A 57,671-nucleotide genomic window follows, 5' to 3' on the forward strand; every position below is an offset into this window, starting at 1 on the left:
GATGCGGTAAAGGTCGCCCGTTGAAACAGAAAACTTGTGACATTCGTGAGAAAGTCGCCTAAGAGCGTTTGCTTTTAGAATCCCCCGCTTGAGCTTGGCGAAAGTGGAGGAGTATGTCAAAATTAGTGATGGCGTAATGATGCCGACAAAGCTCGCAAGTACGTGCTGGGTTGCGCCTAAAAAGGCTTTTGCAGGGGCGGGGCGGGGCGATTGTGCAAACCATATAATAAATCGCGGTTCCCTTGAGTGTGCTCACTCATCTTGGCTTCCTCCTGAAGTGACTTTTAGTCCAATCTCTGCGGCATTTACTCAGCAATATCATAACTACCTAGAGTCGATAAAAATAATGTCATCGCTAGAGCAATTCATATTGCTTATCTATTCAACAGCCAATCGCCAACAGAAAATCGCACTTATCCTTGTGCTAATAAATAACCATACCTAACCATTATTTATCAAATTGCCAATCATTGTAATAAAAACCTGACTAATTGGTCAGCTATCTAAAGGGTATAGTGAAAGGTTCTACTATTGCAACGTTTTTTTTCATACTCGTAGATTTATTTACATCGCAATAATGATAGCTTAAAAGCGCACAGTCCAAGCTCTCTGGCTAAAAACCCTGAGATTATCAATTGTTTATAAGGAGTGGATACTTACTATCTTTTGCCAGCTTAAATTCACAACCTAATCATTGAAGTGAATTTCTCACATTATTTATTGCCAAATTGTTAATACTTCGTTATTATGCCTGTCATAATTTAAATGCTAATAATTATCATTAACTTTACCTATGTGATTCGCAATACAATTTGCAGATTAATGAGTATTACAAGTTTATAGGTGATACAGATTTTTTTAGCGCAGGGGTAGAGCGGTCGTTGTAGAGCAAAGTCCTTATAAGCTTTATAAAAAACTTCTTAAATAAATTCTCAAAAGTGGCTCTTAATTCCTTCAATCCTAATAGTAAGTAAAGTGAGTGTGTTATGCGTGAAGTTAAGTCAGCAACATTTTCTAATCAATTAACGGTCTTATCCATGACGGTTTCAGCTATTTTATGGTCACAGATGGCAATGGCGGCGGAGGAATTGCCTAGTACCACCTTACAAACCATCACGGTGACCGCCAATAGCTCAGTCCGCGAAAAAGTCCAAGAAGATGGGGTTTATGTCGAAGACTATACTCCAGCGCAGCAAGCCAGCCATTTGAGCGATTTTTTGAATGTCGTTCCTGGGGTTACCGTAGGAGGCACCTCAGCAGTCAATCAGCGTATTCGTATTCGTGGTCTTGAAGACAGCAACCTGAAAGTCACTATCGATGGTGCCCGTCAAGAAGGTAAACTTTTTTATCATATGGGCGATTTGACCCTTGATCCTGACTTGCTCAAGCAAGCGGATGTCGCGGTCGGTAATAACTCAGTGACGCTAGGAAATGATGCCATTGGTGGTGCGGTGGCTTTTACAACCGTTGATGCGGCTGACTTGCTAAAACCGGGTCAAAGAATAGGTGCCAAATTACACGCAGGATACGCCAGTAATAATGATGAACTGCTGACCTCAGCCACGGTGTTTGCCGCACCAACGGACAATGTTGACTTACTGGCTTATTATGGTAGGCGTGATACCAGCTCTGGTGAAGATGGTAACGATCGTGAGCTGTTTGAAGACAGTAAAACTGAAAGTATCTTATTAAAAGCTGGTGCTTATATTGCGGATGATCATCATATTGGCGCAAATTTCAGTCAAACTGAAAAGAAAGGTATTTTCCCATTCCGCCCAGATTTTCCTAGTCGTAATGATGCCCCAATACCACAACAAGTTAAACGCGATACTTATGGGCTAGATTACACTTATAATCCGGCAAGCAAGTTAATTGATATTGATACCAATGTTTATCAGACCAAAACCCGTATTTTGCGCGATTCTGATTATAATAAAAACCCAGGTTTCGAGTTTGATGCACAGGTTAAAACCACAGGCGCTAAAATACAAAATACTAGTATAGTTGATAGTAGTGTCTTTGAGGGTATTACCGGTACGCATAAATTGATCGCTGGTGTAGAGCATTATAAAAAAGAATCTGACTACCATGGTGTAGAGCGTGGTACTACGATACCGGTGAGCGGTAGAGATGAAGCAAAAAATACTTCAGTATATTTGGAAGATCAATGGCAAATGGGGAAGTTTAGCTTGACGCCTGGTGTACGTTATGATCGTTATGAGTCACCAAAATTTATTGCTGGAGGCAAAACCTATGATAATGTCGTCGGTGCCTTGGCAGCAAGCTATGAGATTGCTCCGAGTACGCAAATTTTTGCTAGCTATACGCAGTTATTTAATGGTCCTGATTTGAGTCAAGCGATTTTTAATCGAAATGGTGTTGGAACTGTTGTTAACAACGACTTAAAAGCAGAAGAAGGGTCTAATACTGAGGTTGGTATCGCTAAAACCTTGCGTGACCTAACGGTAGCCGGTGATGCATTACAGTTAAGCGGTAAATACTTTGAAACCGATATCGAAAATTATATTGAGTTTGTACGTTCAGGCTTGGATTGTGCACCAGAACCTGGAAGTAATTGCCAAGGCGCAATAAACAAAAATGAAGATTATAAAATTAAAGGGGTTGAGCTCGCCGCTGACTATAAAATGAATAACTTTAGTATGGGTTTGAGCTATTCGCGCGCACGTAGTAAAGGTGAAGACACCGGCTACAGTATTCCGTCAGTGACGGGAAGCAGCTCAGAATCAGGCGATAAATATATGGTCAATCTGGCTTATGCCCCAACAGAGACCACAGATATCGGCTGGCGCAGTACCTATGTCGCTTCAGTGATGCCAAATACTGGCGAAAATGACATTGAAAAACCAAGCTATAATGTTCATGATATCTTTATGAACTATTCGCCAAAACAAGTTGATGGATTAAAAGCCACGCTTGGCGTTTATAATCTTTTCGATGAAGCTTATGCGAGCCACTCATCTCGTCTAAATCCGATTGATGATGTTACTACTGACTTTGAAAAAGGTCGTAATATCAAAGCTTCTTTAACCTATCAGTTTTAAGCCTGCATTTATTTCTTAGTAGCAAAAGAGCCAGCTTTTTATAAAAAAGAGCTGGCTTTTTTATCGCCATTTTTCGGAAATTGTACTGTCTTGTTTTAAAAATTACGCTTCGACTGTAGCACCATTAACCCTATATATTCATAAAGAATCAGCACTCATGACTTCACTTTCATTATCTTCTTTTGCATTGAATATGCGCCGTATTTGCCTTTTGATTCATCGTTATACTGGGCTTGTAATGGCAGGCTTTTTAATCATAGCGGGTTTTACTGGCTCGTTATTGGCTTTCCATGACGAGTTGGATAATGTGTTTAACCATCAATTGGCTCAGATTAAGCGGCAAGATGCGCCACAGCTTCCTATTGCAACCCTGCACGATAAGGTCGCCGCCGCCTATCCAGAGTACAATTTTTCTAGTATGCCAACGTCATTAAAAGCGGATAAATCTGCGGTATTTTCAGTCGATAGAGTCCGAGGTCAAAGCGCTAGAAATCAGCCCAAAGCCCCGTTTCAAGAGGTTTATATAAACCCTTATAACGGCGATATAGTAGGGACGCGTGATAAGGATGAATGGGCATGGCGCAATACCATGTGGAAGGTGTTTTGGCTACACCGTGATTTATTGCTTGGCGATATCGGTAAGTTACTATTAGGCGTGATTGCACTGCTATGGACGATTAATTGCTTTATTGGCTTTTATTTAACCTTGCCACGTACCGTGAAGAAGAGTCATGAAACCCATCGAAAAACAGTTAAAAAACGCGCGTCTTTTATCAAGCGCTGGCTATCGGCGTGGAAAATCCGCCGCAAAACCAATACCTTTAAGCTAAATTATGATGTGCATCACGCCTTTGGTTTATGGCTGTGGCTGATGCTATTTGTCATTGCTTGGTCGAGTGTCGGTTTTAATTTGAAATCGGTGTATCAGCCGGTGATGCAAGTGGTGGTCGGACTTCAAAGCAGAGAAAGCAGAGAAGGTAAAGAAGGTAAAGAAGGTAAAGAAAGAGAAAAAGGTAAGTCGCATAAATCGCATAAATTTAGCGCGCAAGTTCTGCCAAATGTTACGCCAGTTATCAACGCAACTGCTGATATTGTCAATAAAGCCAATAGTATTGAGTATGTTAGCAAGCAGGCGAATATTGCCGCGCAAAAAAACGGGGTAACCGTACAGCAATTATTGAGCATACGCTGGGTAGCAGAGGACAATCAATGGCAGATGCGCTTTAAAACGGATAAGGATATAGGTACTCATAGCGGCGCTTCGTCTATCACTGTCGATGCGGCGACTGGCAAAGTCGAAAAGGTTAATTTCGGTTATCAATGCTCATTTGGCACTAAAGCTGATCGATGGTTATCGACGCTGCATATGGGACATATCAGTCACGGCATAGGTCATTTGGCCTATCAAATATTCTTAGCATTGATTGGGTTAGCGGTGGTGGTCTTGTCTGGTACAGGTGTGTATCTATGGGCCAAGGGTAGACAGCAACGTTTGAAGGTTTTGCAAAAATTGAGATAAAACTGATGTTTATACCTTTAAACCGTATCTATAATTACTGGCCGACCTTGATGATTTAATACCGTCACATCGACGTTATATAGGTCCTTCATCGTCTCTTGGGTAATGACATCGGCAGGTTTACCAACTGCCATTACCTGACCTGCTTTCATCGTGACCACAGTATCGGCAAATTGCGCCGCTTGATTGATATCATGTAGGACAATCACCACCGTTTTTTGCTGGCTATGACTCAGCTCGCATAGCTCACGCATCAAGCGCCCAGCATGGTACATATCTAGATTATTTAGCGGCTCATCAAGTAATAAATACGGCGTATCTTGGCAGACAATCATCGCAATCAGTACGCGCTGCCGTTGACCACCGGATAATGTCGATAAAAAACGCTCGGCTAATGGTTCTAGCTCAAAGCGTTCGATAATATCCTGCACTTTTTGCTCATCGTTCGCCGTTGGCTGCCCTTGATGATAGGGATAGCGCCCAAACATCAGCAGCTCATGCACGCGCAATCGCCCTTGTACTTGGTTGTCTTGCCCGAGCATGGCCACCGTTTTAGACAGTGTTCGAGCATGACAGCTGACGATATCACGTTCCTCATTATCTACAGCAAAACTTACCCGTCCTGACTGTAGCGGTTGCAGTCGTGCCATTACCGAAAATAAGGTCGATTTACCTGCGCCATTGGGGCCAATTAAAGCAATCACTTGTGCGGGTGGTAAAGACAAGGTAATGTCATGCAGGATTTGTTGTTTGCCAATATGGTGGGAGATATTATCGAGTTTAATCATACAGTTGGTCCGATTTAAAAACGCTATAACGCTACTGGAATAAGTTTTTTTCGCTTGCTGCGCCGATGTAGACAGAGGCTGCAAAAAACTTATCCCAGTAGCATATGCATGTATTTATATATCTTGTCACTAAAATTTTTTTGATTCGTACAGTCTTACTGAGTCATAATTAACGGCGCTGAGTCATAAAAATTAGTATTAAGAAGACCAAGCCGCCTGCCAATTCAATCACTACCGACAGTACCCCTGCCATACCCAGCACTTGCTCAAATACCGTCTGACCGAGTACTAAGCAAATCATCGCTACTAAACTGACCAATATCAGGCGCTCGCTATGATACATGTGCCGCGCGATGCGATTGGTTAAAGCGCAGACTAGTAAGCCAAAAAAGGTTACCGGACCGACCAAAGCAGTTGCTGTCGCAACCAATACTGCGATGACTGTTAACAGCCCAAAGGCTAAGCGTTGATAATTAATGCCAAGGTTAATGGCTTGCGATTTGCCAAGCATCAATACATCGCATTGATAGCGCCAGCGCCAGATGAATACAGCGCTAATGACACAAATAAAGAGGCTGATACCCAGTAGCTGTGGATTGACTGTATTAAATTGCGCGTAACTGGCAGATTGTACGACGACAAAATCATCAGGATTAATCAATCGTGCAATCAATGCTGATAAGCTGCGAAACAATACGCCAAAGATGACACCTACCAATATCAACCGCGTCAAATCCTGACTGCTTTTCGAGAACAGCACTTGAAACAACAGTAGGGACGCGCCAAACATCAGGACGATTTCAAGCGTAAACTTGGCAATAGGATTGATGCTGGTAAAGCTCATCGCACCCAAAAAGAACACCAATAAGCTTTGTAGCAAAACATATAGCGAATCAAAACCCAACAGTGATGGCGTCAGAATGGGATTTTGCGTTAAGGTTTGAAACAGTAAGGTCGATACGCCAATCGCATAGCCGACTACCATTAGCGCCAGTAATTTTTTACCGCGTAATGGCAGGGCAAAGTCCCAATAGCCATTGACGTTAAGTGTCAAAAACAGCGTCATTGAGATCAATAAAATAATGGCGGCAATTGATTTTGGATGGTTGGCGATAAATGCCCAAAGTTGCGTTAGATGACTTTGTCCAGAATTGTTTGCATGGCTGTTATTTTCTAAAGTATCATTTTCTAAAGTACCATTTTCTACAACACTCTTTTTTGCCGACCCAGTCTTGGCAGAGTTGTCATTTATAAAGTTATGCTTAGACGATGAGAACATACGTAAATCCTACTATGCTACCTTTAATAGTAACGACGCCAAGCTTATCTAAGCAGACAACAGGACGAATAAATTAAGAAAAGAGTTAATAACAATTAGGGAGCTGTCTTATTGATATATTATTGCTCAGCAGGCGCACGTAATAACAGCCATAAAAACAACACCGTACCGACCACACCAAACACAGTAGCCACTGGCACTTCAAACGGGTAGCGAATAGAGCGCCCGATGATATCGCAGAGCAGTACTGCTGAAGCACCTAGTAGGGCGACAGCTGGCAAGCTACGGCGTAATTTATCACCCATCAATCGGCTGACGATATTGGGCACGACCAAGCCAATAAAGGGAATCATACCAACCGTCACGACGACGACAGCGCTCATCATCGCCACCATACCGACGCCAAGCCACGTGACTTGGCGTTTGCTAATTCCTAAGTTCAGCGCAATATTATCGCCTAGCCCAACGATTGTTAGCTTGTCGGCGATAATATAAGCCAGTACGCACAATCCACCTGTCAGCCAAAGCAATTCATAACGGCCCGCTAATACAGCCGAGAAGTCACCAAACTGCCAAACGCTAAGCATCTGTAACGACTCAGTTTGATAAGCAATAAAAGTTGTCACCGCCTCGATAATGCCACCAAAGACAATACCAATCAGCGGAATCATCAAAAAATCCGTCGGCGGAATACGGTGAATTAGCAGCATAAATAGCATCATGCCAAACATTGCAGTAATGGTCGCGACGCCCATTTTGATAAGCAGCGCACTCGCAGGAAACAGTAAGCTGACGACCAATAATCCCAATGCCGCACTTTGAGTGGCCCCAACCATCGATGGCTCAACAAAGCGGTTCTTTAGCACCACTTGAATAATCATCCCAGCAACTGCCATGGCGATACCAGTCAAAATAATGGCAATGGTACGCGGTATGCGGCTGACCAATAACAGCGAGCTGTCAGAGTTGGCGCTTTGACTGATAATACTGTGCAAGATGCCTGACCACGAAAAGTCTGCCACCCCAATCGATAAGCTTAACAACACCAAAAGCCCCATAATAATGAGGCTGGCTGTGTTTATTAACCATGGCGGTATAGCGGCACGTTGATGGTTAGGACTCAGACCATTGCGGGTCTTTTTTTGCCAACTTGATGGTGCAGCTGGCAAAGCAGGATTGTCTTTGACACTGGCATCAGCGCGATTGGAAAATAACGACATAACGTCTACTGGCTTAGAAATGGATGATTAAAAATGCAATCAGTAACAGTTGCTTGAACAGTAATAACGTTTATTTTGCGCTCGCAAAAGCATCTTTAATCGTGGTCAAGTCCTGCATCCATTGATAATAACCACCGAATGCTAGGTAAGAATCTGGGCTAAGGTAAACCACTTGTCCTTTACTCCATGCATTGGTTTGCGCGACCAATGGATTGTCCAATACTGCTTTTGCACCAGCGCCATCTTCCCCAATTGCTGCACTGCGATCGACGACGAATAGCCAGTCTGGATTGGTCTTTTGTAGATACTCAAAAGATACTGGCTGACCGTGACGCGCGTCGGCGATTTGGTCATCGGCCATCGGGATATCTAATACCGTATGAATAAAACCATAGCGTGATTTATCACCATAAGCGGACAGCTTATTGCCATTTACCATAACCACTAAGCCTTTGCCTTTATCTTTGGTTAAGGTTTTAGTGTCAGCGATAAGACCATCAATATTGCCTTGTAGTTTCGCTGCCTGAGCACTTTTACCAAACAATGCACCCAAATCATGCAGGCGTTGCTTGCTCGACTCATAAATATTTGCCGTATCAATGGTCATATCAAGCGTTGGCGCGATGCTTGAAAGCGCGTCGTATTTTTCTGCCATCCGTGAGCCGACCAAAATAGCTTGTGGCTGCATAGCGTTCAAGGCTTCAAGGTCTGGCTCAAATACCGTACCGACTGATTTTGGTTCAGGCTGAGTTTTTGAGTGTAAATTATCTAAATGAAGCCCACTTGGCATGCCATCGACCGCCACATCAAGTGCCGCCAAATCTTGCATCAAGGTCATGTCATAAACGACCAATGGTGACGGATTCATTGCCAAGTCGACCTTACCTTTTGTCGTATCGACGGCAATGGTCGCCACAGAAACATTGTCATTATTGGCAACGTTCGAGGATTTGTCAGCCGTTTGGTTCTCAGTCTTGGCATCTGCTGGCTCAGAGTCATTGGATTCAGGCGAACTACAACCTGCCATGCCAATGCTGGCAATCAGCGCTGTCATCATGGCAGCTAATAAAGGACGCTTAAAAAGGGGGCTAGCGTTGTGGTTTGAGCATAAAGTAGTAGGCATAAATAACTCGGTTTATCAAAGGGTTGGGCAGTCTTATAGGAAAAATACTAAATAAAAACTGCTAAATAATGAATCAACTTATAACTTATCAAGGCTGTTTTCTATCGTTGCTTTATAATTGGTTTTTTATGATAAATTGCTTATATAAGTATCATAAAACAGCCATCATGATAAATTAATTGAGACTTATTATCAATAACAATGATAATGGTTTTTATTAACGTTGAAAGTTTTTACTATATTAATCTTATAAAATGCTTACACTATAAGGTGGTAGCGATTAGTTAGATTGGGTTTTGCTGATCAGGATTTTCTAGAATATGAGAGATTAGACTAAAGATATTGGAAATTTACTATTGATAATAATTATCGTTTGCATTATTATCGACACCATTCTATGACGGTTAAATGTTAGGGTGTTATGAGTTCAACGGATTTAGACGCGCCACCACTGAAAGCAATACTTATCGCTATTATCGTTGTGGTGGGATTACATGTGCTCACGGCCGTTGCTTTGGTAACGATAAAACCGTCTGAGCCTAAAATTGAGCGAGTACAAGTAACGCCGCCTATCGAGATAGAATTCGTCTCATTGCCTGCTCCAAATACCGAGTCTGAGGTAGAAGCGGAGCAACTAACCGCTCAGCAAAAGCCTCAGCCAAAAGTAAAGCCTGAACGGATACAACCGCCACAGCCACAGCCACAGCCGCAACAAAAACCAATAGCAGAACCGAAGGCTAAAGTAGTGACAGCAAAGCCAACAGAGAGAAAGAGCAAAACGGCTGATGTCGAACCTGTTGCTAAAGTAGAAAACAAAAAGCCTGACGTTATTAAAAAAGAACCCCCTAAAATAGATACATCGATGGCGGATGAGCAACGTAAGATAATAGCCGCACAAGCGGAAAAAGCCGCTCAAGATGCCCACGCTAGGGCAGTCGCAGACGCCAAAGCTGCCCGCGAGGCACAAGCGCCGGCAGATGATAAAGCAGCAACAGAGGCCGCTCAAAAAGCAGCACAGGCAAAGGCTGAAAGAGAAGCTGCGGCTCAAGCAAAAGCAGATGCTGACGCCAAAGCTGCGGCGTCAGCGAGTAATGAGCCTGTCAATTTTACCGCCAGCAATGCCAATTGGGCATCAGCGCCAAACTTTAACTTCCCTGAGCGTGCCGCCAAGCGAGCCCGTTCAGGCGATACGCTCAATGTGGTATTAATACTAAGGGTCAATAAACAAGGTGGTATCGATAGCGTGCGAATTGCCCAATCATCAGGAAATTCACTGGTCGATAAAGAGGCGCAGCGTCAGGTTCGCTCTGGTAAATTTAAACCCTTTAGCAAAAACGGTGTGCCAGTGGTCGGTAATGTGACCTTGCCCATCGCTTATGCAGTGCCATAGAGATACAAAAACCAGCTATCGCGGTATCTAAGTGGCACACATTATTGCCGCCAACTGTTATCGATAATTATAAAATAACAAGTAATGACATCCCACTTTAAGGAATCTGACATGGACTTTACGACCTACTGGCAATATAGCGATATGGTGACCAGAACCTTATTTTTCTTGCTCCTTGCCTTATCTATCGTCTCTTGGGTGACCGGTATCATTCGTATACTGCAAAGTCGCAAACTGGCCGCTAGTGTCGCCGATGATTTGAGTGCGCAGATTCATAGCAGGCGCGCACGTTTGATTGATACGGATGGTGCGACGCGGCGTTTGGTGATTGAGCAGACCTTACTTAAGCATATCGGTCGCTACCGTTTTGCCAGTGAGCGCGGTCTACCTATCCTTGGTACAACGGCAGCAATTGCACCATTTATCGGATTGTTTGGCACGGTGTGGGGTATTTTTCATGCGCTACATAATATTGGCGTTAGTGGGCAAGCGGGCTTGGGACAAGTAGCAGGGCCAGTTGGTGAAGCCCTTATTATGACGGGTTTGGGGATTGCTGTTGCCATTCCAGCGGTGGTGTTTTATAACCTAGCGGTGCGTATCAATCGCCGCGTGATGTACCATGCCAATGATAGAGCGCATGATTTGTTGGCGCAATCTGCCGACATCGCGGCTTCTCAGCAACCATCAGCTCAGCAATCAACAGCAAACAGTACGTCTAGTACGACTCAAACACAATCAACCAAAAGTGTGAGCTCTGAGCAACAAGCTGTTCAGTCATCTGAACTTTATCGTAAGTCAGCGCCATCGCAGTTGTCATGATTGTTTAACAAAGAAGCGCTAAGCTAAAGCAGTTTAGAAAAGCAATGCGAAAATCAGCTAAAAGCACGAGTGGCAAAGATTCTAATTAACGATGTTGAGAATAATTATGGCATTTCAATTGGGTGATGATGACGTTCAAAGCATGAATGAGATGAACCTTATTCCGCTTATCGATATAATGCTGGTATTGATGATTATCTTTTTATTGACGGCGACGGTGCTAAACCCAACCGTACCCTTAGATTTACCAAAGACCAGTGCTGAGCTAAACCAAGCGCCGCCAGAAGCCATTCAAATTAGCATTGATAAAGATGCGGGTTTATTTTGGGATGATGAGCCTATCAGTATGGAAGCGTTAGCAGCGCGTCTGCAAGCACAGTCGGCGAGCGGTAAGGATCCGTCTATCCAGCTGCGAGCTGATAAAGAAGGTAAGTATGATACCGTGGCGCAAGTATTGGCGGCTGCCAGTCAAGCGGGGCTAAGTAAGATTGCTTTTGTTAACGAGTAATTTTTTAAAATGTGCAGGACTTAAAAGTAAAGGCGCTATGAAAAAAAAGCCTTTAGAAGAATGGTGGCTAGAAAAACAGTCTCTAGAAAAACAGACTGCCAAGATAAACCAGTAGGCTTATTAATAAAAAAATAACCAAGACAATAACAAGAATAATTAAAATAATAACTCTTTTCTCCGGCCTCGCTTGGGCAACCTTGCGAGGTTATCTTTTTTTTAGCTGCCTTTGAGCTAAGCAAGTGGCTGATACGGAAAATGCTTTATATAACGATTACCAGCCATAGCCAAATGGGCGATAATCATAACCTAAGCGTCCAGAGCCATAACCAAACGGATAAGGCGAGCGCAGATAATCAAGGTCACGCTGGCGGATATAATAGTAACGTCCTTGGGAGTACGCTTCCTCGAGCTTTTCGATGCCTTCGAGCGGACAGACAGGCTGCCAATCATAGCCTTCGCGGCCAAGCTTATAAGCATTGAGCTCAGTGCAGTAGTTTTTCAACCCTTGCTGGCGACCTTGTTCCCACAATACGCGGTTTGGCGTTGCGCCAACGACACTTGCGCATTGATTGGTATAGTGCCCAAAGTAAGCACCTGAGCGCCCACGGATACCATCGGCATAGCCGACTTCTTGCCAATTGCTGCTTTGACATTGTTCGGGCGTTAGGTTTTGGGTCGTCGCACAGCCGGATAATGTAAACAAAGCCGCGCCTATTAGCGAGATAGCAAGACGCGGTTTACGCATGATTTTACCGACGCATTTACCTACTTGTGAGGCGGTCGATGAGTTTCGCTTAAGATGATAATTCATAATAAACCTGCGCGTGTTTAAAATTATGGTTTATCATAGCACTTTTTTAGGCGGTCAACTTTTTGCATCTTGTTATCGAATCAGTGGCTTTCTGTACTAAGTATTTGATATGCCACTATAAATAATAAGGCGTTGCTAAGTGTCAGGTTTGCTCAGCATTTCGCTAGTTATCAACGATAGCATTTCAGGGCGCTTGATTTTTAATGGTTTGCGCTCATTATAAGCACCCAGCTAGCAGCCGTTTGTATTTAAGTTTTTTATATCAATAACCACGCTTATAGGTTATTAGCCCTATTTTAATTTATAGCATTACTTCATTTAAGCTAAAAGGTCAGACTGTTATGGGAATATGGATTGCGATCGCCATTGTACTATTCGTATTAGGGAGTATGATGGCGCTCAAACCTAGCGGAATCGACCAGCGTTTGGATAAGCTGCGTATGACGGCGCGTCGCTTACAACTTAATCCCAAGTTAGTTACTTGCCCAGATTGGGTAAAGGGCAAAGACAATGAGTATGGTCGCGGCATGATTGGGCAATATGGTTTGGTGCTGGAGAATATAAAACTGCCACTGACGCGCTATCAGGTGATAGATGGACAATGGCGTCCGGCTAGCAATGCCAGCAGTCATGACATTAATAATAGCGGCGACAATAAAAGCTTACCCGTACAAGCCAATTTTAGCTTAGATAAAGAGCCTTTAGCGCTGCCCGTTGGTATTGAGCCATTTGTAAAAGCATTATTGGTTAAGTCGAATAGCATTATTATTTATTGGGAAGATATTGCCTATGTGCGCCCCATAACCAACCCTGCTTATCAGCAAAAAGCCATTGAAACCGACTTATTAATACTGAAAGAAAACCTTGAGAGATGGGCATTACAGATGCAAAAGCAGCTATAAAAATCGTTGCAAGCTAGCAAATTACTTTTTCGTCTCCATCAAGAGGCAATATGCAAGTCCTTTTGGCAAACTCTCAGTCATTTTCAGTTGACAGCTTAATGCTTAGCAGTGTAACGTCTTTATAACTGTATGTATGCGTTATGGTTATTGTTTGTTTTATAACCGTTTTTATCAGCAGCCCTTACTACAATAATTCGCTGAGCCATTATAACTAACTATTATAAATTGCCATGCTGCTGAATTTATCCTTATTTTAATTTACTTATTATGGTGTCGTCACTTATGGCAAAACCCGCAACCAAAAAAAGTCCAGCTGCGGCTGCTGACAAAACTAAAGACAGTCCAAAGGGCAAGTCTTTGGTGATCGTAGAATCACCCGCCAAGGCAAAAACCATTAACAAATACTTGGGCGATGACTTTATCGTACGCTCAAGTATCGGTCATGTCCGTGATTTGCCAGTGGGCGCGAGTAAAAGCGCGAAGAAGCCAGCGGCGAGCAAAAAAGATGACAGCCTGAGCAAAGAAGAAAAAACCCAACAAGCATTGGTCCGGCGCATGGGCGTCGACCCAGAACATAACTGGGCGGCAGTCTATGAAGTATTGCCCAACAAGACCAAGGTCATCAAAGAGCTTAAAGCCTTAGCTAAAGACGCTGATAAAATCTATCTCGCAACGGATATGGATAGAGAAGGGGAAGCGATTGCTTGGCATCTAAAAGAAGTCATCGGCGGCGCAGACAGCAAGTATGAGCGCGTGGTCTTTAACGAGATTACCAAATCCGCCATTCAAAATGCCTTTAAGCAACCATCAAAACTTGATATTGACCGTGTTAACGCCCAGCAAGCGCGGCGCTTTTTAGACCGCGTGGTTGGCTTTATGGTATCGCCGCTGCTGTGGCAAAAGGTTGCTCGCGGTCTGTCAGCAGGTCGTGTCCAGTCTGTTGCCATGCGTTTGGTTGTGGAAAGAGAACATGAGATTCGCGCCTTTATTCCAGAAGAATACTGGCAGATTCATGCTGATACCCATATTGCCGATAGTAAAGCCACAGACGCTGAGCAAATTGCGATTCGTTTAGAAGCGACCAAGCAAGGCGGCAAAACCCTAAAGCTTGTTAATAAAGAGCAGACTGATAAAGTATTAGCAGTGCTTAACTCAAGCGACTTTATTGTTAAAGAGCGCGAAGAGAAGCCAACGCAATCGCGTCCCAGTGCGCCGTTTATTACCTCGACATTGCAGCAAGCAGCAAGCACGCGCTTAGGTTTTTCAGTTAAGAAAACCATGATTTTGGCGCAGCGTTTATACGAAGCCGGTCATATTACTTATATGCGTACCGACTCGACATTCTTGTCGGGTGATGCATTGGCTGCTGTTCGTGGTTATATCGAAGACAGCTATGGCGCAAAATATGTGCCAGAAAAGCCAAACTTCTATGGCAATAAACAAGGCGCACAAGAGGCGCATGAAGCCATTCGTCCGTCTAACGTCAATATGAAATCAACCCAGCTAAAAGGGGTTGAGCGCGATGCAATCCGCCTATATGAGCTGGTTTGGCGTCAGTTTGTGGCTTGTCAGATGCTGCCAGCAAAATATCTGTCAGTGAATCTATTCGTCGCTGCCAATGATGTTGAGCTAAAAGCCCGCGGTCGTACCTTAGTGTTTGATGGCTTTACTAAAGTCATGCCACCAGCGAAAACCGACGATACTTTGCTTCCAGATGTCAAAAAAGGTGATAAGTTAACGCTAGATAAGCTTGATCCTAGTCAACACTTTACCAAGCCGCCACCGCGCTATACCGAAGCAAGCTTGGTCAAAGAGCTTGAGAAAAAAGGTATCGGTCGTCCATCGACTTACGCTTCTATCATCTCGACCATTCAAGATCGCGGTTATGTGAAGCTTGAAAATAAGCGTTTATTTGCCGAAAAAATGGGTGATATCGTCACTGATAGATTGACGGCAAGCTTTCCAGATTTGATGGATTATACCTTTACTGCTGCGCTAGAAGACAAGCTTGACCATGTCGCTGAAGGCGATACCGACTGGAAAGATGTCCTCGATAACTTTTATGGCGACTTTAAAAAGACCCTAGATCGTGCCAAAGAAAAAGACGGCATGCGTCCGAATGATCCAACCGATGTGCCAGATGTACATTGCGATATTTGCGATCGTCCGATGCAGCTGCGTACCGGCTCAACGGGTGTATTCTTAGGTTGTACTGGCTATAACTTACCGCCAAAAGAGCGCTGTAAAGGCACTAAGAACTTAATGCCAGTCGAAGCGTTTGCCAATCTTGATGATAGCGACAGCGATGACGAAGCGGCTGAAGTTAAAGATTTGATGGAGAAAAAGCGCTGCCCGAAATGCGGTACGGCCATGAATGGCTATATCGTCGACGGTGGTCTCAAGCTGCATATCTGTGGTAATAATCCTGATTGCGACGGTTATATCTTAGAAGAAGGTAAGTTTGAAGTACCGGGTTCAGACGCCCCAACCATCGACTGTAATAAGTGTGATGGGCAGATGGAGCTAAAAACCGGACGTTTTGGTCCTTACTTTGCTTGTCAGAAATGTGACAATACCCGTAAGGTGCTCAAAACTGGCGAAGCTGCGCCGCCGCGTATGGATCCTATCCATTTGCCAGAGCTAAAATCAACCAAGCACGATGATTACTTTATCTTGCGTGAAGGCGCGGCTGGGATGTTCTTAGCGGCGTCTAAGTTCCCGAAAGTACGCGAAACACGTCCGCCAAAGCTTGCTGAGCTACGCGAAATCAAAGATAAGATGGAAGATAAGTTCCAGTATCTGTTCGCAGGTCCAGACGAAGACCCTGAGGGCAATCCAACCATTTTGCGCTGGTCGCGGAAGAAAAAAGAGCAGTATATCGGCTCTGAGAAAAACGGCAAAGCCACCCGTTGGGGTGTGTACTGGCGTAATGGTGAATGGGTAGAGGAGTAAACCTGTTTCACTTTTACCATAAATCACTTCAAATAAAAAAACCTCTTAGATAATCTAAGAGGTTTTTTTATGCTATCAATTTTAATGATACTAACAGTATTGAGATTTAAAAGTTATGGGCTAAATACGATTAGTTCTTTTCGATGATACCGCAAGCAACGCGATCGCCTGCATTACCAGCTGGCTGGCTCTTATAATCATCAGCACCGCTATGAACGATAAAGGCTAGACGGTTAACACTATATTTACCGGCATCAGCAGCGGAGATTTTCTTATTTACAAAGTTGATAGTAGCCACACCATCGGCATTGGCGGTTAAGTTCGGCAAGTCGCCCGCATGACCATTCATATCATCAGGGTGAGAGTGCGGTTTATTATCTGGATTAAAGTGACCACCTGCCGCTTTACCCATATCAGCACAGCTACCCGTTTCATGGATGTGTAGTGATACCGTTTTACCTGGCTGCAGGTTCATAAGCTTACCGTAGACTTGTACGCCGCCATCAACTGGACGTAGGAATACTTGACCCACTTCATTTTTATTACCAGCGACTGCATTGATAGTAGATTTTAGCGCAGGTTGGCTCAGTGGATTACCGGTTTGCATTTGACCTTCGACGGTTTGGCAACCCGTCATTACCAACGCTGAACCACATAATAGGGCACTTGCAAGCATCGTCTTTTTCATTATTATCTCCATTTATATTTAATCGTTATGATGAGTTTCTATAGTTTTAGTTAAGATATTCAAATATTGTCTAATACCGCAACCAGTATAGCCAAGCGTTAGATATAGTTATTCATCAAATGCGCAACAATCGGTTAATAAATGTAAGTATCGTATGGGTTTGAAAGTTGTTTACGGTATTTTCTTTACTTCGTTTTGCCATACTAAGGTTTCGCCTGTTGCCATCGTTTGCAATAAATTATAACGAGGCATATCGGTTTGATTGTCTGCTGTTGGCGATGTCGGTTGTGAAGATTGCAAGCTTAATGTTAGCTGACTGCTGCTATCACGCATCAAATCAAACAAAGCGGACTCGATTCTATTGCCTGTCTCACCGCAGCCCATTACAGTGCTAATAATAGTGCCGACTTTGAAAGTATTATCATTGAGTAAAAAATAGGGCGCGCGTGAGCCGTTACAGCCTGAGCTAAAGGATGCGTATTGATTGTTAGGCCAACTCTCAAAGCTCGCTGAAATAGGGTGATCGGGGTGATAAAAATTGCCCAAAGGTTTTCTAGTTAATTCCCCTTTTGCATCATAAGTATTACTGACGGCACTCACCAGCGTCCAATGATATTTCTCCAAAAGCTCGTTAGTGATGGGCAATCCAGTGGGAGCTGCTAATGCTTTAGGTGAACCTATAAAAATTAAGCGATTACCGTTTTCGATATTAAGTGCCAAACGTTTAGGGGCAGCTTGTATGGCGACTGGCGCTGATTCTGATGTTAAATGCGAAGTTGGCAATAACTCAAAATTAAGCCTAACAGGTGCGTACTTAACAAATAACGATTGAATACTATTATCCTCTGTAATCACAGTTTTATTATCAAGGGCATTGTCAAAGTCATTGTCATCGTTACAGGTTGTTGGAACTTTGGCAAGATGAGAGTAGTAGGGGTAAGGTGGGGCGGACATCGAATGAAAATCCATCATATACTGTTCACAGCCTTGATAAAAACTGACTGCACTGGGTTCTATTAATAAGATAATCGGTGCAAAATTTTCGATATCGACTATGTTACCGTTTTGATTAATTACTTGCGCCAATTGCCAGTCATAATGAGCTACCCATTGCATTACTTGCGCTTCACTTATGACAGCCTTGTCAGTAGGGTAGATGGTGTTGACGGTTGTATTATCTACTGTATCCGTTTGTTGAGGGCTTTTAATAAGTGTGGACTGACAACCTATTAGCGCTGCCGGAAAAGAGATAGCGAGCAATAAGGATAGAGTTAAGCGGTTTAAAGTCATTTTCATTACCAAATAAACATTTGTCTAAAATATAGCACAGGGTCTTAACCAGATTGTTTTTTATTATTACCAAAAAAAGCCGCCCATCATGACGATGAGCGGCTCTTTAATTTTTAAGACGGGATTAGTAACTAATCAGATTAGTTATGCAGCGCTTTGCTTGAGGTTTTATCAACCGTCACTTTAGCTGGTTTAAGCGGCACTGGCATACTTACCAATGCTACTTTTAATATCTCATCAATCGTCGCTACTGGCTGAATGGTCAGACCCGCTTTGACGTTGTCAGGGATATCAGCCAAGTCACGCTCGTTGGTCGCTGGAATCAACACATGCTTGATACCACCGCGATGCGCAGCAAGCAGCTTCTCTTTTAGACCACCGATGCGTAGGATTTTACCGCGTAAGGTAATCTCGCCTGTCATCGCAATATCTGGACGAATGGCAATGCCAGTTAAGGCAGAAACCAGCGCTGTCGTGAGCGCACCACCAGCAGAAGGACCATCTTTCGGCGTCGCGCCTTCAGGCATATGCACGTGGACGTCAGTGGTTTTAAAGGTTTCGTAATCAATCCCTAAGCTATCACCGCGAGCACGGACCACGCTCATTGCTGCACGAATCGACTCTTTCATCACATCACCGAGTGAACCGGTAAAGCTTAGCTCGCCTTTACCTTTCATCGCCACCGCTTCGATGGTTAATAGCTCGCCACCGACTTGTGTCCAAGCAAGACCTGTAATACGACCAATCTCAGGCTCTTCTTCTGCTAGACCGTAGTCGTACTGATGGACGCCTAGATAGTCATCGATGTTTTTGTCATCGACCACGATTAGCTGACGTTCTGCTTTCTTCGGAGCACGTGCGCCATGGGTTTCAACCGAACCGCGAACAACTTTACGGCAGATTTTATTGACTTCACGCTCAAGGTTACGCACACCGGCTTCACGGGTATAGCTACGCACGATGCTATGCAATGCCGCTTCTACAATCTCAATTTCACCTTCTTTGAGACCGTTGTTTTTAATCGCTTTTGGCACAAGATATTTCTGCGCAATATTGACCTTTTCTTCTTCGGTATAACCCGGTAGACGAATGACTTCCATACGGTCAAGCAGGGCAGGCGGGATATCCATGCTGTTGGCGGTACAGATAAACATCACTTGCGATAAATCTAAGTCCATATCTAAATAATGGTCGTTAAAGGTATCATTCTGTGATGGATCGAGCACTTCAAGCAAGGCTGACGCTGGATCGCCGCGGAAGTCTTGCGCCATTTTATCGATTTCATCTAATAAAAATAGCGGGTTTTTAACTTCGACTTTAGCCAATGACTGCACAATTTTACCTGGCATCGCGCCGATATAAGTACGGCGATGACCACGGATTTCCGCTTCATCACGGACGCCGCCGAGCGCCATACGCACAAACTTACGACCGGTTGCGCGCGCAATCGACTCACCCAACGAGGTTTTACCAACACCCGGAGGACCAACTAAACAAAGAATCGGACCGCGCAGTTTTTTCACCCGCGACTGTACGGCGAGATATTCTAAGATGCGGTCTTTTACATCTTGTAAACCATAATGGTCTTCGTCTAATACCGTTTTAGCTTTTTCTAAATTAATCGAAACTTTGGTCGTCGCATTCCACGGCGTATCCAAAATCCACTCAATATAGTTGCGCACCACTGACGATTCACTCGATGCAGGTGGCATCATTTTGAGTTTCTTCAGCTCTTGCTCTGCTTTTTTGCGCACATCTTCTGGCAAGTCAGCATCTTCTAAGCGTTGTTCAAGCTCAGCTACATCGTCTTCACCATCGAACGCACCGTCATTCATATCTGACAGCTCATTCTTGATGGCTTTCATTTTCTCGTTTAAGAAGTACTCACGCTGGTTGTCTTCCATCTGCTGACGAACCGCATCTTGGATATCTTGCTCGATATTTTGTTCAGCACTTTGCTTAACCAAGTACTCGGTCAAGGTATTGATATGGGTTTTGATATCGTCTTCTTCTAAAAACGACTGCTTAATATCCAAATCCATCGACACGCGGGTTGAGATGAAATAAACCAATTCAAGCAAATCATCGATGCGTTTTGCTACGCGAGTTAGCTCACGAGCATTACGTAGACGAGCGTCGGCATAGCCTTCAAACAACGTCGTTAAGGCTTGGATGGTGTTTTTTTGCTGGCTCTCATCCATACTGACATCGAGGTCAGCACGGTCAAAGCTTGCCATCAATAGCTCGTCATGATTTTCAATGTTATTGACGCGCGCGCGGTATTGACCTTCAATCAATACTTTGATGCAATTCTCGTCGCTATCATGCGGCATGGTGCTGACGATGCGGCACACAGTTCCGTACTGATACAAGTTGTCTTGATCAATATCTTCGGTCAGCGAGTCTTTTTGTGCCACGACCAATACTTTATTACCATATTCGGCTTGTGCCAATTCCACGGCTTTTACCGAGGGCGCACGACCGACAAACAAGGCAATCTGCATATGCGGATAAACAACCACATCGCGCAATGCCAGTAGCGGTAGATAGTTTTCTTCAGCGTCTTTAGCTTTAATGTCTTCAGAATCGCTGTCTTTACTCTCATTGTCTTCGACAGTTTCATTTTTAACCGTTTCAGACGCCGACTCGTTTTCCAACATATCGTCAGATGAAGTATTTAGCGCAGTATCATCAGAAACGTTAGATGAAACGTCGACATCGATGTCGATATTGTCTTGGGCAATTTTATGTTCACTCATATATTCTTCCTCGTTCACCAGACTTGTAAAGTCAAGTTAGTGGTTCATGTTTAGATAAATGGTGCTGCTAAATGAAATTGCAAGGCTATATGACCAACCGCAAGGAGAATATTGCGCCTTTATTTGCATTGTCGCTGATGTCTGCTAGGTTTTGCGCGTGGGCTTTATGGCTAAAATCAGGTAAAATGACGCGCGTCTTAACCGCTCCGTTCAAATAGCAACTATATGGATTAACGTGTGAGTTAAAACGCTAGGGCGAAATAAATAGGTCGGCAATGTGACAATAGCGTGTCAATAGCGGGCCACAAAACATAGGGTAAGGGGCGAGAATATGACCATCAATGCGGTGCTACTAGCGGTAGTCATCATGCTAGGGCTGTCTTTAGCGCGGGTACACGTGGTACTCAGTTTATTAATCGGGGCGCTGGCAGGTGGGTTGATTGCGGGTCTTGGCATGACCGATACCTTAAATGCCTTTCAAGAAGGTATCCGTAATGGCGCGCAAATCGCGCTGTCTTATGCCTTATTGGGTGCTTTTGCAGTAGCGATTGCGCATTCGGGCTTGCCGCAGTCATTGGCAGGGGCGGTCATCAAGCGCATTGATGCCGGTGGCACCAGCGGCATGATTAAATACATGCTGTTTGCCGGTCTGGTTACCATGAGCTGCTTTAGCCAAAACTTAATCCCGATTCATATCGCCTTTATTCCACTGCTTGTACCGCCTTTATTGCTTGCCTTTAACCGCATGCAAATCGATAGACGCCTGATTGCCTGTCTGATTACTTTTGGTCTTGTGACCACTTATATGTTTATCCCTTATGGCTTTGGCGATATTTACCTCAATCAAATCATGCTAAAAAACGTCGGTGAAGCCGGTATTGATGTATCGAATATTTCGGTCACCAAAGCTATGGCGATTCCGGCACTTGGCATGCTCGTTGGTTTGCTAGTGGCGGTATTTATCAGCTATCGTAAGCCGCGCCAGTATCAGCAGCTAGCCATCGATAAACAAGCTCGCGATGCGGTAGTAGAAAAAGATGCTTTAAGCAAAACCGCAGCCGGCGCACAAACGCAAAGCAAGCTTAAAACCATTGTTGCGCTGATTGCTATCGTTACCGCCTTTGTCGTACAGCTCTATACTGATTCATTATTACTGGGCTCAATGTTTGGTTTTGGCGTCTTTATGGCAACCGGCGTGGTCAAATGGCGTGATGCCGATACGGTCTTTAATGACGGTATCAAGCTGATGGCGATGATTGGCTTTATTATGATTACCGCCCAAGGTTTTGCCGAAGTGATGAAAGCGACCGAACAGATTCAGCCGTTGGTTGATGGCGCGGCGTCATTGTTTGCGGGTAATAAAGCGATGGCCGCATTTATTATGCTATTGATTGGCTTGATTGTGACCATGGGTATTGGTTCGTCATTTTCGACTATTCCTATTTTGGCGGCGATTTATGTACCACTATGTATCTCTTTAGGGTTCTCACCTTTAGCAACCGTTGCGATTATTGGTACAGCTGGCGCGCTTGGTGATGCCGGTTCGCCTGCGTCAGACTCGACGCTTGGACCAACCTCTGGTCTAAACGTTGACGGTCAGCATGACCATATCAAAGACAGTGTGGTGCCGACCTTTATCCATTACAATATTCCGTTATTGGTGTTTGGTTGGATTGCCGCGATGGTGCTTTAATTAATAATCTAAACTTTGATAATAGATATAAAAAAGGCGAGTGATTTTATAATCATTCGCCTTTTTTGATTTTTTATAAAAGCTTAATTTATATTTTTCTCAGTTGCGTAGGGCACACCCTACAAATTGCTCGATATTATTCATTCGTCACTATTAATATCGCCCTCGTCAAAATCCTTAATCTCACTCTTTAAACCCCTCAAAAACTCATCACTTTGCGCCAGTAATTCGTTTAAGCGTTTTTCATTAATAAGTCGTGCTAGCTCATCAGCATTAAAAGACTGCTCTTGACTATAATATAGCAGCTCATAATCCTTTTTCTCTAATTCTTGCAGATGCTGTTCGACATTTTCTGCGCTAGAGTTAGCGTCGATAGATTGTTTATTATCTTTCATCGAAACCACCTCAAGCCACTTGGCGTAATTATGCCATCTAATGGTACATCCCATGGTTGGCGTTCTAATTGCTCTACCACTTGAAAGTCGTAGCACCAACCGATTTTTAACGGCTTTTTTAACCCTGTTCGATGGCTTTTACCAAGTGTCGTGTCATAAAAACCGCCACCCATCCCCATACGATTGCCGCTTTTATCAACCGCCACGAGCGGACAGATAATCACATCTAATTCGTGTGCCCAAAGCAATCGGCGGTGATGGTTTTGTTTCATCCCTAAGCTATGAATGCGCGTCGGTATATTCAGCAGTTTCGACTGATAAATAGGCACAAAGCGCAAACGTTTATCATCATTACCATTTCTAGTACGACCGAGCGAACCAACCACAGGCAGATAAGGTAAATAGCCTAAGCATCGACACCAGTCCAACAGTGGCTGAGTGGGCAGCTCACCAAAGCCATCGTAATATAAGCCGATACGCGCACGTGATGGTAAGCGCTGTTGCAACTTGATTAAATGCAAGCTTGCCATGCGCGCGTAATGTCTACGTTCGCCAGCCGTTAATTGCCGACGCTGGCGCGTAAATTGTCGTCTAGGCGGATTACTTAAGCTGTTAGCAATTTTGACATCCTTTTTAGAGCAAGCGTCATCAGCCGATAACTTAGAAAGCGAATCAGATAATGCAGTAGCAGATTGTTGTTGGCTGGTGTTTTTAGACATCAGTTAGCCTCACGGACTTGGAGAAATTTGTGATAAGTCATGCTATCATAACGCCACTTTACATCGTATTTTCCTTTATGTGCAGCGTGTGTTGCACTTTTTTCAAAGCAGCTATACAACAAACCATCAAAGAGGGTAGTTATGTCGACACAGAATCAGGCAACTCGTACCGAAAAAGATACCATGGGCAACGTGGAAGTCCCAGCTGATGCTTATTGGGGCGCGCAAACTCAGCGTAGCCGCGAGAACTTTAAAATCGGTGGCGAGACTTTGCCACGTCCGATGATTGAAGCAATGGCCCTAGTGAAAAAAGCCGCTGCGATTACCAATGCGAGCCTTGAGCGTATCGAAGGCGATAAGCGCGACTTAATCGTTCAAGCTGCTGACGAAGTCATCAACGGTGGTCTAACGGATCAGTTCCCATTGGTTGTATGGCAGACTGGTTCTGGTACGCAGTCAAACATGAACATGAACGAAGTATTGGCCAACCGTGCTAATGAGATTGCTGGTAATGAGCGCGGCAGCTATACGCCAATTCATCCAAATGACCATGTCAACCATGCACAGTCTACCAACGACAGCTTCCCAACCGCGATTCGTGTTGCTGCTGCTCGTGAAATAAATGGTTTATTAATTCCAGCCGTAAAAGCATTGCGCGATACACTAGACGCAAAAGCCAAAGAATTTGATAGCATCGTTAAAATCGGTCGTACCCATCTACAAGACGCCACACCTTTGACCCTAGGTCAAGAATTCAGCGGTTATGTGAGCCAACTTGACCATTCATTGACTCGTATTGATAACGCGCTACAAGGTCTATATGAATTGCCACTAGGCGGCACAGCGGTTGGTACAGGTCTAAACGCTCACCCTGATTATGCGGTAAAAGCAGCTGAGCAGTTATCAACCTTGACTGGCTTGCCATTTGTCACCTCACCAAATAAATTTGAAGCACTAGCGGCTCGTGATGCTGAAGTATTTGCTTCTGGCGCACTAAAAACGCTAGCAGGTAGCTTAAATAAAATCGCTAACGACGTACGTTGGTTGGCATCAGGTCCTCGCTGTGGTCTAGGCGAGTTGACGATTCCTGAAAATGAGCCAGGCTCATCTATCATGCCGGGTAAAGTAAACCCAACCCAATCAGAAGCAATGACCATGGTTGTCGCTCAAGTCATGGGTAACGACGTTACGATCAGCATGGCTGGCGCGTCAGGTAACTTTGAGCTTAACGTTTATAAGCCAGTGATTGCCTTTAACTTATTGCAATCTATCAAGCTATTGGGTGATGCGTGCAACAGCTTTAATGAAAACTGTGCCGTTGGTATCGAGCCAGTCAAAGACAAAATCGATGATTTCTTACATAACTCGTTAATGCTAGTCACCGCATTGAACCGTCATGTTGGTTATGAAAACGCAGCAAAAATCGCCAAGACTGCTTATAAAGAAAACAAAACTTTGAAGCAAGTTGCCGTTGAGTTAGAGCTGTTAACTGAAGCGCAGTTTGATGAGTGGGTAACGCCAGCTGATATGGTACATCCTTCTTAATATCGATCCAAAACCTGATTAGCCTAGTCTTTCTAACTACTCAGATTTTTAAATTTGATATTTTAAGCTATAAAAAGACCTTACCATCCTTTATAGAGGAATGGGCAGGGTCTTTTTTTTGTCTATCAATTGAAGCACATACATTGAGAGAAACAATGTCTTACGCTCAGACAACAAGCAAACCAATAGTTATAACAGCATCAACAAAAACTTTGCTTATAATGAGCGCATAGATAAGAACTCGTGAATAATCGTTCTAAATCACGACAAAGACAATAAGAGCGAACAATCAGACCAACTAAAAATAGTCCGCCGCTAACGTCCATAATTTTTCTTATCTATGACCATTCTAATTATATAATTGAGGTGATTTTATGAAAAAATTAACTGCCGCTTTATCATCAGCTGGTATTTTGATGGCAATGTTGGGTTCTGGTTCTGCCATGGCTTACTCGGACAAAGTAATGGAACCAAGCGAGAGTTATGATAGCGCTGTTAAACACAGACAGGTCAACTATACTTGCCAAAACAACAAGAAAGTTAGCGTGACTTATGGTTTTAACAAGCAAAACCTACCGACCTTTGCAGAAGCCAATCTGAATGGCAAAAAAAGATTTTTACCCATTAACTTAGGTCGTTCTGACATGGTTGATACCGTGTTTGGTGATGAAGAAAACTTTAGTATTATGACTGGCGCACTGCGTTTAAATAATTATCATAAATCATCGGCTAATATCCAAGATGCCAGCAGTGAAATCCTTTATAAAGGCTGTAATGTTGCCTCTATTAGAAAGCTTAAAGGCTAGTTTTTAGCAGGCTGATAGGTTTAGAGAAATTAAAAAGACCTTGTCACGTAATGTGGCAAGGTCTTTTATTTTGAGTGTCTAATAGTTAATCCTGCTTTTTGCCTGTGTACTATATGTACTAAACGTTATTGAGGCGTAAGCGTTAAATCGTCTGGTATAGCTATTTCAATCAAATATTTTCTTACTTCGGGATATTTTATATCATATTCTTGGAATTTTTTTGAAAGATTTTTGTTGCCTTTTAACTCATAAGAAATAGCAATGCCTTTTTTAACTTGTTCGTTAGTGCAGTCTATTTGATGTCCATTTTCGAGGTTTTTATCATTTTTGATTGAATCAAAATTATATAGAATACCTTTGTTTTTATGTGAGTTGGCATCTAATCGTTTACTAATATCTTTCCAAGGGACTTTGTTAAAGGCCTTCTTAGCTAGTATGTTGTTTGCAATTTCAACTAATATTTCAGGGTAAATGAAGTCTTCTATTTCATAGTTTGATTTGATGTTATTTTTCACAACTTCGTCATGATTTGGTCGTTCACCAAAGCAATTTGGAATAAACTCACATATAACTTCTAGATTTTGATAGCTATTCTTCGCATTTTTTTTGAATATTTTTTTGTATTCTTCTCTACCTGCAACATCGTTATCAAATATCAATCGAATTTTTGGCTTTATAGGTTTATCCGTATAAAAAGAATCGTAAAAATCTAAATATTTTTCATACTTAGTCACACCGTGAGTAGGTATTATATTCGCACTTTTGATCGAGAAAAATTTGGAAGTCTCTTCAATAAACTTCTTATCCGAATCACCTTCAACCATTATATTGTAATCACTCAATAAGTCATAGTCATCTAATTCTATACCTAGATACTCACGAATTTTTTGGTTACCAGTTGATTGCTCAATGTCTACTAAGCATGTATTCAATGGATAGAAACTCTTATTGGTTCTTTTATAAAATGTCTTTTCTCCTATTTCTAAATCTAATAAAAATGTGTTTCTTAGCTATCAATGAACATTGGTGAATGGCTAGTTATAATAATCTGAGATTTAGGACACAAGTTCTCTAAATGAGTTTTCAGTTTTTTTTGCAAACCTTGATGTAAGTAAATATCTGGTTCATCAATAAGTAATATTGGCTGTTTACTCTTAATCTTACTCAATATTCTACTATGCATTAAAATAAAACCAAGCCTTTGTAGCCCAGACCCTTTTGCTTCAATATTACGGTTTGACTTATCGTTGAAGAAGAAATCTACATCATTTGAAATTAGATCTCTGAATTTTTTAATATCTGACACATACTCAAAACCAACTTCCCAATTTTCATTAAATTCTTGAAATGTAGGGTTGATCTCTTCTGCTAATGAGTTTAGGATTTCAACTAATCCATTTACGTAGTTATCAAATGATACTTTCAGCTCAGATTTCAAACCACTAAATCTAGAATTTGAGTATTCCAAGTCATAGATTTCTTCAATTAAATTATTAATAAGATCAGGGAATGAGATATTAATTGAAGGTATGTAGAAAAACTATATTTTATTAAGTAGAGAGTTGATTGAGCTATCATCTAGAGGCAGCTTTTCTTTGGTTAATAATATCTTTTCACCAGTAATTTTACTTATACCTTCGATATCGAAAGCCTTGGTAATCCTATATATTATATTGTTATCTTCAAAGTCTACTGAAATCTCAGGATAAACTTTACCTCCCCTAGAACCATTAAATTTGTGATTTGGAGAGTCTTCACTTGCCTTATAGTCTTTTGGATTGAAAAATAGGTTTATAGTTCTTAGAACATTAGTCTTTCCAGCATTATTAGCTTCACATATTGTTGTGATGTGCTCTAATGAGTCTAAATTTAATTTGAGGTTAAGTATCGAGCGGAATCTCTTGATTTGTATGGATCTAATCTTCATGGTTTTTCTCAAATATCTTGTGAGCAATAAATAGAAGTAACTATAGCAAATTTAAACTTATGTTTTAAAAAATACGTAGTGTAGGGTTCCTCCCAATCACTGATTATGATCATTAGGACTCTGATCAGTACGCTAGGCGCACTCTACATTTAAAGCTATTAAATAAAAAGACCTTATCACATAACGCGACAAGGTCTTTTTTTATCTTAGATATTGCGCTTAATTAGAACTTATAAAGCAAACCTAGCGTCGTTGTTGCATCAGTACGCGAGTCAACCATCGGGCTATCGTATTGCTCATTTGGCAGATAGCTTAAGCTTTGATTGGCAAAGCCTGCCCAGCGCTCATTGAAATCATAGTTGGCACTGATATTGATATAAGGATTTAAGCTATTATTTGACTCATAAGCAGCGATGCCTGTCTTCGCTGACTCTTGCGCACTAACGCCATAATAATAGTTATTGTAGTCAGCATCATGATATTCAAAGCCAATGCTTGGATAGACCGTCAGCTTATCTTTAGTGATTTTGGCAAGGTAAGTCAAGCGCGCCGTATTGCCGCCACTATTATCTAAAACGTCAGTCGCAACTTGCAGGCGGAAACCGCCCACAGGCGTACGACGTAGATACGATAGACCGGCAGCGGCTGAAGCCTTACGTTTATCCAGACCTTGCAGCGCGCCAGTCGCATCATCAGGATCGAATTCACTGCCATCGAGCTGAGCATAAGCGGCTAGCTGATTGGTGCCATCATTGATGATATAAGCACCCGCTTGCGCACCGCGTGCATAGATTCTGTTGTTATCATAAAACACACCCGGCAATACTTTTATGTCGGTGCTGTCTTCCAAATTATAAGCCGACTTGACCGCCATGACGTTGACGCCGACGCTTAAAATGGCATCTTTATCAGTCGGTAAGTTGTTTTTAAACAGTGCGGCATTAGAGATGCTGGCGACACTAAATAGGGCAGTGGCGGTCAATGCGCTAAGCACAGTGCGCGTCAACGGTTTCGATAGCGCTGATGATTTAAACATGATTTGCTCTCATAAGTGGGTGGGATAAATGATAAAAACAGAGTCGATAAATAGAATAATAAATAAGTCTGGCATTTTACTCAATGGCTGCTAGCACTTGTAATATTTGCTGATGAATATCTTGCCACCACCATATAAAACCAATACTGATCAGCAGCATGACCAGCCACGGTAGCAATTGCCAAATAAGCGTCGATTTGGTCGCTGTTTGTTGTTCGTTAAATTTGCTGTGATTAAGGCTTGCGTGATTAGCATTCACATTTATAGGTAAGTTTACAGCAGAGTCGTGATTAAAACTGCTGTTATTATCAAAATTACCCTCATTATCAAAGCGAGGAGCGAAGGTAGAAGGGGGGGTGGAAAAGTCAGTATCGCTACTTACGGGAGAATTGATATACGTCGTTTGATAAATGTCTTGAGGTGCGCTAGGTACATTCTGTAGCGCAGCAGCCAACCGCTGACGGTAGGCAATGGCAAACGCCAATGCAATCACCAATCCCGTGACCGCGCCGCCAATATGACCGGCATTATCAATACCCGGTACGGCAAAGCCATATACCAAATTGATGCCCATAATAATGATTAGGCTTTTCAGATTGAGCACCATACCATTGACTGATATTTTAAACAGTGCGGCTATCAATAGCGCGGCACCGATACCCATGATACCGCCAGACGCGCCCGCCGATAGTCCGGGTTGTCCAGTGCCATCTAAGATGCCTTGCCACGTAATATGGTTGTTCAGTAGGTTGCCACCGATTGCGGCGAGTAAAAATAACGCCAAAAACTTCGCTGAGCCAAACATCGGCTCGGCGATTTGCCCAAAGAAATACATGGCAAAACCATTAAACAATAAATGCATCAGACCGATATGCAAAAACGCACTACTTGCCAAGCGCCATGGTTCACTGTCCATGGTATAAGGCAAGGCATTGGCACCCCATTTTAGTAATTCTTCAGTCGATGGATTATTGGCATCGACGCCGCTCAGCACCTGTATTATAAATAGCCCGATAAAGCTGACTAATAGCAAAGTGGTGACGGGCGCGGTTTTTAATAATTGTTGAATGGTCATAAACGCAAATTATCAATAAAAAATTATAAGTAGAGTATAAAGGCTAGGGTTAGGGCGTGTCACCCATAAGTGGGTTATAGTCGATTCAACTTCAAAACGATATAGGGTTGCTAGAATAAATTTTTCGAAGCCTCTGGAGTGCGAAGCACACAGCAAGCAAGGAAAACTTATTCTAGCAGCACGCTATTTTGAGCATATCCTTTTTACATTGAACTGAATATATCAATATTTAATAAAGTTGGGTTTTTTAATAAGGACTAGCTTTTTAATAAGCATAAGTTTTAAGGTTCTCATAAGTGCCTTTGACCAAAATGTCATCCGTCACTTGATTGATATCGGTATGACCGCAAAACGCCATGCTGATATCACACTCGTTATAAATAAGCTCTAGCGCACGGCGCACGCCATCTTCGCCATAAGCGCCAAGCCCATATAAAAACGCGCGACCAATCATCGTACCAGTAGCGCCTACAGCCAACGCTTTGAGCACATCTTGGCCGGAGCGAATGCCACTATCGAGCCAAATCTCAATATTGCTATTTTCTGCTCGTACCGCTTGCACGATATCAGCAAGCGCGGCAATGGAGGACAGCGCCCCATCGAGCTGGCGGCCGCCATGGTTTGAGACGACTAATGCATCGGCACCGCTACGGGCAGCCAAGATGGCGTCTTCAGGTTCCATGATACCTTTAATAATGAGCTTGCCGCCCCACATATCTTTAATGCGCGCGACATCATCCCAACTCAGCGCAGGGTCAAACTGTTCGGCCGTCCATGCTGAGAGCGATGAGATATCCTCGACGTTTTTGGCATGACCGACAATATTGCCAAAGCTATGCCGTTTGGTGCCGAGCATATTCATGCACCATTGTGGCTTGGTCATGAGATTCAATATATTACCAAGGGTAGGCTTTGGCGGCGCAGAAAGACCGTTTTTAATATCTTTATGGCGTTGTCCGAGGACTTGTAAATCTGCGGTTAAGATAAGCGCGGAACAATTGGCCGCCTTAGCACGGCGAATCAGGTTTGCCATAAACTCTTGGTCGCGCATCACATACAGCTGAAACCAAAACGGCGCACTGGTATTTTTTGCCACATCTTCGATAGAGCAGATACTCATGGTCGAAAGCGAGAAGGGCACGCCAAATTTCTCCGCTGCCCGTGCGGCGTGAATCTCACCATCGGCCCACATCATACCGGTAAAACCAGTTGGTGCGATAGCAACGGGCATTTTGACTTTTGAGCCCAGCATGTCAGTGGCAAGCGAGCGCCCTTCCATATTGACCAGAACCCGTTGGCGCAATTTAATACGGTCAAAGTCGGTTTCATTGTTGCGATAAGTGGTCTCAGTCCATGAGCCTGAATCGACATAATCATAAAACATCCGTGGTACTTTACGCTCGGCAACACGGCGCAAGTCCTCAATTTCCGTTATTTTCTTTAAATCTTTCATAGGTTTCTCATTATTATGATTGTTTTATAATAGCGCTCTTATGCTGGTTGTTTTATAAAGACTGCTTTATGACGCTACTAATAATTGCTGCAAATCCAACACTGAAAACGGATAATTCAAGCGTTTTGACGGCGTCAATATCACAGGAATCGTGGTAGCAAACTCCATCATAAGCGCCTCATCAAAATCGGCAATATCGACAAGCTGATAGCTTATCGGCTGCACCGCTTGAAACTGGGTGAGCAACTGTTCTGCGACGTCACAAAGATGGCAGCCAGAGGTGCCGAGTAGCCACCATTTATCCTGATTTTCGTCCGTGCCAAGATTGGGGTTGGCGGCAATCATACGTGCCCGTAGTGTTGGTATCGTATTACAATTGCCATTATCATTATCCATATTTTTACTCTTATACTGATTTCTATTTTTGATAGTTGCTACCTTTTAAGATATTTGCTTCTAACGTCTGTTTATAATGTCTAGCGCTAATAATGTCTAATGCTAAGTATTTATCTTCCGTAATTTAAGCAAAGGCATTGATATTATTTAACACTATTTACATGATAAAGAAATGGGGTAAATAATGACAGCGATTGTGAGATTAGGTAAGATGACCTGCTATTTATCATTGCGCATTGTTAGCATCTTATTGATAGCTTGCCGTTTATAGCGCGCCATTTGTAGACAGCCGCTTTTTATATGACTATTTTTTCACCACTCGGATATCGCACGCATGACAAGTTTTGGCAAATTTATCAAACGTTTATTATTGGCATTCATGTTGTTGGTCGTGGCATTCCATATATTGGTCGCAGGGTTACTGTTGATTTGGAAAACCCAGCCGATTAATAACAGTATGTTTATGCTGACCCATCGTTTAACGGGCGGCACGGTCACCCAGACGTGGGCTGAGTATGACGCCATTGCCAAATCTGCCAAACAAGCGGCGATTGTCAGTGAGGATTCGACGTTTAGCCAGCATAATGGCTTTGATATGAAAGGCATTAAGGCAGCACAGAAAAAGAACGAAGAAACTGGCAAAATGTCAGCGGGCGGCTCAACGATCACCCAGCAATTGGCCAAAAACTTGTTTCTCACTTCGCATCGCTCTTATAGCCGTAAAGCTGAGGAAGCGATTATCACTGTAATGATAGAAACTTTGTGGGATAAGCAGCGCATTTTGACCGCTTATCTCAATGTGGCGGAGTTTGGCAATGGCATTTATGGTATCGATGCCGCCGCCCATCATTATTTTGATAAATCAGCTGCCAACCTAAACCGTGACGAATCTGCTTTACTCATCGCCATGCTGACCAATCCGAAATACTATGAAAGTCATCAAAGCGACAAACGCTTGCGTAACAAACAACGCATCATTAAAAAACGGATGAAAAATGCCGTCTTGCCACAATCGGCTTAGCTTGCTCGCTTAAACTGTTAGTGATTTCAAATAGCAGTAAGACTAATTGTGCTATGTTATAGGATGTAAAATTAGCCGCTCTAAAAAATTAGTATAAAAACTTCTGAACCGTGTTTGAGTATAAAAATAAAAGATGATGGCGTATCGATAACGCTAAAGGAGTGGGAAGATGGCAGAGATAGATAATAAGCATGAAGTTAATGACAGTATTGATATGAGTATAAAAACTGACAATGAAATAAGCCCAAGCCTTATTGAAGTGAGTGACAATGAAGTGAGTGACAATGAAGTGAGTGACAATTCTATTAATAGTTTAACCGATAGTGCGACTAACAGTTTAACTGAGGTCTTAACTGAGAACCTGACTGACATTGACTGGCAACGTTCAGAAGATGGCAGCTATTCACCGAGCAGCTATATCAATCGCGACTTGTCATTATTACAATTTCATCTGCGGGTTTTAGCGCAGGCAGCCAGTTCGCGTCATCCTTTATTAGAGCGTTTATTTTTCTTAATTATTTTTTCATCTAACATCGATGAGTTCTTTGAGATTCGCGTCGCCGGTATCATGCAAAAACTCAATCTGGGTGATGTATCGACCAGTGTCCACGGTATGCGCCCAAGCGAAGTATTAGAAGAGATATCCGTTATCACTCACGCTGCCATCGCTGAGCAATATCGTATTTTAAATGAAGATATCCTGCCCGCACTTGCCAAAGAAGATATTCGCTACTTAAAACGGGACGAGTTAAATAGCGAGCAATCGGCATGGATGAAGCGCTATTTCACCGAGCAAGTATCACCGGTATTAACACCTATCAGTATTGACCCTGCGCATCCATTTCCACGTTTAGTGAATAAAAGCCTAAACTTTATCGCTACCTTGGAAGGCAAAGATGCCTTTGGCCGCGATATCAATTTGGCGATTGTACCAGCACCGCGCAGCTTGCCGCGCGTGATTCGTCTGCCTGATGAGCTGACAGGTGGTAAAGAGCACCATGTGATGCTATCAGCCGTGATTCATGAACATATCGGTGAGCTATTCCCAGGTATGAATGTCACGGGTTGCCATCAGTTTAGATTGACACGCAATGCCGATTTGGACTTGGCAGACGACGTCGATGATATTGCCAAAGCCTTAGAAGGCGAGCTTGAAAACCGCCGCTTTGGTGACAAGGTGCGCTTAGAGGTCACCACCGATTGTCCAACGCCCATTAGTGATTATTTGCTCAATGAGTTTGAGCTGCATGACAATCAATTGTACCGCGTTAATGGACCGGTGAACTTAACGCGCTTGCTGTTTGATTTTAATATTCCAGCACTGCGTTATCAGCCTTTTACTTATGTCGTACCCAAACCATTTCGCCGTGAAGTCGATAAGCTCGATAAAGCGACCAGCATGTTTGCGGCGATGCGTAAAGGCGATGTCTTGGTTCATCATCCGTTTCATGCCTTTTCACCGATTATCAATCTATTATGGCAAGCGGCAAGTGACCCAAAAGTATTGGCCATTAAGCAAACGCTATATCGTTCAGGTACCAATTCAGAAATCGTCAAAGCCCTAGCGGCAGCAGCGCGTCATGGTAAAGAAGTCACGGCGGTTATTGAATTACGCGCCCGCTTTGATGAGGCGTCTAATATCGCGGTTGCCAATTATCTGCAAGAAGCTGGCGCGGTCGTGGTTTACGGTATTGTTGGCTACAAAACCCATGCCAAACTGATGCTTATCATTCGCCGTGAAGACGATAAAATCCGTCGTTATGTGCATCTAGGCACTGGTAATTATCACGCGGCCAATGCCAAAGTTTATACCGATTATGGTTTATTTAGTGCCGACCCCGATATCTCAGAAGATGTGCATAAAATTTTCCAAGAGCTGACGGGGATGGGCAAACCTGCCAATTTGAAAAAGCTCCTGCATGCGCCGTTTACCTTGCATGAAAAGCTAATGAGCTTTATCGATGATGAAATTGCCCATGCCAAGGCAGGCAAGCGCGCTCATATCGTGGTTAAGGTTAATGCGCTGACCGAGCGACGCCTGATTGATAAATTATATGATGCGTCACTAGCAGGGGTTAAAATTGAGCTAATTTTGCGCTCAATGTGTTGCCTGCGCCCGCAAGTAAAAGGGTTGTCTGAAAATATCACTGTGCGTTCTGTTATCGGGCGTTTTTTGGAGCATACGCGTATTTATTATTTCCATAACGATGGGGATGAGCGCTTATATTGCGGCAGTGCCGATTGGATGGATCGCAACTTGTTCCATCGCGTCGAGGTAGCGTTTCCCATTGAGGATAAGAAGCTGTTTAAACAGATTTATGAAGATGGGTTATTAAATTACCTGAAAGACAATGTGCAAGCGTGGACACTTGACGGTAATGGCATTTGGCATCAAATTGAACCTGCTGCAGGTGAGCTGCCGCATATCGCGCAAGATTATTTGTTAAAAGTCATTAACCGCGTTGGCGAGTCAGTTTAGCGAAATGGCTTTAATAGTCAGTTTTTAGTTAATCTGCTTTTATTAGCGTTGCTTACTGCTATCTTGGGTGAACCTAGATAGTATGAACCTTTAACATTCTTAATCAAAATATTTTAAATCAAAGCCAAGCATAGAGTTAATCTGCGCTTGGCTTTTTCGTGTTAATAATCTCTATTGAGAATGATGATAAGTATAAAGATGAAACATGCGTTACAAACTGTCTGGTAACCTCACATTTATTCACACATTGATACCGCAGTGCACTGGTTAGCGATTGAGAATTCTTCCTATAATTGATACAGGCTTTATTACTAATACCTCAATTATAAAAAATAGGAATGAATCATGAGCAATACCAAGAACGATACCTCAGATATTAAAAAAGCAGCAGAGCAAGCTGATAGTCAGAAAATCGAAAAAAACCTAGCCGACAATAAAGAAGTTGATGTGCCGGAAGAATTGAGTAAAGAAGAACAGACTTCTTTTATTGATGATGATTTGCGTACTGATAAGTGATTTTAATTTAACTAATTTTAATTTATCTAAAAAGCAACCAGTACCACAAAGAAATTAGTAGCAATGAGCATATTTATTACTGCATAAAAATTAAATAATGCTCTAAACCATAAATGCGAGGGACGCGCCATGCCAACTAATACCCATCCAAACCATGAAGAAGCGGTACCCGTTCGTGATCCAGCAGCCTTACATCCAGACAATGCCCAAGACAGTTATGAAGGGCGTAAACATGAGCCTAATATCGATGGACCACAGCAGGAATCACAGGAAACGGACGAGATATATTCCGACCCTCGTAAAGAAGAGGACTTACCAGCAGGCGGCAAAAATGTCGCGGATTTAAACGCTTATGATTTATCGCAAAAAGGTAATGAATCGCGTTAAGCCGTTGTTTAATTTACAAATAAGTAAGCAATATTAGAAATTCAATGACCAATAATAATAACGATAACCGCAATAATCCAATATGATCAGAACATGATAATAATTACACATGATAAGGATAGCATGATGCAAAATGAAGATATGCAAACCAAAGATCCCGCTTTAACCAAGACGCGTCTAGACGACGCTGATGTTAATCGTACTAATAATCATACAGCTAATGCTCATACTGAAATTGGCAATAGCATTACTGAAAATAAAGGGACAGATACCTTTAAAGAAGGCGTGATTAATTCAGAACACGTCAATGATAATGACAATCCTGCACGTCAGCCAGATCGCCGTGACCAAGAGGGCAATGCATTTGACGAAGGTATCAATGAGCATACGATGGTTGGTGATGCGGCTAAAAGCGCAGGTATCAATGACTTAAACCGCTATGCCAACGTTGATAATGCTCAAACTCGCGTGCTAAATCCTGATGAAAAAGATTTTTAACACTTAGATTTTCAGCATTAATTTAATGAGGCGCTAGACGTTAAGGTGAATACTATTTTTCGTTTAGATAGCCGTTTATATACTACTGTATATACCAGTGATGCTAACAAGATTAGAAAAGGAATTGCCATGAATATGCCAGATGATAGGGATGCAGAAACGAGGAATTTAAAAACGGCTCATTTAAATGATGATATGCCGCTTAAAGATGCCGATGACAATAATGGGATTGTTGCTGATGATGCATTGCAAACAGCCAATCCAGCAGAAGCAGCAAGGTTAACGGATGACCATGATCCGCATCATGTCGGAAAAAGTCATAAAGAATACGACAGCGCTTTAATGGAGAGCGATAAATAACAGTTTCAGACAGTATGCTAAGAAAGTAGACACTTAGACACTTAGACAGTGTGAAGTGAAGAAGTATAAAGCCAAAAGGTGCAACAATTAGCCGATTCTCATTTCGCTAATTGTTGCACCTTTTTCTTTTTAAACCGCTTTTTAGAGTGGTTAAAATCCTAGCCATTAAGATATGGCACAGATCCTATAATTAAGCAGGTTCACCGCTATGAAAACGCAGCTCTGTATCTGGGCTCGATATCAGCTCTGCTTCTACCGCTTTAAAAAACGCCACGCGCTCGTCGATATTATCCTCTGACAATGATTGCGCCAATGCCAGATAATCTTCAAAATGACGGCTTTCTGATTTAAGTAAGTAGCGATAATATTTCGCCAAACGCTCATCGTTGATGACTTCAGCCAATGCAGCAAAACGCTCACAAGAACGCGCTTCAATAAACGCCCCGATAATCAATACATCTATCATCGCTGCTGGCTCGTAGGTACGTTTATGTTTCAGCATACCTTTAGCATAACGTCCGGCACTTAGATATTGCCACGCTTGCCCGCGCTCATTCATGATGCCGAGCACCTGCTCATAATGCAGCATCTCCTCGCGTATCAACTGCGCCAGTTTTCGTTGTAAATCATAAGAAAACTCATAGCGAAATAATAAGTTCATTGCTGTACCAGCCGCTTTTTTTTCACAATTGGCATGGTCTTGAATGATTAATGGCAAGTCAGCAATGGCGGCATTTACCCACGCTTGTGTGGTTCGCGCACCCAAAAACTCATAAATAGGGGATAGGTCTACCTTTATAGGCGTTCGTAATTGCGCAATATCGACGCTGTCTTCTTGATTATTTTCTTCTTGAGCGCCATTTTCTTGCGTTAAAGTTGCAAGGTTTTGTGTATTGATAGTCATAGTTTTATTGGGCTTTATTGAGTAGTTGTAAAAAAGCATTTATTGAATCATGATAAAAAGGTCTGAAAATAAATAAGTCTGCTATAGTCGATTCAACTTAAAAAGAATACATGGCTGTTGGGATAAATTTTGCAAAGCATCGAAAAGTGCGAAGCGCACAGCAAGCAAGAAAAATTATCCCAACAGCAGGCTATTTTTAACGTGCCTTTTTTATATTGAACTGACTATATAGCGGCAAATATCTTTAATAGCATCTGGAGTAATGGATAATTTGACATGTTTGATACTTTTAAACGCCTTAGCTTAATAGATAACCGTTAAGCATAAATTACTATGGTAATGATTACTTACAGTTTATCCATCGTTTCCATCATTGTGCTTAAACAAGGCGTTTATAGCATCTAAAGCCATACGTCTTATAGGGTATCATTTATCTACAGCCTAAGTATTTACTTGCTGAATGATGTTTCCTTGTTTATTTCATTATTTGATAGTAGGATGAGATTTTGCTTTTGGGACATTCTGTCTTACTATTGATTGCTAGTGAATAGTTGATACTCAGCATTATATCAACTATCCATGCTATCGCAAAAAGTAAGGTTTATCACCTTAGTATTTGCTTAAAGCTGGTCTAAATAGTAGCAACTTAGATCTTAATTGCGATAGTAGTAACCCGGGATTAACACACTTCACGAACAGATAAGGATAACAATATGAGCCAGTCTTCTAACGCCAATCGTATTCAGAAGGGCGTTCTTGCCATCGATAAGCAGATGTTCGATTTTATTGAAAACGAAGTGCTGCCGAAAGTCGGTGTGGATTCAGACAGTTATTGGTCAGGTTTTGAAAAGGTCATTAAGGAGTTTACGCCGCGTAATAAAGCGCTGCTTGCGACCCGTGACAAAATCCAAGCCCAGATTGATCAATGGCATCTAGACAATCCTGCCAAAGACGGCGACATTGACTATCCTACTTATAAAGCGTTCTTACAAGAAATTGGCTATCTGTTACCAGAAGGCGAAGATTTCAAAGTCAGCACCCAAAACGTCGACGACGAGATTGCCCATATCGCAGGACCGCAGTTAGTCGTACCCGTACGTAACGCCCGCTATGCATTGAACGCGACCAATGCGCGTTGGGGCAGCTTATATGATGCTTTGTACGGCACAGACGTGATCAGCGATGAAAATGGTCAAGAAGCAAAAGGTGGCTACAACCCAACTCGCGGCGCTGCTGTCGTGGCGTATGCCAAAAAATTCTTGGATGAAAACTTTGCGTTAGCATCAGGTTCATACAACGATGCCACTGGTTTTAAAGTGGTCGATGGGAAGCTTGAAGTGCTACAAGGTGATAGCAGCACTGAGCTAAAAGATGCTACTCAGTTTGCAGGTTTTGTCGGTGATGCAGCAAGCCCAACCGGTATCTTATTAAAGAATAATAACTTACACGCTGAAATTCAAATCGATGGCAGCCATCCAGTCGGTAAAGACGATCCAGCCAGTATTAAAGACGTGCTATTAGAATCAGCCATTACAGCAATTCAAGATTGTGAAGATTCAATCGCTGCGGTCGATGCTGAAGAAAAAGTGGAAGTCTATCGCAATTGGTTTGGTTTGATGAATGGCGATTTGCAAGAAACCTTTGAAAAAGGCGGCAAAACCCGTACACGTAAACAAAACCCAGACCGCGAATATACCACGCCAGATGGCGACACCCTTACCTTACCAGGTCGCTCATTATTGCTAATTCGTAACGTTGGCCATTTGATGCAAAACCCTGCGATCTTAGTCGATTTGGGTAATGGTCAAGAAGAGATTTTTGAAGGCTTGATGGATGGTTTGATTACACCGCTATTGTCTTTAAACGATCTTAAAGGTAACAACCAGCTATCAAACTCGCGTAAAGGTTCGATGTATATCGTTAAACCAAAAATGCATGGTCCTGAAGAAGTCAAAATGGCAAACGATTTGTTTAATGCCTCAGAAGACTTATTGGGCCTAGAACGTAATACTCTTAAAATCGGTATTATGGACGAAGAGCGCCGTATGACGGTCAACCTAAAAGAAGCGATTCGCCAAGCCAAAGAGCGCGTTATCTTTATTAATACTGGTTTCTTAGACCGTACTGGTGATGAGATGCATACCAGCATGAACGCCGGACCTTTCGTACGTAAAGGCGATATGAAGTCAGAAGCATGGCAGCCAGCTTATGAGCAGTGGAACGTCGATATCGGTTTAGAGACGGGTCTACAAGGTCACGCTCAAATTGGTAAAGGCATGTGGGCGAAGCCTGATGAGATGAAAGAGATGATGGAAACCAAAGCCGCCCATCCACAAGCGGGCGCTAGCACAGCATGGGTACCATCACCAACGGGCGCCACCTTACACAGCATGCATTATCATCAAGTGAATGTCGCTGAGGTGCAAGACAAGCTAAAATCACGCGAGCGTGCCAGCTTAGATGACATCTTGACCATTCCATTGGCAAAAAATACCAACTGGACGGAAGAAGAGAAGCAGCAAGAGCTTGATAATAATGCTCAAGGCATCTTAGGTTATGTCGTACGCTGGGTAAACCAAGGCGTTGGTTGCTCTAAAGTACCTGATATTAATGATGTGGGTCTCATGGAAGACCGTGCGACACTGCGTATCTCAAGCCAGCATATCGCCAACTGGTTGCATCATGGGGTTATCAGTGAGCAACAAGTGATGGATACCATGAAACGCATGGCAAAAGTCGTCGATGAGCAAAATGCTGACGATAATGGCTATCAGCCCATGGCAAATGACTTCGATAACTCGTATGCCTTTAAAGCGGCTTGTGATTTGGTATTTAAAGGTCGCGAGCAGCCAAGTGGCTACACTGAGCCATTGCTCCATCAAGCACGCCTTGACTTAAAAGCCAACTGCTAAGTTAATCGAGCCATATTGTTAATTAAATAATATAACTAGCGTTAGTTATTATTAACGGGCTTTACTTTAAGGCTATTTATCTATGTATAAGTAGCCTGCTAACGTTTTGTTTTTAATAAGCATATTAAATATAGTTTATATTCTTATTACTGATATTTCTCAATAACACCTCTATTCGTCCATGACGAGTAGGGGTGTTTTTTTGTCCCTAATTAAATATAGGTTAAACCTCATAGCGGACATGGCTTTGAAGATTTTTTATCATTAGAGACGTAAAAAATATGTTGCAAATTATGTCAAAGTTGTTATGCTTGTACTCGAAGTATGAGTTTGGTAACGGATGTTACGCAACAGAGCGATAAAGACCAACGTTTACATGGCAGTTACGATTTCGATCCCAGTTATGTAAGTCATGGTTTTTTTCATCTTACGGTAATAGAACTTCGCCACACTTGTTTCTGACTAATCTCGGTAGCCAGTTACACATTATATCTTTGAGGATTTGTGACGATACCATTTTGGGCACCGGCTAATAATAGCTCGCTCATTACTAAAATTGTAAAGTGGAGATACCCCCATGAAAAAACTACTTTTAGCTACAGCAATCGCTGCCCTATCTGTATCTGCAGCCAATGCAGCCCCAACTCTATATGGTAAAGCTTTTTTAGCAGCTGACTATGTTAATGCTGAGTTTGAAGGTCCTGGTTACAATTATGATGAAGATACAATAGAAATCAACTCTCATGCTTCACGTATCGGTATCAAAGGCTCTGAAGCCATGACGGCTAACACTGATGCAATCTATCAGTTGGAATACGGCACAAGCATCGATGGTGATAGAGACGGTTTCACTAACCGCGATACATATCTTGGTGTTGTAAACAAACAGTTCGGTGAATTCCGCGTTGGTAAAAACCAATCTACTTTAGACAGAATTAACAACGTTGTCACTGCTGACAGCGGCTATTGGGATAACCTAGGTAGAAATAAATTAGAAAACGGCGCTGTTGAAGCACTGAATATGGCTGATAGTAATCGTATCAAAAGCTCAATCATTTGGACTGCGCCAAAATACGATGGTCTGCCATTAGAGATTTCTGCAATGTACAACTCTGATGATCAGAATCGCAATGACAACTCTGGCTTTGGTGTTGCTGCTATGTTTGATCAAGGTACAGGCTTCACAGCTGGCGTTGCTTATGACAAAGATCAGAATATTCTTGGTGATATCATCCGTGGTACTGCAACTGTTGATCTAGGTAAATTCATGGCAGCTCCTGTTACTCTAGGCGCTTTATATCAAGTAGCTGATTTTGATTACTCTCGCGATACTAAGAAAGAGAAAGGTTTGATTGTTAGTGCGGCAATGCCTTTAACTAACTTTGCTCGTCCAGCTTCTATCTATGCACAGTACAACAAAACTGATAACTTAGACGGTTGGAATAACGCTGATTCAGATCAAATCGTTGTTGGTGGTAAGTACTTCTTTAAAGACAACATGATCATGCATGCTTACGCTGGTGTGAATAACGCTGAAAACGTTAAGGCTGCATATAAGAGTGGCGAAGATAGTTTAGGTAGAAATGAATACACTGTTATCGATGGCGATGCTGATATATTCGTAATTGGTACTGGTCTAGAATACAAATTCTAATCTAAGCATTAGAATCTGACTCTAAAAAAACTCATCCTTCGGGGTGAGTTTTTTTGTTGTGACCTTTTTAAAGCTGCAGTGGGTTATAATAGCTACGTATTTACGATGACTACGCACTTAAGATGACTAAGCGTTAAAAACTGAGTGTTTTAAAGAGTTTGCGCTTTTGCCCTATATTTTGTGGCGTATTTTTAGTAAAATCCTTCTTTACCAATTACCGACAGAGTACTATGACCAAGTTTATATTTGTGACCGGTGGGGTAGTGTCCTCACTAGGAAAAGGTATTACCGCCGCATCCCTTGCTGCCGTGCTAGAAGCACGTGGCGTAAAAGTGACGATGACCAAAATGGATCCGTATATTAACGTCGATCCAGGTACGATGAGCCCGTTCCAGCACGGCGAAGTGTTCGTCACCGAAGATGGCGCTGAGACCGATTTAGATTTGGGCTACTATGAGCGTTTTTTGCGCCATTCAAAGATGAGTAAGAGCAACAACTTCACCAGTGGTCGTATCTATCAAAACGTTTTGAATAAAGAGCGCCGCGGTGAATATTTAGGCGGTACGGTACAGGTGATTCCGCATATCACTGATGAAATTAAAAGCAAAATTCTTGCCAGTGGCGAAGGCTATGACATCGCCATTATCGAGATTGGCGGTACAGTTGGTGATATCGAGTCACTTCCCTTTATGGAAGCCGTACGCCAAATGCAAGTAGAGCTAGGTCGCAATCGCGCCATGCTGATGCATTTAACGCTAGTACCTTATATCGCCAGTGCTGGTGAAACGAAGACTAAGCCGACCCAGCATTCAGTAAAAGAGCTGCGTTCGATCGGTTTGCAGCCTGATGTCTTAATTTGCCGCTCAGATCACCATATCTCACCAGACAATCGCCGCAAGATTGCGCTTTTTACCAACGTAGAAGAGCGTGCGGTTATCATGTGTGAAGATGCGCAAAGTATTTACCAGATTCCGCGCACCCTGCATGAGCAGGATCTTGATGACTTAATCTGTGAGCGTTTTGGTCTTGATTTACCAGAAGCGGATTTAAGCGATTGGGATAAAGTGGTTGAAGCACAGCTGAATCCTGAAGCGACGGTAACGGTAGCGATGGTTGGTAAGTATGTTGAATTGCCGGATGCCTATAAGTCTATCAATGAAGCCTTGCTACACGCTGGTATCACCCATAAAGCCGACGTGAAAATCGACTATATCGATGCTGAGCTATTAGAAACGGATGATGCTTTATTTGCCCGTCTAAACGATGCCGATGCTATTTTAGTACCGGGTGGTTTCGGTGAGCGCGGTACCAATGGCAAAATGAAAGCCATTACTTATGCGCGTGAAAATAACGTACCTTATCTTGGTATCTGCCTTGGTATGCAATTGGCTGTGATTGAGTATGCGCGCAATGTGCTACATATCGATGCCAACTCTTCTGAGTTCCATCGTACGGCGGCTGAACCTATTATTGGTCTGATTACCGAATGGTTAGATGAGCGCGGCGAATTACAGATTCGTAGCGATGATTCAGACCTTGGTGGTACTATGCGTTTAGGTGCACAGCAAGCGGAACTGGTTGCTGGTAGTAAGCTTGCCCAAATCTATGGCTCAACCAATATTACTGAGCGTCATCGCCATCGTTATGAGATGAACAATCGTTATATTGAGCCATTAGAGCAAGCAGGTATGAGCATATCAGGTTATTCGGCCAAGCAGCATTTGGTCGAATCGGTTGAGATTCCTACTCATCCTTGGTTTGTCGCGGTACAGTTTCATCCTGAATTTACCAGCTCGCCACGCGGTGGTCATCCATTGTTTAACAGCTTTGTAAAAGCAGCAAGAACCTACAGCGATAATAAATAATCGTTATCACATGACAGCTTAATCGTTATAAAAAAGACTGATTTTCGGATTGGTCTTTTTTTTTGGACTTTATTTAGCTATTTTTTAATAGCGGTTTCTAGCAATAGGGCTTTTATTAAGTAATCTACAGTATCAGCGAGATGTAATTACGCTTAGATACTTTTTTTCATGGGGCTATCGGTTACAATACGGGGGAGTAGCATTAATAATAACTGTTCGTAATAACATTAAATAACAATAATGAGGGTTACCGCTTCATGGAAAATCTATTAACGGCGCAATCACATATTCAGCTTATGACGCCAAATGGCAATACGATTAATATTGGTAATGACCAACCGTTTGTATTATTCGGTGGTATGAATGTCTTAGAGTCAAAAGAATTGGCGTTTGAAATTGCCGAGCAGTATGTTGATATATGTCAGCGTTTGGGTATCGGCTATGTTTTTAAAGCCAGTTTTGATAAAGCCAACCGTTCAAGCTTACATTCTTATAGAGGTCCGGGTTTAGAGCAAGGTATCGATTGGCTTGGGCAAATTAAAGAAAAATTCCAAGTGCCAATTATCACTGACGTCCATGAACCTTATCAAGCAGCGCCCGTCGCTGAAGTTGCTGATATTATCCAGCTGCCAGCGTTTTTATCGCGTCAGACTGACTTGGTGCATGCGATGGCAAAGACAGATGCGATTATTAATATTAAAAAAGCACAGTTTTTAGCGCCGCATGAGATGCGTCATATCGTCAATAAATGTCTTGAAGGTGGTAACGATAAGCTGATACTTTGTGAGCGCGGTAGTGCCTTTGGTTATAATAATCTGGTCGTCGATATGCTTGGTTTTGATACCATGAAGCAGATGGATATTCCGGTGTTTTTTGATGTAACCCATAGTTTGCAGCAACCGGGTGCGCGTAGTGATAGTGCCGGCGGACGCCGTGAGCAAATCACAACGCTTGCCCGCGCAGGTATGGCTACAGGACTAGCTGGATTATTCTTAGAGGCGCATCCAAATCCAGAAGTTGCAAAATGTGATGGCCCGTGTGCGTTGCGAACCAGTCAGTTAGAGCCGTTTTTACTTCAGCTAAAGCAGATCGATGATTTGGTTAAAGGCTTTGAGGTATTGGATACGCATTAATGATGTTAACAATGATATCGATGAGAGGGTAAGACGATGGCGATTAAAATAGCGCAGGTAAGTATCGAAAATATCGATGATACCGAAGGGCTTGAGAGCGTGATGACAGCGCTAAAAAATATTACCGGTGTCACTGAAATTGAGCTGGAGCCTGAAAATGGTGTTGCCTTTATTCGTTATGATGATACGCAAACGACCATCCATGCTTTCGTTGCAGCAATCAGTATGGTCGATTACGTCACTCAGCCGTTTCCTATCGATGCCCCGCAAAATCCACGTTATCAGGATTAGTGGTGAGGCACTGATAGAGAAGATGCACTTTCATAAAGCGGTTTCGTAAAGATACGAGCAATCAAACTTGTTGTTCAGCTTAATTGGGCTTATGCTAGTTCAATGCTGCAATGACTGTATTTAGAAAACAGCGATGACAGCAGTTTATTAAAGCTATAAAAATACTCACTCATAAAAACTCAGTTATAAAAATAAGGAGCCTCTCATGGCAAACCAAACCCGTGTTATTAAGATTGATGGCATGACTTGTGGCGGCTGTGTGGCAAGCGTCCATAATGCCACCGCCGATATCGATGGTTTAGATGATATCAGTATCGAGCTTGCAGACAATCAAGCGACAGTCACCTTTGATGATAGCAAAACCAGTGCAGAAGTCATTGCTGCTGCTATCGATGAGGCAGGCTTCGATGCAACCGTTGCTAACTCGTAAGCATTGTCATTTAGTTAAGTAAACCAGCTATCATGGCTGGTTTTTTAATGGATATTTAAATGGAATTTTTAATAGACAGTCATTATTTATACATATTAAGTTGCTTCTATCACTGTGCTGAGCGTTATTAAGCTGTAGAGAGTGACATACTTGAATAGCCAATATTCGTATCCATTTAATATTTAGTATCCATTAAGATTCATATTTAATTTTAAAACGCTTTACTTGTTTCATTTAGATTTCCCCTCCACTGATATTTTTATGGCCATATCAATTGATAAACGCTATAACGCGCTATAACGCAACAACGAGTTCTATTTATGAATGATTCTACCCGTACCAGCAATGACAAGTCCTATGATGTTGAAACTGATATTCAGTCCAATACGACGACATCGCCTACGCGTGCACACTTGCAACTGGCCATTGATGGAATGACGTGTCAGGCCTGTGCCTCAAGAATCGAGAAGGTACTAAACAAAAAACCATCGGTATATGAGGTGAGTGTAAACTTCGCTGGCGAGACTGCCAATGTTGATTATGACCCAACGCAGACCACACCTGAGCAGGTCACAGAATGGGTAAATAAAACCGGTTTCGTGGCCAATTTACAAGCAGCCGATAGTTTGTTTGCACAAACAGACGAGGATACCGCGACTGAATATCCGTGGCGCTTGATTGGTTTATGGGTTTGCTTGCTGCCGTTTTTAGTTGGTATGGCCGGCATGCTTATTGGGCAAGGTATGGCGTGGATGCCACCGGTTTGGATTCAGTTTATCCTAGCCACGATTGTACAGTTTGGATTGGCATTACCCTTTTACAAAAGCGCTTGGGCATCTATTAAAGGTGGTCTTGCCAATATGGACGTACTGGTGGTCATCGGTACGGTGACTATTTGGGCGTATTCAACGTATCTATGGCTGACCCATGGCGATGGTACTTTAAACAGTCTATTGCAAAGTGGGCATGCAGGTGGACACGGCCCAGCAGTGTATTTTGAAGCAGGCGTAATGGTCATTGCCTTTGTGCGTACGGGTAAATATCTTGAAGAGCGCACCAAAAAGCATAGCTTAAACAGTATTGATTTATTATTGTCTTTAACGCCTGATGAAGTCGAGCAGCAGCAGCCGAATGGCGACTTTCATAATGTCGCGCTGCAAGATGTACAAGTAGGCGATATCTTGCGTGCTAAGCAAGGCAGCCGTGTGGCAACCGATGGGACAGTTATCGATGGTAGCGGCTGGTGTGTGGAGAGTCATTTAACGGGCGAGTCCGTACCGCTCAAAAAAGAAGTAGGTGATGGACTGCTAGCAGGCGCTCTCGTTGAAAACGGCAGCTTACTCTATCGCGTTAGTGCTAAAGGTAGCGATACGAAGCTCGGTGATATGGTACAAGCGCTCAGTGATGCGCAAGGCTCAAAAGCCAATTTAGCGCGCCTTGCTGATAGAGTAACGGCTATTTTTGTTCCTGTCGTGGTGACGATTGCCTTGATCACCTTTGGGCTGACATGGTGGCTAACGGGTATGATTGATACGGCGTTAATGCATGCCGTGTCGGTATTGGTCATTGCTTGCCCATGTGCGCTTGGTTTGGCCACGCCAGCCGCTATTATGGCTGGTATGGGTGTTGCCGCGCGTCATGGAGTTTGGTTCAAAGACGCGCAAAGCTTAGAGGCGGCAGGCAATATCGATACCGTTGTTTTGGATAAGACAGGCACATTAACCATCGGTAAGCCGACCATCGTTGATAATGTGATGGTAGATAAATCACTAGCCGTCGATGATGTGCTGCAAATTGCCGCAAGTGTTGAGGCGCATGCCAGCCATCCATTAGCGACGGCATTGATTAACGCGGCTACTGAACGAAACTTGCCATTGATGAATGTCACTGATATCAGTGTGATAAAGGGCGCTGGTATACAAGCAAATATCGAAGGCTTAGGCTTAATAAAGGTTGGTAGCGCAGAGTTTGCTAATTTGACTCTACCAAAGCTGATGCCAAAAGTATGGCAAATCGCCAGTACGGTCGCTATTAGTATTAACGATGAGCCGCTCGGTGCTTTTGCCCTTGCTGATGACTTAAAGGATGACACGCCGCAAGCCATAAGAGCGCTACAAGATGCTGGCATCAATGTCATTTTGATGAGTGGTGATAAGCAATCGGTCGTTGACCATGTAGCAGGGCAGTTAGGTATCGAGCAAGCTTACGGTAAAATGAGCCCACGTGACAAAGCCAGCCAAATTGCTTTATTGCAAACGGCGGGTCATAAAGTTGCCATGGCAGGGGACGGCGTCAATGATGCGCCAGCGATGGCTACCGCTGATGCCAGCTTTGCCATGTTTGAAGGTACGGATGTCGCCCAGCACAGTGCTTCTGCGCGCTTGATGGGCGAGTCACTCATGCATATCGATGCAGCGCAAAAAATTGCGAATGCCACGGTGCGTAATATCAAACAGAATCTATTCTTTGCGTTTATTTATAATTGCCTTGGTATTCCGCTTGCCGCTTTTGGCTTTTTAAATCCTATGATTGCCGCGGCTGCAATGGCGCTCAGCTCTATTTCGGTATTAATGAACGCGTTACGTTTGACACGATTTAAAACCGAGGTTGAACTGAATAACACCGTCTCTGGCGCACATAGCAATAGCAAACGTTTAACAAAAGCGTAAGCGTTATATCACTATTAATAACGGCACTAACAAAACGCTTTGATAACGACTACTATCGCTGCTCATATAGGTTTTTATGGGCGCAAGTTGGTGTAAGATAAGGGAAGTTTGGCAAAATTTATGCTATGATGCCAAGCATTATAGCCGACGCTTAAAGTGCCAAACCAACTTTTCACTATTCGCAAAATCATGCGCTAAATAAGCGGGTTGTATCACTGGTATCAGATGATATAAATCGTATAAACAGGCAAGACTGGTTTGGGTATATTCGCTATACGATATTTTTTATCTTTTTTGTATTCTAGTTGCCGTTATTTATCCCACAAACTTGGCATGACCAAAGGAATTAACAGACATTATGTACGCTGAAGAAACCACCAACGTCACCGCAATTAAAGACATTCGCGCTCGTGAGATTTTAGACTCGCGCGGTAACCCAACGATTGAAGCCGATGTAATCCTAGCTGATGGCACTATCGGCCGTGCTGCTGCCCCAAGTGGCGCCTCTACTGGCTCACGTGAAGCGCTTGAGCTGCGTGATGGCGACAAAGATCGCTACATGGGTAAAGGCGTCAAAAAAGCCGTTGCCAACGTCAATAGCCAGATTCGCAGTGCGTTGATGGATAAAGACGTCACCGAGCAGCAAGGCATTGATGATGCGATGATTGCGCTAGATGGCACAGAAAACAAAGACAGCCTTGGCGCTAATGCCATGCTAGCAGTGTCTCTTGCGACTGCCAAAGCGGCTGCCAAGTCACAAAGTCTGCCACTACATCAGTATATCGCAAACTTGCGCAATCAGACGTCATTGACGATGCCTGTACCGATGATGAACATCTTAAACGGTGGCGAGCATGCGGATAACACGGTTGATATCCAAGAGTTTATGATTGAGCCCGTTGGTTTCACCAGCTTCTCAGAAGCCCTGCGTGCGGGTACGGAGATTTTCCACAGCTTAAAATCTGTCCTCAAATCACAAGGCTTGAATACAGCGGTTGGTGATGAAGGCGGCTTTGCACCCAACCTACGTAGCAACGAAGAAGCTATCACCGTTATCATGCAAGCGATTGAGCAAGTTGGCTATAAAGCTGGCGAAGATATTCATTTGGCTCTAGATTGCGCGGCCAGTGAATTCTATAAAGACGGTCAATATATCTTGGCAGGCGAGGGTAATAAATCCTTTGATAGCCAAGGTTTCTCTGACTATTTAGTAGGCTTGGCGCGTCAATATCCTATTATCTCTATCGAAGATGGTCTTGATGAGTCGGATTGGGATGGCTGGAAGTATTTGACTGAGCAGATTGGTGATAAGGTCCAATTGGTTGGTGATGATTTATTTGTGACTAACCCTGCTATCTTGCAAGAAGGCATTGACAAGAAAATTGCTAATGCGATTTTGATTAAGTTTAACCAAATTGGTACTTTATCAGAAACGCTAGATGCGATTTATCTGGCGAAGAAAAACGGCTATGCAACGATTATCTCGCATCGTTCAGGTGAAACTGAAGACAGCACCATTGCAGATTTAGCAGTGGGTACTGCTGCTGGTCAGATTAAAACAGGTTCACTATGCCGCTCAGACCGCGTTGCAAAATACAATCAGTTATTACGTATCGAGCAACAAGTACGTGCAAGCTACCGTGGCCGTGAAGAGTTTATCGGTCTACGTGGCTAATAAGCTATACAGCTAAGCAGTTAGGCTTAAAGCTAAGCGATATATCGTCATTGATGTGATGATATATCGCTTAATAAGCCTACTTAGTTTTTTACTTTATTCTATTATCTGTTTTCTATTGTCTCTTTATCGTTTGGCGTGATCAATTTATGAAATACTTTAGCCAATTTATGCTACTTGCTTTAGCCGTTGCCGTCCTTTTAGGACTGCAATATCAGTATTGGCTGGGTGAAAACGGTCAGTTTGAGCATAATAAATTACTGACACAGATTGATGAGCAGCAGCGCTTAAATGACAACCAAGTAGCGGCAAATAATTTGCTACGCACTGACGTTCATGACTTAAAGACCGGTCTTGAAGCAGTAGAAGAGCATGCGCGCTTAGATTTGGGCTTAATTAAGCCAAATGAGACCTTTGTACAAGTATCAACAGCGCCGACGACGCACAGCCGTTATTAATCGCTCTTAATTTTACAAAATGAGTGTTTTCTACTATCTACAGTAGTCACATTATTGGTCTTAAAATATTTATTGTTAAAATCTAAACCTCTTTTTCACTTCTCCCCAGTCCTATCATCATGGAATCCAACCATGAGTATCAATCAAAACTACCTTATGAATACCACACCACATATACATGCCATGATTGTTGCTGCTGGTCGCGGTAGTCGTTTTGGTGCCTCTATCGCCAAGCAATATACCATGCTACAAGGGCAGACCTTGCTACAGCATAGCGTGGGGCGGCTTGCTAATAGTGCTTATATTGATAAGTGCTTATTGGTTATAGCGGCAGATGACAGCACGGCAAAGACACTCAATTTTACGCTGCCGATACAGTATGCCACCGGCGGCGCTGAGCGTTGGCAATCGGTACAAGCAGGGGTAGAAGCCATTCGTCAGACAGGTGCTAAAGATTCAGACTTGGTCGTGATACATGATGCTGCACGTCCTGCGGTGCCGCAACAGGATATCAATAAGGTGATTGAAGCGGCGATGCTAGAGCCTTATGGCGCTATTCTCGCCACGCCAGTAGCGGATACCTTAAAACAGTCCTACACCCAGCCTCATGCTCAATCTAAGACCACAAACGGCGTTATAGATAAGCCTGTCAATAGCAGCAGCACCCACTCTTATGCTAAGCGCACTATCGACCGTAGTCATATGTGGCAAGCACAAACGCCGCAAGTATTTCGCTTAGGTGAGTTGCAGCGAGTATTAACCTATGTTGCTGAGAATCAGCTAGAAATTACCGATGAGGCCAGCGCTTTTGAACATTTAGAGCTGCCGATTCGCTTGGTGTCTGGCAGTCGACAAAATATCAAACTGACTTATCCTGACGACGCTATCTTGCTCGCAGCGATTCTTACCGCCCAATCCTAATTATTATAGAAAGCGATAAAGCACTTATAAGAAGCGATAAAGCACTCTTCCTTTATGATTCTTATTCTCTATGTAAACTGTTTTCTATCTAACCTGTTTTCCATCTAAACTATTTTGCTATAAATTTTACTGTTCTCAATAACTAAATTGAGCGCTTATAACTTCATGCGCCTATTTTTTCTCTTTATGTCTCTAAAACTTTTAAATTGCCTATTCTAGGAAGATATATTCATATCATATTTTGCCTATAAATAATTCTAAAGCATAGCTTAGTATTAATAAGTAGAGGCTTAAGATAAACATATATTGCTTTGATGACGAAAATAGCCTATGATGTAACCAACTTAATACAATTAATATAAACATTTATAAATCAATAATATAACAAGCGGATTTGCTATCCTCAAACGTCTTGTCAGTATTTTTTATCGAAAGTTAGTATGGTTGTCTTAGCTACATTTACCTGAAAATAGGGAGAAGCTGATTGTCAACAGTCAATGATTCGACAAATCCAGTAACGCCAGATCTCTGCCAGCTTGTATATCTGAGCCACATTACGTCGACTGGTCTTGCAAGTGCGAGCACGCTTAACGACATCGCAGAAGTCGCCATTAAGCTGAACAAAGCCGATAATATTACTGGTATTCTTTGCTACGGCAACGGATACTTTTTCCAGTGTGTGGAAGGTTCTGAGCAAGCATTAACCAATCTAAAAAATCGCTTATTGGTAGATGATCGACATCAAGATTTAAAGATTTTGGATTTTTCAGCGATTGCTGAGCGGCGTTTTGCTGGCTGGTCACTACGTTCTATTACGCTTGAGCGTTGGATGGTGAATGAGCCTAAGCTTAAAGCCTTTATGCCGTTTAAGCCCAATACGTGGGGCGCTAATGAATGGCAGCGGTTTTTGGATATTCTGCAAGGTTATTATGAAGAACAAGAAAAATCCGGCGAGCTTGATACGCAGCCGATAAAATATAATACCTTAGGGGTAACCTTGGGCAAAGTAGTCGGACAGCACCAAGCCTTTTTCCTTATTCAGACCATATTGGGCGGCTTGATTGTATTGGCGCTACTTTGGCTGATGCTAGCAGATAAGATTTGGTAGGCTTTTCTAAAAAATAAAACTTATATATTAAAAAAGCCAGCATTAATCGCTGGCTTTTTGCTGTCATAAGCTTTTTGCTTTTATAAATTTATCATAAAAAGTCATCATAAACCGCTGCATTGTCACTGATACGAAATTATAACAACGCATGAGAAATGAGCAGCTATAACAACAGGCATAAAAAAAGCCCACTCACAAAAAATGTGAATGGGCTTTTTGATGGTGCGCTTATTAGTCTTATCAATGCTTTACAGCAAACTTGCTAACAAGTGACGCCAAATAGTGGCGTCCCCAGGGGGATTCGAACCCCCGTTACCGCCGTGAAAGGGCGGTGTCCTAGGCCTCTAGACGATGGGGACTAGTACAACGCTTCAGCTGCTTTCACCTTTATGCTGAAGTGGTGCGTATTCTAATGGCGTTTGCGTTTTCTGTCAAGCCTTTTTCTGCGTCTTTTTAAAATTAAATATCTTTTTTTGAGCGCGCGGCGTGGATGTAGGTCATTACGCTTTAAATGATGCCGAATCCATAATGACGTACAAGTGCTAATGGTTAAAGCGAGCAGCATATAACCGATGATGGTTGCCCATAACTTAAACTGTGGCTCCATAGCAAAGTCCCTTTTGTTAAGCTCAAATAATCCATAGCAGGTTATTAACTATAGATAGCACTATTATTTGCGTTTAACAATGGAGGGCGTGTGCTTTATGTTATTTGGTGTCGCTATCGGTTGCTTGTACGGTAGTGTCTGCGGTGCTATCTTCTGTCACCTCCGAGTTGCTCTGCTCAAGATGCATCGCATTCGATAGCATAGGGTAGCTGTTTAGGATATGACAAAACAGCTCAGCGGTCTTTTGGGTATCATAGAGCGCTGAATGAGCGTCTTTACCGTCAAAATCAATACCAGCAGCCTTACAGGCACGTGCTAATACTGTCTGTCCAAATGCTAAGGCAGACAGGGTCACGGTATCAAAGACTGAAAAATTGTGAAATGGGTTATGGTTTTTGCTATTGGTACGCAGTACTGCCGCATTTAAAAAGCCCAAGTCAAAATGCGCATTGTGGCCGATAAGGACGCATTGGCGGCAGTCTTCAGTACGGCGCACTTCCTTTAAACCTTTAAAAATACGGCGTAGCGCTGTTTTTTCATCTTCGGCAATGGCTTTACGTAGTGGGTTTTTAGGGTCAATACCGGTAAAGGCGAGGGCGCTTGGCTCAAGGTTTGCCCCTTCAAAGGGTTCGATATGAGCATTTAAAGCCTCGCCTGGATAAAACACGCCCTGCTCATTTAGCAACACAGGAATACAGGCAATCTCTAATAATGCATCAGTTTGCGCATTAAAGCCGGCCGTTTCGACATCGACGACGACAGGCAAGAACTTACGAAAACGCTCTTTTAAGGTCATAGGCGCTTGTTCATCTGTGTTGCCATCGGTCGTGTTGGTTACATTGCTAGGATTAGTGACATTGCTAGTATTGTTTGCGTTATTTTCAGGTAGGGCGGCATCGTTTTGAATGGTCATATCAAGTTAAATCGCTTTTATCAGTCGTGCTGTGGCATTGAAGTAAAAAATTAAGTTAAAGAATTAAAGTAAAAATAGCTAAAAAATAAACATACTATGATGCGAGTATTGCTTTTGCTAATGGAGTTGCCTTTTAGCAGAGGTGCATTGTCTATCATAGGATGTAGCCCTAAATAAAATAAGTACAAATATTATAATACGCTACTGGTATAAATTTTCCTTGCTTGCTGTGCGCTTTGCACTCCAGAGGCTGCGCACAATTTATACCAGTAGCACGATGTTTATTTTATAGGGGATCGAATAGATAATAGAGACGCAGGCAGTTTTACGTCATCACTATTAGGCTTTAATAGACCAAGGTAATATCTCGCCCGCCATTAATGGCGTTAACGACGAGCCATCAAAGTAAGGGTAGTCGGTTGGTACTTGCATCGGCGTATTGATCAAAGTAATGGTGCTTTCGTGGACTGGTAAGCCATAGAATTGAGCGCCAAAGCGGCTCGCAAACCCTTCAAGCTTATCAATTTTACCGACACTATCAAAAGCGGTGGCATATAGCGGTAGCGCATTAGCGGCGCTATAACAGCCGGCACAGCCGCAAGCAGATTCTTTTGCGTTCGTTGCATGAGGCGCAGAATCTGTGCCTAAAAAGAATTTCGGATTGCCACTGGTGGCAACATCTAACAATACTTTTTGATGGCTTTCACGCTTCAAAATAGGCAAGCAATAAAAATGCGGCTTAATACCACCGACCAATAAATGATTGCGGTTAAACATCAGATGTTGCGGCGTAATGGTGGCAGCAACTTGGTTACCTTGGGCTAAAACAAAGTCAGCGGCATCACTGGTGGTGATATGTTCCATTACAATTTTCATGGTTGGAAATTTGACAATGATTTGTGCCAATACTTCGTCTAAAAAGCGTTTTTCGCGGTCGAAAATATCGACATGGTCGTGAGTCACTTCACCATGTAGCAGTAATGGCAGATTATATTTTTCTAACGCTTCAAAGATATCGACGCGGGCATTGATATCAGTAACGCCATCAGCAGAGTTGGTGGTTGCGCCAGCAGGGTAGAGCTTGACCGCTTGGACGATACCTGATTTTGCCGCCATTTCGATATCATGGGCGCTGGTGTTATCCGTGAGATACAAGGTCATCCGTGGGTCAAAAGCTGCTTTGCGCTCAGCGCTCAAATTACTTGCTTCTAGCTGCTGCATGATACGCGCACGGTAAGCATGAGCATCATCGACATTTTTAACAGGTGGCACAAGGTTTGGCATGCAGATGACGCGGTTAAAGCTTTGGGCGGCATGCGGAACGGTGGTTGCTAACGCTTTATCATCGCGCAAATGAATATGCCAATCATCTGGCTGCAGGATGGTTAATTCTCTAATCGAATCAGTCATGGTGTCATCGCGCTCTATATCGTCATATACGGGAGTGAAGGGGGGAGTCTTGCTGTGCTGCTATCATAACAGATTTGCCTACCTGACTAAATATGCGGAAAAATATCTGTACATAAATGATAAGCGATTTTTACCGGATTAACTTTTGCCAGAGTTTTAAGAACGTTGTTAAAAACGAGGGTTGTTTAATGAGGGTTGTTTACAGCGACTGTTATTTGAAATAACCGGATTTATAGAATTAACCTCAAATATAAGGGAAAACCCAGCGCCTGATGGCAGTGCCACTTTTGCCGTTAGTAAATATGATGTACACTGAGCAGGCAATCTATCTTTTATTGATTTCATCCCATCATTCGCATTTTACGTCCCATTAAATGTATTCGATAATAAATTCTTATATTAGGAGTTCTTCATGGCTCAGCTTGATCCAAAAACTATTAATAAAATCGTCTTGGCATATTCAGGTGGTCTTGACACCTCAATTATCGCCAGATGGCTACAAGAAACCTATGATGCAGAAGTGATTACTTTCACCGCTGACATTGGTCAAGGTGAAGAAGTTGAGCCTGCGCGCGCCAAAGCTGAAGCGATGGGTATCAAGCATATCCATATCGAAGACTTACGTGAAGAATTTGCCCGTGATTACGTATTCCCAATGTTCCGCGCCAATGCCATCTATGAAGGCGAGTATCTGCTAGGGACTTCTATTGCGCGTCCATTAATTGCTAAGCGCTTGGTTGAAATTGCTAAAGAACATAACGCCGATGCTATTAGCCATGGTGCGACCGGTAAAGGTAACGACCAAGTACGTTTTGAGCTTGGCGCGGTTGCTTTGTCTCCTGATGTAGTCACCATTGCGCCATGGCGTGAGTGGGATTTATCGAGCCGTGAAAGCTTGATGAAATATGCTGAAGAACATAATATTTCTATCGATTATGCCGGCAATAAGAAAAAATCTCCGTATTCAATGGACGCCAACTTACTGCATATCTCATATGAAGGCGGCATCTTAGAAGATCCATACGCCGAAGCAGAAGACGATATGTGGCGCTGGTCAGTTAGCCCAGAAGAAGCACCTGACGAAGCACAATATCTAGAATTAGAATACAAACAAGGCGACATTGTTGCTATCGATGGTGAAGCGCTTAAGCCTTATGAAGTGATGATTAAGCTTAATGAGATTGGCGGTAAGCATGGTATCGGTCGTTTAGATATCGTCGAAAACCGTTATGTCGGTATGAAGTCACGCGGCTGCTATGAAACCCCAGCGGGTACTATTATGCTAAAAGCGCACCGCGGTATCGA

Annotated in this window: 49 protein-coding genes and 1 tRNA gene (1 of these 50 running past the window's edge); 29 read left to right on the forward strand and 21 right to left on the reverse strand. The window is 42.9% G+C overall.

Going from position 1 to position 57,671, the window contains the following annotated elements:
* Positions 1–986 precede the first annotated feature (986 nt).
* Positions 987–3,062: a TonB-dependent receptor domain-containing protein gene (locus PG901_RS11980; RefSeq protein WP_271134549.1), complete on the forward strand. Its 2,076-nt coding sequence runs from the start codon at positions 987–989 to the stop codon at positions 3,060–3,062.
* A gap of 157 nt (positions 3,063–3,219) precedes the next feature.
* Complete coding sequence (locus tag PG901_RS11985) at positions 3,220–4,581, forward strand: PepSY-associated TM helix domain-containing protein (protein ID WP_271134550.1); 1,362 nt, start codon at positions 3,220–3,222, stop codon at positions 4,579–4,581.
* Between the two features lie 17 nt (positions 4,582–4,598).
* Here PG901_RS11985 and PG901_RS11990 read toward each other — a convergent pair whose 3' ends face one another.
* The 4 genes from PG901_RS11990 to PG901_RS12005 form a co-directional block, all read right to left on the reverse strand.
* Positions 4,599–5,369: an iron ABC transporter ATP-binding protein gene (locus PG901_RS11990; RefSeq protein ID WP_271134551.1), complete on the reverse strand. Its 771-nt coding sequence runs from the start codon at positions 5,367–5,369 to the stop codon at positions 4,599–4,601.
* Between the two features lie 169 nt (positions 5,370–5,538).
* The gene (locus tag PG901_RS11995) at positions 5,539–6,648 is read right to left on the reverse strand and encodes an iron chelate uptake ABC transporter family permease subunit (protein WP_442966910.1); all 1,110 of its coding nucleotides are present in this window, start codon (positions 6,646–6,648) and stop codon (positions 5,539–5,541) included.
* A gap of 119 nt (positions 6,649–6,767) precedes the next feature.
* A complete protein-coding gene (locus PG901_RS12000) occupies positions 6,768–7,868 on the reverse strand; it encodes an ABC transporter permease (protein ID WP_201624868.1) in 1,101 nt (366 codons plus the stop codon).
* A gap of 70 nt (positions 7,869–7,938) precedes the next feature.
* On the reverse strand, positions 7,939–8,991 hold the full coding sequence (locus PG901_RS12005; RefSeq protein WP_271134552.1) for a siderophore ABC transporter substrate-binding protein: 1,053 nt from the start codon (positions 8,989–8,991) through the stop codon (positions 7,939–7,941).
* Between the two features lie 421 nt (positions 8,992–9,412).
* On the opposite strand from PG901_RS12005, the gene PG901_RS12010 reads away from it, so the two are divergent.
* The 3 genes from PG901_RS12010 to PG901_RS12020 all read left to right on the forward strand — a co-directional run bounded on the left by PG901_RS12010 (position 9,413) and on the right by PG901_RS12020 (position 11,708).
* Positions 9,413–10,381 (forward strand): energy transducer TonB, encoded by a 969-nt coding sequence (locus PG901_RS12010; protein ID WP_271134553.1) that lies wholly within the window; start codon positions 9,413–9,415, stop codon positions 10,379–10,381.
* Between the two features lie 111 nt (positions 10,382–10,492).
* Positions 10,493–11,200: a MotA/TolQ/ExbB proton channel family protein gene (locus PG901_RS12015; protein WP_271134554.1), complete on the forward strand. Its 708-nt coding sequence runs from the start codon at positions 10,493–10,495 to the stop codon at positions 11,198–11,200.
* A 106-nt stretch (positions 11,201–11,306) separates the two neighbouring features.
* The gene (locus PG901_RS12020; protein WP_201563135.1) at positions 11,307–11,708 is read left to right on the forward strand and encodes an ExbD/TolR family protein; all 402 of its coding nucleotides are present in this window, start codon (positions 11,307–11,309) and stop codon (positions 11,706–11,708) included.
* Between the two features lie 271 nt (positions 11,709–11,979).
* On the opposite strand, the gene PG901_RS12025 is transcribed toward PG901_RS12020, so the two are convergent.
* Positions 11,980–12,519: a DUF2799 domain-containing protein gene (locus PG901_RS12025; protein ID WP_271134555.1), complete on the reverse strand. Its 540-nt coding sequence runs from the start codon at positions 12,517–12,519 to the stop codon at positions 11,980–11,982.
* Between the two features lie 341 nt (positions 12,520–12,860).
* On the opposite strand from PG901_RS12025, the gene PG901_RS12030 reads away from it, so the two are divergent.
* Complete coding sequence (locus tag PG901_RS12030) at positions 12,861–13,421, forward strand: hypothetical protein (RefSeq protein ID WP_271134556.1); 561 nt, start codon at positions 12,861–12,863, stop codon at positions 13,419–13,421.
* A gap of 282 nt (positions 13,422–13,703) precedes the next feature.
* Complete coding sequence (topA, locus tag PG901_RS12035; RefSeq protein WP_271134557.1) at positions 13,704–16,373, forward strand: type I DNA topoisomerase; 2,670 nt, start codon at positions 13,704–13,706, stop codon at positions 16,371–16,373.
* A 130-nt stretch (positions 16,374–16,503) separates the two neighbouring features.
* On the opposite strand, the gene PG901_RS12040 is transcribed toward topA, so the two are convergent.
* From PG901_RS12040 to lon, 3 genes are all read right to left on the reverse strand, one after another.
* The gene (locus PG901_RS12040) at positions 16,504–17,061 is read right to left on the reverse strand and encodes a superoxide dismutase family protein (RefSeq protein WP_271134558.1); all 558 of its coding nucleotides are present in this window, start codon (positions 17,059–17,061) and stop codon (positions 16,504–16,506) included.
* A 171-nt stretch (positions 17,062–17,232) separates the two neighbouring features.
* A complete protein-coding gene (locus tag PG901_RS12045) occupies positions 17,233–18,351 on the reverse strand; it encodes an META domain-containing protein (RefSeq protein WP_271134559.1) in 1,119 nt (372 codons plus the stop codon).
* Positions 18,352–18,491: 140 nt separating this feature from the next.
* Positions 18,492–21,011, reverse strand: coding sequence for an endopeptidase La (gene lon, locus PG901_RS12050; RefSeq protein ID WP_442966914.1), 2,520 nt, complete (start codon positions 21,009–21,011; stop codon positions 18,492–18,494).
* A gap of 170 nt (positions 21,012–21,181) precedes the next feature.
* On the opposite strand from lon, the gene PG901_RS12055 reads away from it, so the two are divergent.
* Complete coding sequence (locus PG901_RS12055) at positions 21,182–21,328, forward strand: hypothetical protein (protein ID WP_271134561.1); 147 nt, start codon at positions 21,182–21,184, stop codon at positions 21,326–21,328.
* A gap of 113 nt (positions 21,329–21,441) precedes the next feature.
* Positions 21,442–22,803 carry a Na+/H+ antiporter family protein gene (locus PG901_RS12060; protein ID WP_271134562.1) on the forward strand — a complete coding sequence of 454 codons (1,362 nt, stop codon included), beginning with the start codon at positions 21,442–21,444 and terminating at the stop codon, positions 22,801–22,803.
* A 140-nt stretch (positions 22,804–22,943) separates the two neighbouring features.
* Here the strand turns inward: PG901_RS12060 and PG901_RS12065 are convergent, their stop codons facing one another.
* Both PG901_RS12065 and PG901_RS12070 read right to left on the reverse strand, forming a co-directional pair.
* On the reverse strand, positions 22,944–23,198 hold the full coding sequence (locus tag PG901_RS12065; protein ID WP_271134563.1) for a hypothetical protein: 255 nt from the start codon (positions 23,196–23,198) through the stop codon (positions 22,944–22,946).
* Positions 23,195–23,917, reverse strand: a complete 723-nt coding sequence (locus PG901_RS12070; protein WP_271134564.1) for a 5-formyltetrahydrofolate cyclo-ligase — start codon at positions 23,915–23,917, stop codon at positions 23,195–23,197. The genes PG901_RS12065 and PG901_RS12070 overlap by 4 nt, the downstream gene beginning before the upstream one ends.
* A gap of 141 nt (positions 23,918–24,058) precedes the next feature.
* On the opposite strand from PG901_RS12070, the gene fumC reads away from it, so the two are divergent.
* On the forward strand, positions 24,059–25,462 hold the full coding sequence (gene fumC / locus PG901_RS12075) for a class II fumarate hydratase (protein ID WP_201563121.1): 1,404 nt from the start codon (positions 24,059–24,061) through the stop codon (positions 25,460–25,462).
* A gap of 374 nt (positions 25,463–25,836) precedes the next feature.
* Positions 25,837–26,268 carry an ACP-like domain-containing protein gene (locus PG901_RS12080; protein ID WP_271134565.1) on the forward strand — a complete coding sequence of 144 codons (432 nt, stop codon included), beginning with the start codon at positions 25,837–25,839 and terminating at the stop codon, positions 26,266–26,268.
* A 125-nt stretch (positions 26,269–26,393) separates the two neighbouring features.
* Here the strand turns inward: PG901_RS12080 and PG901_RS12085 are convergent, their stop codons facing one another.
* The 7 genes from PG901_RS12085 to PG901_RS12115 form a co-directional block, all read right to left on the reverse strand.
* Complete coding sequence (locus PG901_RS12085) at positions 26,394–27,200, reverse strand: hypothetical protein (protein ID WP_271134566.1); 807 nt, start codon at positions 27,198–27,200, stop codon at positions 26,394–26,396.
* Between the two features lie 74 nt (positions 27,201–27,274).
* Positions 27,275–27,799 carry an ATP-dependent nuclease gene (locus PG901_RS12090; protein WP_333780712.1) on the reverse strand — a complete coding sequence of 175 codons (525 nt, stop codon included), beginning with the start codon at positions 27,797–27,799 and terminating at the stop codon, positions 27,275–27,277.
* Positions 27,800–27,808: 9 nt separating this feature from the next.
* A complete protein-coding gene (locus PG901_RS12095) occupies positions 27,809–28,195 on the reverse strand; it encodes an AAA family ATPase (protein WP_271134567.1) in 387 nt (128 codons plus the stop codon).
* A 223-nt stretch (positions 28,196–28,418) separates the two neighbouring features.
* Entirely contained in the window at positions 28,419–29,231 is an 813-nt protein-coding gene (locus PG901_RS12100) for a MipA/OmpV family protein (protein ID WP_271134568.1), read from the reverse strand.
* Positions 29,232–29,307: 76 nt separating this feature from the next.
* Positions 29,308–30,306 (reverse strand): rhomboid family intramembrane serine protease, encoded by a 999-nt coding sequence (locus PG901_RS12105; RefSeq protein ID WP_271134569.1) that lies wholly within the window; start codon positions 30,304–30,306, stop codon positions 29,308–29,310.
* Between the two features lie 265 nt (positions 30,307–30,571).
* Complete coding sequence (locus PG901_RS12110) at positions 30,572–31,759, reverse strand: alpha-hydroxy acid oxidase (RefSeq protein ID WP_271134570.1); 1,188 nt, start codon at positions 31,757–31,759, stop codon at positions 30,572–30,574.
* A 66-nt stretch (positions 31,760–31,825) separates the two neighbouring features.
* The gene (locus PG901_RS12115) at positions 31,826–32,155 is read right to left on the reverse strand and encodes a glutaredoxin family protein (protein ID WP_271134571.1); all 330 of its coding nucleotides are present in this window, start codon (positions 32,153–32,155) and stop codon (positions 31,826–31,828) included.
* Positions 32,156–32,489: 334 nt separating this feature from the next.
* Here PG901_RS12115 and mtgA point away from each other — a divergent pair, with 334 nt between their 5' ends.
* The 6 genes from mtgA to PG901_RS12145 all read left to right on the forward strand — a co-directional run bounded on the left by mtgA (position 32,490) and on the right by PG901_RS12145 (position 37,416).
* Complete coding sequence (gene mtgA / locus PG901_RS12120; RefSeq protein WP_201563101.1) at positions 32,490–33,176, forward strand: monofunctional biosynthetic peptidoglycan transglycosylase; 687 nt, start codon at positions 32,490–32,492, stop codon at positions 33,174–33,176.
* A gap of 169 nt (positions 33,177–33,345) precedes the next feature.
* The gene (gene ppk1 / locus PG901_RS12125; RefSeq protein WP_271134572.1) at positions 33,346–35,655 is read left to right on the forward strand and encodes a polyphosphate kinase 1; all 2,310 of its coding nucleotides are present in this window, start codon (positions 33,346–33,348) and stop codon (positions 35,653–35,655) included.
* A gap of 345 nt (positions 35,656–36,000) precedes the next feature.
* Positions 36,001–36,171, forward strand: coding sequence for a hypothetical protein (locus PG901_RS12130; protein WP_271134573.1), 171 nt, complete (start codon positions 36,001–36,003; stop codon positions 36,169–36,171).
* Between the two features lie 129 nt (positions 36,172–36,300).
* A complete protein-coding gene (locus PG901_RS12135) occupies positions 36,301–36,558 on the forward strand; it encodes a hypothetical protein (protein ID WP_201625449.1) in 258 nt (85 codons plus the stop codon).
* Positions 36,559–36,684: 126 nt separating this feature from the next.
* On the forward strand, positions 36,685–37,056 hold the full coding sequence (locus PG901_RS12140; protein WP_271134574.1) for a hypothetical protein: 372 nt from the start codon (positions 36,685–36,687) through the stop codon (positions 37,054–37,056).
* Between the two features lie 129 nt (positions 37,057–37,185).
* The gene (locus tag PG901_RS12145) at positions 37,186–37,416 is read left to right on the forward strand and encodes a hypothetical protein (RefSeq protein WP_271134575.1); all 231 of its coding nucleotides are present in this window, start codon (positions 37,186–37,188) and stop codon (positions 37,414–37,416) included.
* Between the two features lie 190 nt (positions 37,417–37,606).
* Here PG901_RS12145 and PG901_RS12150 read toward each other — a convergent pair whose 3' ends face one another.
* On the reverse strand, positions 37,607–38,320 hold the full coding sequence (locus PG901_RS12150) for a tRNA-(ms[2]io[6]A)-hydroxylase (protein WP_227692360.1): 714 nt from the start codon (positions 38,318–38,320) through the stop codon (positions 37,607–37,609).
* Positions 38,321–39,033: 713 nt separating this feature from the next.
* Between PG901_RS12150 and PG901_RS12155 the strand changes: the two genes are divergently transcribed.
* From PG901_RS12155 to PG901_RS12205, 11 genes are all read left to right on the forward strand, one after another.
* Positions 39,034–41,232 (forward strand): malate synthase G, encoded by a 2,199-nt coding sequence (locus tag PG901_RS12155; RefSeq protein ID WP_271134576.1) that lies wholly within the window; start codon positions 39,034–39,036, stop codon positions 41,230–41,232.
* 577 nt (positions 41,233–41,809) lie between these two features.
* A complete protein-coding gene (locus tag PG901_RS12160) occupies positions 41,810–42,886 on the forward strand; it encodes a porin (RefSeq protein WP_201628123.1) in 1,077 nt (358 codons plus the stop codon).
* Positions 42,887–43,116: 230 nt separating this feature from the next.
* The gene (locus PG901_RS12165; protein ID WP_201563085.1) at positions 43,117–44,751 is read left to right on the forward strand and encodes a CTP synthase; all 1,635 of its coding nucleotides are present in this window, start codon (positions 43,117–43,119) and stop codon (positions 44,749–44,751) included.
* Between the two features lie 296 nt (positions 44,752–45,047).
* Positions 45,048–45,884, forward strand: a complete 837-nt coding sequence (kdsA, locus tag PG901_RS12170) for a 3-deoxy-8-phosphooctulonate synthase (protein ID WP_271134606.1) — start codon at positions 45,048–45,050, stop codon at positions 45,882–45,884.
* A 36-nt stretch (positions 45,885–45,920) separates the two neighbouring features.
* A complete protein-coding gene (locus PG901_RS12175) occupies positions 45,921–46,175 on the forward strand; it encodes a heavy-metal-associated domain-containing protein (protein ID WP_271134577.1) in 255 nt (84 codons plus the stop codon).
* A gap of 205 nt (positions 46,176–46,380) precedes the next feature.
* Positions 46,381–46,605 (forward strand): heavy-metal-associated domain-containing protein, encoded by a 225-nt coding sequence (locus PG901_RS12180; RefSeq protein WP_201563082.1) that lies wholly within the window; start codon positions 46,381–46,383, stop codon positions 46,603–46,605.
* Positions 46,606–46,925: 320 nt separating this feature from the next.
* Positions 46,926–49,274: a heavy metal translocating P-type ATPase gene (locus PG901_RS12185; RefSeq protein ID WP_271134578.1), complete on the forward strand. Its 2,349-nt coding sequence runs from the start codon at positions 46,926–46,928 to the stop codon at positions 49,272–49,274.
* Positions 49,275–49,632: 358 nt separating this feature from the next.
* The gene (gene eno / locus PG901_RS12190; RefSeq protein ID WP_201563078.1) at positions 49,633–50,949 is read left to right on the forward strand and encodes a phosphopyruvate hydratase; all 1,317 of its coding nucleotides are present in this window, start codon (positions 49,633–49,635) and stop codon (positions 50,947–50,949) included.
* A 149-nt stretch (positions 50,950–51,098) separates the two neighbouring features.
* Positions 51,099–51,407, forward strand: a complete 309-nt coding sequence (locus PG901_RS12195; protein WP_183620640.1) for an FtsB family cell division protein — start codon at positions 51,099–51,101, stop codon at positions 51,405–51,407.
* Positions 51,408–51,539: 132 nt separating this feature from the next.
* Positions 51,540–52,328, forward strand: a complete 789-nt coding sequence (gene ispD / locus PG901_RS12200; protein WP_271134579.1) for a 2-C-methyl-D-erythritol 4-phosphate cytidylyltransferase — start codon at positions 51,540–51,542, stop codon at positions 52,326–52,328.
* Positions 52,329–52,812: 484 nt separating this feature from the next.
* Positions 52,813–53,436, forward strand: a complete 624-nt coding sequence (locus tag PG901_RS12205; protein WP_201563076.1) for a BLUF domain-containing protein — start codon at positions 52,813–52,815, stop codon at positions 53,434–53,436.
* A 283-nt stretch (positions 53,437–53,719) separates the two neighbouring features.
* Here the strand turns inward: PG901_RS12205 and PG901_RS12210 are convergent.
* The 3 genes from PG901_RS12210 to pyrC form a co-directional block, all read right to left on the reverse strand.
* Positions 53,720–53,795, reverse strand: a tRNA-Glu gene (locus PG901_RS12210).
* Between the two features lie 348 nt (positions 53,796–54,143).
* Positions 54,144–54,839: a ribonuclease T gene (gene rnt, locus PG901_RS12215; protein ID WP_414706339.1), complete on the reverse strand. Its 696-nt coding sequence runs from the start codon at positions 54,837–54,839 to the stop codon at positions 54,144–54,146.
* 456 nt (positions 54,840–55,295) lie between these two features.
* Positions 55,296–56,366, reverse strand: coding sequence for a dihydroorotase (gene pyrC, locus PG901_RS12220; protein ID WP_271134581.1), 1,071 nt, complete (start codon positions 56,364–56,366; stop codon positions 55,296–55,298).
* A gap of 412 nt (positions 56,367–56,778) precedes the next feature.
* Here pyrC and PG901_RS12225 point away from each other — a divergent pair, with 412 nt between their 5' ends.
* Positions 56,779–57,671: the 5' portion of an argininosuccinate synthase gene (locus PG901_RS12225; RefSeq protein ID WP_201620143.1), read on the forward strand. 346 nt of this gene lie beyond the right edge of the window; only the first 893 of its 1,239 coding nucleotides appear in the window; it begins with the start codon at positions 56,779–56,781; its stop codon lies beyond the right edge, outside the window.

Origin of the sequence: Psychrobacter sp. ANT_H3 (genome assembly GCF_027919975.1) — a bacterium.
GTDB lineage: Bacteria > Pseudomonadota > Gammaproteobacteria > Pseudomonadales > Moraxellaceae > Psychrobacter > Psychrobacter maritimus.

Bases quoted from the DNA above. Each gene is read 5' to 3' on its own strand.
- PG901_RS11980 (WP_271134549.1), top strand. From the start codon at position 987: ATGCGTGAAGTTAAGTCAGCAACATTTTCTAATCAATTAACGGTCTTA.
- PG901_RS11985 (WP_271134550.1), top strand. From the start codon at position 3,220: ATGACTTCACTTTCATTATCTTCTTTTGCATTGAATATGCGCCGTATT.
- PG901_RS11990 (WP_271134551.1), bottom strand. From the start codon at position 5,369: ATGATTAAACTCGATAATATCTCCCACCATATTGGCAAACAACAAATC.
- PG901_RS11995 (WP_442966910.1), bottom strand. From the start codon at position 6,648: ATGTTCTCATCGTCTAAGCATAACTTTATAAATGACAACTCTGCCAAG.
- PG901_RS12000 (WP_201624868.1), bottom strand. From the start codon at position 7,868: ATGTCGTTATTTTCCAATCGCGCTGATGCCAGTGTCAAAGACAATCCT.
- PG901_RS12005 (WP_271134552.1), bottom strand. From the start codon at position 8,991: ATGCCTACTACTTTATGCTCAAACCACAACGCTAGCCCCCTTTTTAAG.
- PG901_RS12010 (WP_271134553.1), top strand. From the start codon at position 9,413: ATGAGTTCAACGGATTTAGACGCGCCACCACTGAAAGCAATACTTATC.
- PG901_RS12015 (WP_271134554.1), top strand. From the start codon at position 10,493: ATGGACTTTACGACCTACTGGCAATATAGCGATATGGTGACCAGAACC.
- PG901_RS12020 (WP_201563135.1), top strand. From the start codon at position 11,307: ATGGCATTTCAATTGGGTGATGATGACGTTCAAAGCATGAATGAGATG.
- PG901_RS12025 (WP_271134555.1), bottom strand. From the start codon at position 12,519: ATGAATTATCATCTTAAGCGAAACTCATCGACCGCCTCACAAGTAGGT.
- PG901_RS12030 (WP_271134556.1), top strand. From the start codon at position 12,861: ATGGGAATATGGATTGCGATCGCCATTGTACTATTCGTATTAGGGAGT.
- topA (WP_271134557.1), top strand. From the start codon at position 13,704: ATGGCAAAACCCGCAACCAAAAAAAGTCCAGCTGCGGCTGCTGACAAA.
- PG901_RS12040 (WP_271134558.1), bottom strand. From the start codon at position 17,061: ATGAAAAAGACGATGCTTGCAAGTGCCCTATTATGTGGTTCAGCGTTG.
- PG901_RS12045 (WP_271134559.1), bottom strand. From the start codon at position 18,351: ATGACTTTAAACCGCTTAACTCTATCCTTATTGCTCGCTATCTCTTTT.
- lon (WP_442966914.1), bottom strand. From the start codon at position 21,011: ATGTTGGAAAACGAGTCGGCGTCTGAAACGGTTAAAAATGAAACTGTC.
- PG901_RS12055 (WP_271134561.1), top strand. From the start codon at position 21,182: ATGAAATTGCAAGGCTATATGACCAACCGCAAGGAGAATATTGCGCCT.
- PG901_RS12060 (WP_271134562.1), top strand. From the start codon at position 21,442: ATGACCATCAATGCGGTGCTACTAGCGGTAGTCATCATGCTAGGGCTG.
- PG901_RS12065 (WP_271134563.1), bottom strand. From the start codon at position 23,198: ATGAAAGATAATAAACAATCTATCGACGCTAACTCTAGCGCAGAAAAT.
- PG901_RS12070 (WP_271134564.1), bottom strand. From the start codon at position 23,917: ATGTCTAAAAACACCAGCCAACAACAATCTGCTACTGCATTATCTGAT.
- fumC (WP_201563121.1), top strand. From the start codon at position 24,059: ATGTCGACACAGAATCAGGCAACTCGTACCGAAAAAGATACCATGGGC.
- PG901_RS12080 (WP_271134565.1), top strand. From the start codon at position 25,837: ATGAAAAAATTAACTGCCGCTTTATCATCAGCTGGTATTTTGATGGCA.
- PG901_RS12095 (WP_271134567.1), bottom strand. From the start codon at position 28,195: ATGAAGATTAGATCCATACAAATCAAGAGATTCCGCTCGATACTTAAC.
- PG901_RS12100 (WP_271134568.1), bottom strand. From the start codon at position 29,231: ATGTTTAAATCATCAGCGCTATCGAAACCGTTGACGCGCACTGTGCTT.
- PG901_RS12105 (WP_271134569.1), bottom strand. From the start codon at position 30,306: ATGACCATTCAACAATTATTAAAAACCGCGCCCGTCACCACTTTGCTA.
- PG901_RS12110 (WP_271134570.1), bottom strand. From the start codon at position 31,759: ATGAAAGATTTAAAGAAAATAACGGAAATTGAGGACTTGCGCCGTGTT.
- PG901_RS12115 (WP_271134571.1), bottom strand. From the start codon at position 32,155: ATGGATAATGATAATGGCAATTGTAATACGATACCAACACTACGGGCA.
- mtgA (WP_201563101.1), top strand. From the start codon at position 32,490: ATGACAAGTTTTGGCAAATTTATCAAACGTTTATTATTGGCATTCATG.
- ppk1 (WP_271134572.1), top strand. From the start codon at position 33,346: ATGGCAGAGATAGATAATAAGCATGAAGTTAATGACAGTATTGATATG.
- PG901_RS12130 (WP_271134573.1), top strand. From the start codon at position 36,001: ATGAGCAATACCAAGAACGATACCTCAGATATTAAAAAAGCAGCAGAG.
- PG901_RS12135 (WP_201625449.1), top strand. From the start codon at position 36,301: ATGCCAACTAATACCCATCCAAACCATGAAGAAGCGGTACCCGTTCGT.
- PG901_RS12140 (WP_271134574.1), top strand. From the start codon at position 36,685: ATGCAAAATGAAGATATGCAAACCAAAGATCCCGCTTTAACCAAGACG.
- PG901_RS12145 (WP_271134575.1), top strand. From the start codon at position 37,186: ATGAATATGCCAGATGATAGGGATGCAGAAACGAGGAATTTAAAAACG.
- PG901_RS12150 (WP_227692360.1), bottom strand. From the start codon at position 38,320: ATGACTATCAATACACAAAACCTTGCAACTTTAACGCAAGAAAATGGC.
- PG901_RS12155 (WP_271134576.1), top strand. From the start codon at position 39,034: ATGAGCCAGTCTTCTAACGCCAATCGTATTCAGAAGGGCGTTCTTGCC.
- PG901_RS12160 (WP_201628123.1), top strand. From the start codon at position 41,810: ATGAAAAAACTACTTTTAGCTACAGCAATCGCTGCCCTATCTGTATCT.
- PG901_RS12165 (WP_201563085.1), top strand. From the start codon at position 43,117: ATGACCAAGTTTATATTTGTGACCGGTGGGGTAGTGTCCTCACTAGGA.
- kdsA (WP_271134606.1), top strand. From the start codon at position 45,048: ATGACGCCAAATGGCAATACGATTAATATTGGTAATGACCAACCGTTT.
- PG901_RS12175 (WP_271134577.1), top strand. From the start codon at position 45,921: ATGGCGATTAAAATAGCGCAGGTAAGTATCGAAAATATCGATGATACC.
- PG901_RS12180 (WP_201563082.1), top strand. From the start codon at position 46,381: ATGGCAAACCAAACCCGTGTTATTAAGATTGATGGCATGACTTGTGGC.
- PG901_RS12185 (WP_271134578.1), top strand. From the start codon at position 46,926: ATGAATGATTCTACCCGTACCAGCAATGACAAGTCCTATGATGTTGAA.
- eno (WP_201563078.1), top strand. From the start codon at position 49,633: ATGTACGCTGAAGAAACCACCAACGTCACCGCAATTAAAGACATTCGC.
- PG901_RS12195 (WP_183620640.1), top strand. From the start codon at position 51,099: ATGAAATACTTTAGCCAATTTATGCTACTTGCTTTAGCCGTTGCCGTC.
- ispD (WP_271134579.1), top strand. From the start codon at position 51,540: ATGAGTATCAATCAAAACTACCTTATGAATACCACACCACATATACAT.
- rnt (WP_414706339.1), bottom strand. From the start codon at position 54,839: ATGACCTTAAAAGAGCGTTTTCGTAAGTTCTTGCCTGTCGTCGTCGAT.
- pyrC (WP_271134581.1), bottom strand. From the start codon at position 56,366: ATGACTGATTCGATTAGAGAATTAACCATCCTGCAGCCAGATGATTGG.